Raw genomic sequence first — 57,671 nt, 5'->3', positions numbered from 1 at the left:
CCCTGCACAGTATAAGTGGAAAATGTCTCTCCCACATCCTCTCTGCCTTTTTGTGCTTCGATTCTCGAAAACAGATTATAGTGTAGCATGATTGCACCCGTTCCTGCCTCCACACTGTCAATATCCAGACCCAGATCTTTCTCTTCATTAAACACTTTCAGTTCTTCCAGATAGGTATCACTGACCTGTTCTGCCACAAATTCATAAAGTTTTGGAGCGGTTTCTTCTCTATTTTCCGCATTCTCCTCAGGGATTTGATTCCCTTCCAGTGTCTCTCTTCGAAGATCCAGGATTTTTTCATCCAGCTGTAACTTGCCATAACCGCCCGTTACCTTCGCCACCGTTTCCACCCCGTCAAGACCTGTCATTTTTTCAATCAGATTTTCCGGAAAATACGTCTCCTCCGTCGGATACTGGCTGATCGTCCCGGAGGATATATTTGTCATGATCTTAAAATCGTGGTTCTCCGCCTCGATCTGGTTGGTCATATCCGTTCCCTTCGTGATCACAACGGCAGAAAGTGCCACGCAGATCCCGAGAGTAAGAGAAACAATCGTCAGCACACACCGTTTCCGAAAACGGAACAGATTTCTCCATGCCATCGCTTTCAACGGATCTTTGCTCTGTCTTTTACTTTTTCTCCCTACAGATACTTTTTCCATATACTGTATCGATTCCACAGGAGAAAGTTTTCCGATTTTCCGGATAACACCTGCGGCTCCGAGAAATGTAACCAGCATCCCGAAGCAGACAGACGCTGCCAGCATCCAAGGCCGAAACGCGATCATCGCAGAGGCTCTTCCCAGACCATGCAGATACATCCTCGAAAGCAATGCCGGAATCCCCGTCAAGGTAAATGCAATACCTGCCACACTTCCCCAAAGGCATCCCAGAACCGCGATTTTAAAGATCTGGCGGTACGCGATGCTTCGAATCTGCCGTCCGGTCGTTCCCAGGGTTTTTAACAGCCCGAATCTTCGGATATCTTTCCCATAGGAAATATGAAGCACATTATAGATCAACAGCCACGCAGCAACTAAGATCACCACAGCCATCACCACTGCGATATCATATCCGCCGACCACCTCAGTCACAGCCTCCAGATCCAGTCCGGTACCGCCGAAAAACTGCTGACTGTCATCCCGCATCGGAATATCCTGATACAGCCGGTCTTCCACCGTCTGACCATCCACACTCCCGCTCTGTTCGATCAGTAACGTTCTCGACACTTTCGAAAGATCCAGCTGATCCAGATAGGTCTTTGAAAAATAGCCGTACGCTTTTCCCATCGAAGGATCTACATATTCCGTATAATATCCAGACAACCGGAAATCCCCGGAGTGTTCTTCTCCCTCACTGTCCGTCATCGTCACCGAGATTACCATCCCTAGCTTCGGTTTGCTAACCCCAAGCAGCTTCAGAGCCCGCATGGGCAGCATAATTTCATTCTCTTTCGTCGGATACTCTCCATGAATATCCGTATACGCCGGTTTCTGCATGTTTTCCCACGCCGTCTTGTCTAACACTGTACACAAAAAAGCGTCTGTGGCAGCAAAATCCGTTTCCATTCCCGCAGATCGGATATATGCCAGTTCCTGTATTTTCCGATACTGTTCTTCCGATGGATCCTCCAGTGTTGTGCTGGCTTTCGTTCCTCCATTTCTTACCATCAGCAGATGATCTGCCTGTATCTTTCCGATAGCCAGACTGAATACACAAAATATCATCCATACGGCAAATGCAACCGTTCCGATCAGGATCCGGTTTCGTCTTTTATTTTCCTGATATTCCCTTTTTGCCAGCAGCCGCAGAATCTTCTGGTTGTTATTTTTCATCCGAATCACCCGTCACCTTTCCATCCTCGATACGGATGATCCGTTCTGCCATCTGCGCGATCTCTTCGTTATGCGTAACCAGCAAAATTGTCTGATGATACCTTTCTGCACTTGTCTTTAACAGTCCGATCACTTCCATCCCGGTCACTGAATCCAGATTTCCGGTCGGTTCATCTGCCAGGATCACCGCCGGTTTCGTGATCAGCGCCCGTGCGATCGCAACCCGCTGTTGCTGGCCACCGGATAGCATATGTGGCATATGATCCAGTTTTTCCGTCAGTTTCAGACTTTCGGTAATTTCTTTCAGGAATTTCCGGTCGACCTTCATCCCGTCCAGTAACAACGGCAGCATAATATTTTCCCGGACACTGAGTGTCGACACCAGATTATAATTCTGAAAAACAAATCCGATATTTCTTCTCCGAAACACTATCTTTTCTTCTCCGGACATTCCCTTCAGTGCTGTTCCCCGCACCCATATCTGTCCGTCTGTTGGCTCGTCCAGACCTCCCAGCATATGAAGCAGCGTGGTTTTTCCGCTTCCCGAGGAGCCGACGATAGCCCCAAAGGTTCCTTCCGTTACAGAAAGTGAGACACCATCCAGGGCGCGCACGATCCCGGATGGTGTCGGATAATATTTTTTTACCTCTTTTGTCTCAAGTATCTGCATCTTTCTTCCTCCTGTCGCAGTTATCTGTTCTTTTTCTCTGCTTTTCTATGATTGTAACAGCCAAAACTTACAAACTGCTTACACGGGAAGAAAAATCGCTACTTCCAGTCCCTGTTCTTTTCTTTTTGCTTTCATGAATCCGCCGTGGAGCGTCACGATCTCCCGGCTGATATACAGTCCCAGACCAAATCCCGGTTCTCCGGTCACTCTGCTTCCCCGGTAAAACCGCTGAAAGATCCGGTTTTCTTCTCCTTTCGGAATCCCGATGCCATCGTCGGATACCACGATTCTTGTATACATTTCATCCTGCCGCACGACGACCCGGATCTTCGAGTGTTCCGGTGCGTATTTTACGCTGTTGTCCAATAGATTATAGACCGCTTCGCCAAGCCAGTTCCCATCATGCCACACTTTTGTCTCTTCCGCTCCGGTTACTTCCACTTCCATCTGCTTTTCTTCTGCCGCTTTCTGTACCAGAAGTACCGCTGAAAATATCGTATCCGCCAGAGCATCAGTTGTTTTTTTGATCTGGATCATCTGTTGTTCCAGCCGCGCCATCTTGATAAAACTTTCTGTCAGAAAATGCAGCCGCTGTTCGGATTGTTCCAGTGCGCGCAGGTATGTCCTTCCCGGCTCTCCCGATATCTCGCCCTCTAAAAGCTGTGTGTAACTCTCCACACCCGCCAGAGGATTCCGCATCTGATGCGCGATCTCCCCGATCAGTGCTTTCGTCTCATCCCGCTCTCTGGTAATCCGTGCTTCCACGCCCTGATTTTTCTCAGAAATCCTGCGAATCTGATAACGGATCTTTGCCGGAAGTGTATCTTCATACCCGATTTCTCCCGGCTGGATACATTCCCCGTTCAGAACCCGCTCCAGCATCCGGGAAATCTCTTCCATCTCCTGCTGTGCTTTTCTTTTTCGAATCATGTTATTCTCCAAACGTATAGCCAAGCCCAAACACATTTTTCACATACACAGGATGTGCAGGATCCGGCTCGATCTTCTTTTTCAGGCGATTCAGCGTCACATGCAGCGTATTTTCTTCCACAAAATTCCCGCCATCATCCCAGACCTGTTCCAGAAGCATGCGTTTTGTTACTACTTTTTTCTGATTTTGCGTAAGTACTTCCAGAATCCCGTACTCTTTCGGTGTCAGCGCTACCGGCTGTCCCTGGATCCTCGCTTCTTTCCGGTCATAGTCCAGGCTGAAATCCTGATAATAAAACACCTGATTCGGCTCACCGCCTGTTCTTCGAAGCACCGCCTCGATATGTTTTAAAAGCACCGCAAGTGCCACCGGTTTTACCAGGTAATCGTCCGCACCCGCATCGAATGCTTCTACGATACCCTCTTCTTCATCTCTCGCTGTCAGAAAAATAGCTGGCAATTTCTCCTGCCCGCTCCTTTGCCGGCACAGTTCCACGCCGTCTCCATCCGCAAGCCCGCGGTCGATTAAAAGCAGATCCACCGGCTGTCTCTCCAGCAACCGGCGGGCTTTTGTCACAGATTCCGCTGCAAATGCCTGATATCCATGGGACGTGAGCATCTCCACCAGCGCCTGCCCAAGCAGCGTATCGTCTTCGATCACTGCGATTTTATACATCTTTACACATCCGATCTGGCGTAACTGTTTTTCATCTGGTTGCTCAGTTCATACAGAACTTTTTTCAATGTCGCAGAAGCTTCTTTCTGTACCATTTCTGCCACTTTCCGGTTCGCTTTGCGTTTCAGTTCCATCTGTTTTTCCGGATCTTTTTCATCAGCAAGAAGTGCATCGTACTGGTTGATCAGTGCATGACTTTTTGCCAGGACATTTTCCTGATAGTGCTCCACATGGAACAGAGATTTTCCATAAGAAGCATCTGCCATCGCTGCGATCATGCGGCTGGTCCAGTAGAAGTTTTCGGTAGAGACTTCACCGGTCGTGTTGGCAAGATATTCCGGTGTCTCGTCCACATCCGCATAGAACGGAACCATCGTGTTAAATGCATTCGATGCGTAAGCCACCCATTCCAGCGTTCCAAATGCAGCTCCTCCTTCCGGGCGCATCTGGATCAGAGACATAAAATCATTTCGGTTGATACCGATCGAACGGTACGCACCGCTCATGGATTTGTCTCCATAGGACAGATACGGGTCATACGGTGTTCCCTGATAATGTGCAGACAATACATATTTTACATCTTCCGGCGTGATCTTCTTTTCCGGAACCATGCACCACGGAATGTCATCGGACAGTGGTGTGTAATCGGCGTCCGGACCGTCCCAGTTTACGGAATTCGGATTCAGATACCGTTCCATGTACCAGGCTCTCGGCGTATTGTATACATGGTCGGAATCGTCATGACTTCCGAAGGCATCTCTTGGATTCAGAACACCGTCCATCGAGAGATCCAGATGGTATTTTTCGATAAATTCTTTCAGGTCCGGAGAGCACATGTATTCTTTCTGCTCGCCCAATGCATCTTCCAGATCAAAGGTATCGATACCAAGCTGGTTTGGCATCACGACATACACATCATCCGGCACTCTTCTTGCCATCCAGTGATGTCCGCCGATCGTCTCCAGCCACCAGATCTCGTCAGCATCCTGGAAAGCGATTCCGTTATTTTCATATGTGCCATACGTTTCCAGAAGCTGTCCCAGTCGGGCAACACCCTCGCGGGCGCTCTTAATATAAGGAAGCACCAGGCACACGATGTCTTCCTCTCCGATACCACCCGGTACTTCTTCCTGACCGTCTTTTGCCGGCTGATATACCACCAGCGGATCGGCGCCCTGTACACGCGGGTTGGTTGTGATCGTTTCGGTGGCTGTCATGGCTACATTTGCCTCATTGACACCGCTTGCTGCCCAGATTCCTTCTCCTTTTTCTGCATTTGGCATGGATGTATAGCGCATCGCCTGTTCCGGCAGTTCTACTTTCACATGGGAGAGCACGGAAATATAGGTTTTCGGCTGTTCTTTGGGTGTTACCACCGTGAATTTTTTCGCTGTAAAATGTCCGGATCCGGAGTCGTCGTTGCGAGCGATCATTGTGGATCCGTCGTAGGATGCTTTTTTACCTACTAAGATTGTTGTACAAGCCATTTTTCTCATCTTCCCTTCTGTTTGTTTTGCTGGTTTTTATTTTAGCACATTGATAACTTACTGTAAATCTGACCTTTTTGGTATACGGATGAAACCTTTTCGCGTACGGGCAAAACCTTTTCGCGTACGGACGAACCCATGCCCAGGCTTCCACGCATTGGTTACTTCTCCGTTATAGATAGCGATTTGTGTACGGACGAACCCATGCCCAGGCTTCCACTCGTCAGACAACCGCTGGCAACGCAAATCTGAGCTAAGCATTAACTCCGGCTATGTTCACGAGGGTCGGCGGACCCTCGCGAAAGCCTGCGTAAATGCTGGATCTCATCTTTGCTAAGGGCGCCAGCATAAGGCTGTCTGACGAGTGGAAACCTGGGCATGGGTTCTGGATGTTGGAGACGGAAGATATGCGTAAAATTGATAGGTGTTGGAGACGGGAGGTACATGTAAAGTTGGCAGGTTTTGGGAACTGAAGATACGCGTAAAGTTGGTAGGTTTTGGCAACTGAAGATACGCGTAAAGTTGGCAGGTTTTGGGAACTGAAGGTGCGCGTAAAATTGGTAGGTTTTAGGAACTGAAGATACGCATAAAGTTGGTAGGTTTTGAAGAAAATTCATACATTTATCTTGGTGGCTTTCTGGACTTTGCTATCATTTTTTGTTATACTTTTCTACAAAATTTACTCTCTTATTTTGGGAGTGCAGAAAACTAAAAGGAGGTTATGTGACCGGATATTTCCGGTTGCTCTGTGTGTATGAAAAAGATATTTCAGATCTTTGCCCGTGATATGCGGCGGCTGTTTACCAACCCGGCAGCAGCGATCGTCATGGTCGGCGTGTGTGTTCTTCCATCGCTGTATGCCTGGTTCAATATTGCCGCCAACATGGATCCTTACGGCAATACCAGTAACATCAAAGTGGCGATCGCCAACTGTGATGCCGGAGCCAGTAGAGAGACGATGTCTCTGGATGCCGGAGGCACCATCGTGGATACGTTGAAGAAAAATAAGCAGCTCGGTTGGACGTTTGTCGATGAAAAGCAGGCAAAAGCCGGTGTAACTTCCGGAAAATATTATGCCGCTATCGTGATCCCCGAAAATTTCAGTGAATCGCTCCTCAGTATTCTGGACGGCGAGGTGAAACAGCCGGAACTGGACTACTATATCAATGAGAAGAAAAATGCGATTGCTCCGAAGATTACTGCTACCGGTGCTTCGACGATTCAGCAGCAGATCAACGACACGTTTTCTTCGGTAGCCGCAGAAACGGTATCGGAACTGATCCGTACTTCCGCCGGTGATCTGACCGGAAAGATTGATAAGAGCAATTCCGAACTTTCCACTGCACTTTCTGAGACGAGAGACAATCTGAAAGAGTATCAAAAAGTTCTGAAAAATTTTGAAGAAACATCCGGTTCTTCCGAGAAGCTGATCAAGGATGCGCTGGAGACTCTCGATGCAGTATCTTCTGCCGCGGACTCCGGCTCCAAAACGCTGACTGACACGACAGCGCTTCTTGCTGCCAGCCGACAGTCACTGGGATCTTTCTCGAGTCAGTTCAGCAGTGCATTATCGAATGGTGAAACACTGTTAAATAACACGTACGCTTCCGCAATTGTAAAACTCGGTACGTTCGAGACGAAAGCTTCTCAGGTGAATACGGTGATCGGTGATAGTATCGATTCTGTAACCAGTCTGAACCAGAAACAGGCAGAATTACTCGCTGAACTTCAAAAGCTTCATGAATCCATCGGTTCCGATTCCACGCTTTCCGGGCTGATTGGGGAGAAAATTACTGTTCTGCAACAGCAGAATGCTTCTTTTCAGGAACTTCTGGATTCTTTGAGTACCAGCAATTCCAGTATTCAGGAAGCTATGACCACAGCACAGAATACCAGAACTTCGCTGGAAAAACTGGTGACGGACAGTCGTTCCTCACTTCAGACTTACCGGAATTCTCTGAATGAATCTCTGATTCCGAAGTTAAGTCAATCCATGGATACATTATCTACCTTGAGTGGAACGCTGACCGCAACACTTTCGGATGTGAATCCGACCATAGAACAGTTAAAACTGATTCTCACCCAGCTGGATGCCAGCCTGTCGGACAGTTCTGCTGCCCTCGGACAGACCGGCGGTGTGCTGGACACCATCGATCAGCAGCTCTCCACGATCACTACCGATCTTGGTGTGTTACAGTCTTCCGATATTTATAACCAGCTGATCACTTTAAAGGGACTGGATGTCGACTCAATTTCAGACTTTATGTCCTCTCCGGTTTCTATTCAGTCGAAAGTATTGTATGAAGTGGAAAATTATGGATCCGGCATGACACCATTTTACACCAACCTGGCTTTATGGGTTGGCGGACTGATCCTGGTTTCGATCTTAAAACAGGAAGTGGATAAAGATGAAAAAATCTCACGCTTCACACCTTCCCAGGCATACTTTGGCCGCTGGCTTGTATTTGTGATCATGGGCCTGATACAGGGATTCATCGTGTGTGCCGGAGATATTATATTACTGAAAACACAGTGCCTGCATCCGGCGGCCTTCATCCTCGCCGGTATGTTCTGTTCGTTTGTATATGTCAACCTGATCTATGCGATGGCTCTGACGTTCAAACACATCGGAAAAGCGCTTGCTGTTCTTCTGGTCATCTTACAGATCCCGGGATCTTCCGGAACGTATCCGATCGAGATGACACCGATATTTTTCCAGAAACTTCATCCGCTGCTTCCATTTTCCTACGGCATCAGCGCGATGAGAGAATGCATCGCCGGTTTCTATGGTCATACTTATGCAAAAAATCTGGGAATTCTTGCGCTGTTTTTACTGCTTGCGCTCTTTATCGGACTGGTTCTTCGTCTCCTGTTGATGAATCTGAATCATCTGTTTGACCGACGACTGGCTGAGACAGATCTGATGCTTGGAGAAACCGCCAGTGATGAACTGCAGCGCCCGCAGATGCAGCTGATGCTTCGTGCACTGATGCGTGATGATGAGGCACGAAAAGAATTTATGGAAAAATCGGAACGTTTTGAGCGACGGTATCCATATCTGATCCGATATGGTTTCCTTGCCATCGTGATCATCCCTCTGATCTTCCTGATCCTGATGTTCAGCCTGGAATCCAAAATCGTTTATCTGATTCTCTGGATCGTCTCTCTGATTGCTCTGGTCTTATATCTGATCTGTGTGGAATACATTCACGATAAGATCCGGCGCCAGATGGAACTGGGCGGTATCACTTCCGAAGACCTGGTACACGTGATAGAGGAGGAAAAAGAACGATGAAAAATATATGGAAAATTTTCCAGCGGGATCTGCAACAGATACAGAAAAATGTCATCGCCATGATCGTGATCATCGGTATCACCGTTGTTCCCTGCCTGTACGCCTGGTTCAATATCGCTGCCAGCTGGGATCCTTATGAAAATACCGGTAATCTGAAAGTGGCGGTCGCCAGCGTGGACGAGGGCTATGAGGGAAGTATCATTCCAATCAAACTCACCCTCGGCGATCAAGTACTATCTGCCCTCCGGGAAAATACGCAGCTGGAGTGGGTATTTACCACAAAATCCAAAGCCATGAAAGGTGTAAAATCCGGCAAATACTATGCAGCCATCGTCATTCCCGAAGATTTCAGCCGGAATATGATGAGTGTATTCACCAGTGATATCCAGAAACCGGAGATCACGTATTATTCTAATGCGAAAGAAAATGCTATTGCACCGAAAGTCACAGACAAAGGGGCAACCGCGATTCAGACACAGGTGAATGAAGTCTTTATCGAGACGATCTCGGACACCGTATTTACCGCCCTGCAGACCATATCAAATGCGGCAGACCGCGAAGGTTCCAGTGAGATTGTCGGCAACCTGATCACCAATCTGGAAAAGATCCATACGGATCTGACCACGGCTTCCAGCACTCTGCAGTCTTTTTCCGGTATGACTTCTTCCGCACAGCAGCTTCTTGATACGACTGCTTCTTTCCTGCAGCAGACACAGAAGCAGACAAAATCCAATGTAGATGTCTTAAAAGAGACGCAGAAATCATTTTCCGGGCTGCAACAGACCGTTTCCGGGACCACGAACAGTATCAATACGGCACTGACTGCCAGCAAAGGGTTTTATGACCAGATGGCAGAAGTGATTGATTCCGCTTTGCAGACACAGAGTTCCGATGCTTCCGCTGTTTCCGATACGTTACAGTTACTTGCCGGTCGTGTCGATCAGGTGATTACTTCTTATACTTCCCTTCGGGACAGTATCGCACAGATTGGAGAGGATCATGAGGCACTGGCTTCTGTCACCGGTTCTCTGGTGGCAAAACTGGATGCTTCTATCACCACACAAAAAGAAATCCGCGATAAGTTAAATGCAACCGCATCTTCTCTTACTTCTGCGGTTTCGGATGTGGAAAATGATAAAAAAGAGCTGGATGATCTGATTCGTCAGAGCGCTTCCGGCATCAGCAGTGTAAAATCAGAGTATGAATCTTCGGTTCAGGCGCAGTTAAACAGTCTGCTCTCTTCTGTCTCTGACACCCGTTCGGATATCTCCGGGCTGATGACGCAGCTGGATAACAGTATGGATGGCATCTATACACTGGCGGATTCGGCAAGTTCTGATCTGTCTGAGATCCAGACCACGCTGGATGACTCCTGTAAGCTGCTTACAAAGGCTTCTGGGAAATTGGAAAAAACGACTGGAAAATTGAGCAGTATGCAGGAAAGCGGGGATTTTTCTCAACTGGAATCTCTGATTGCCGGGGATACGGACAGTATCAGTTCGTTCCTCTCCGCACCCGTTTCTCTGAAAACTACAGAAGTTTACCCGATTGAAAATTATGGTTCTGCCATGGCTCCGTTTTATTCTACGCTTTCGATCTGGATCGGCGGCATTGTTCTGGTGGCGATGCTGAAAGTTACGGTATCGAAAAAGAGACTTGATGGTTTAAAGAATGTGAAGCTTCACCAGATGTACTTGGGACGGTATCTGATTTTCCTGATTGTTGGGCTGTTGCAGAGTTCGCTGATTTGTCTCGGGGATCTGTTCTATCTTGGTATTCAGTGCAAACATCCGTTTTTGTTTGTGCTGGCGGGATGGATCTCAAGTATCGTGTATGTAAATATTATTTATACGCTTACGGTTTCTTTCGGGGATATCGGTAAAGCGATTAGTGTGGTTTTTCTGGTTGTTCAGGTTGCCGGTACCGGCGGTACCTTCCCGATTGAAGTGGCTCCTGGATTTTTCCGGGCAGTTTATCCGCTGCTTCCGTTTACGCACAGTATGGCTGCTATGAGAGAAGCTGTTGGAGGTGTGTATGGTATGGATTATTGGATGGATCTTGGGAAACTTGGAGTGTTTTTGATTGTTTCACTGGTTGTGGGACTGGTGTTGAGACGACCGATTATTCGGATGAATGATGAGTTTACAGAGAAGTTGGAGGAGACGAAGCTTATTTAGAAATTTCTTTTAACTTCTTTATGGAAATTTAGTTCCAGACGGACGCAGCCGTGGCGGGAGGTCTGTGGGGCGCAACGTGGGCAGGGCAACTTTGATCTGGCTACCAACTCCGACTATGATTCACGAGGGTCAGCTGACCCTCGTGAAAGTCTGCGTAGACGTCGGATCTCAAAGCTTGCCCTAAACGCCCACCTACAGAACCTGCCACTGGCAGCTTCCTCCGGATGCAATGCAACAAAGTGTTGCGTCACACAGACTCCCTACCCCCGAGGCTGTTTTTCCTATTTTCTGAATTTTTTTAGTTCTTGCACTTACTAATTCTTAATTAATCTATTCCTCTTGTCTTATATATTTAATATTTCTACTTATAAATTCATCATTTCTTTGATTCTATTTACAAATAACTCTCTCAAATTATTATAAGATCACTCTTTCTCCTCAATTTATCATTGCAATTGCATGTTTTTGTTTACACTTTTTGCAACCAAAGCTTTTATTATTTCTGCTATTCTTTTTCTCACCTTAATAGTTATTTTTCATTTTCTTATTCTGATGATGCCTGCGAAAATCTATTATCAGTATTTTCGTCTGCTAGAGCGTGTCTGAAAAAGGCTTTCTGCAAGATGTGCGTCACAGTTTGTGGGAGATTTTGCCTGAATGAGGGCGGCATAGCGGGCTACGTCAACCGAATGAAGGTAAAATATGCCGCAAAGTGGGGCGTGCAGATTGCAGGAATGATTTTTCAAACACGCTCTAGGGTCTGTTTGAGTTTTTCCACTTCTGCAGGGATGTCCGGGCGGAAAGAGAGGTACCAGGTTTCGGTTTCGGTGATGTATTTTTGCCGGAAGTGTTTGCTGGTACAGAAAGCGGTTCTCAGGTTATGGAGGCGGTCGGCTCCTTTTACGGCGTAGGCTATGGGGTTTGGGCGGATGCGGTTGACGTAAGTTTGCATGTCATAGCCTTTTTCTTTTGTGAGCAGTTTTACCGCTTGCAGGACTTCTTCACCGGCGATGGAGCGGATCTCGTCTTCGGTGGCATCCGTGTCTTCCAGAAGATCGTGGAACAAGGCGACAATCTGGTACTCGATATCATAGCCTTCTTTTTTCAGAATATCGGCTACCGCCAGCGGGTGCGTGATATACGGAGCCCCACCGATTCTTTTCTGGGTTCCATGTTTCTCTTTTGCAAATTCATATGCTTTTTCGTATAGTGCCTGATCATATACTATCTGCTTTTCTTTTGTCCGCATCTCTTCCATAAAACTGTCCTCTTTTTCTTTTGTGTTTACCACTTGTCTCTCCTAACGGGATAAGTATTGTTTTAATAATTTTTTACTCTTGTCTCTCATTTTTCTTGAATATAATCGAACGCGATCCTGTCGCTTCCGTCTCTTGTATGGATGATTCCGCACTCCTGGAATCCGTACGAACGGATAGCTCCCTGCATCGGTTTGTTATTTGCATGGGTATCAATTCGCAGATAGTTACATTTTTGTCTGCAAAAATCAAAGCATCTTCTCGCAAATCCCTTTGTAGTGCCATCGGAAGCAATTCGATGAATCGTTCCATATTCTGTCTCACTGCGCCATGCCCCCTGATAGATTACGCGATATGTAGGATCCTCGCCAATGATAAAGACAAATACCCCAACCACCTTCTCATTTTCCATGCAGACATAGCAATGATCTGCTGCAATATCCTTTTCCACAATCTCTCGCGACGGATATCCCTCTTCCCATTGTGTTGGATTGCCATTTTCTTTCATGAATTTTCTTGCCTTTGCATAAATCTCCAGGATCTCTGGTATATGTGTTTCATTTGCCTTTATAATCTCCATTATTCCTCTCCTACTATTTTTCTTTATTATGTATTTTTTCCATTTATACAGCTACTAAAATCTTTTTTTCGATTTCTTTCACTGTTTCCAGACTTACATCTTTCATACTCGCAATCGTTTCTGCCGTATTTCCTTTTTTCAACATTACCGTAATAATATAATATCCGTTATCCCTTGCTTTCGCACACTATACATCTGCGTATTGTAATCTCTTATTGCTTTCTCCCTTGCCTCATATTCCAGCCGTTTTCTTTCGTCTGCACTCATTTGTTCCAGCATATCATATGCTTCCTGCATATAAGGATCTTTCTTTTTCTCCATTCATTTTCTCCTGTATCTTTCTTATTTACGAAATATATACAGGAATGTTTTCTACCACCATAGTAACATATCTTTTTCTGCTCGAAAAGACAGAACGCATGAAGAATTTTCCTGTAATATTCCTTTGGTTTGTATCGGATTATTTCTCAGGAATCTGAGGTTGATATGAGTTTCCGATAGGACATTAAAACGCAAAAAGTAACCGGCGAATGCATCCATTATCCTGCATTCGCCGGTTACTCCCATTATTTTTTAAATTTTTCCGGTAGCAACAACTGCCCTACTGGTTTTCCCCAACAGCTACCTCATAGAAATTATCTTCTGTCAGACCCTGGTCGCCGACTGGTGTATCATTCAGGAACAGGAAGTATGCGATCTGGTCCGGATCGATGATGCGGTCGGTTGCGTAGGCGTAGACATAATCATCGGAACTGTTATTCTGGTATCCGATCACACCGCCGCCCATGTACATATTTTTGATCACGGTGCCATCTTTTAATTTGATTCCCATCAGAGCCGGAGCTTCCTTAAATGTCGTGCTTTCCGAAGTTGTTCCGTCTTCATTTTCCGTGGTAATGGTTTCTTTCTGTAACGGGAAATTGTATTCTGCATAAACAGAGATTGGAGAAACCTCTACGGTCTGGATCGTTGCACCGCTGTCTCCCAGTGGCTGGTTCAGGGTATATGTCTTTGCAGTATCCGCGCCGCCGAGTGTCCATTCAAAACTCCAGGTGCCTTCCAGTGTCTTGGTGAATTCCGCCTTATCTACCGTTCCCAGATCCTTCAGTTCCACCTGAATATCCTTTCCGATAAAGAATCCTTTTTCACTATAGTTGTTCATATTGATGTCAAATTCCATGCTGCCATCTTCCTGTACATAGTAATACATCATGTCTCCATTTTCGTCCAATGCAGAACTTCCATCGGAAGCCCGCACCGGCATTCCGTCATCTCCTGCGATGATGCCGTCATAGAATCCGGCATCCAGGTTCAGATCCTCTTTTCCGTCCACCAGCACGCTGATGCTTCCAAAGTCCGGCTGCTGTCCGTCTTCCACTTGAAATCCCTCTACTTTGAAAGAAATATGGCTGTTGTAATTATCCGTGATACTCTGCTCTGCCGTCACGGTCACGCCCGCATCTGTGCAGGACTGACTGGTAAATGCTGCCATTCCGTTGTCTTCCAGCTGTTTCTGCTGTGTTTCCGTTGCCTGCATACCTTCTGCCATGCCGGTGCTCCACTTCATATAAGCGGCTGCTCCTGCCGTAACGGTTGCAGTCGCCAGTGCCGCAACTGCTGCCACTGCAGCAATCTTTCTTTTGGAAAATACTTTTCTTCCTGTTCTTTTCTTGTTATATGAAACTACTTTCTTATTATCCATACCGGTTTCCTCCTGTTCTGCACGAATCTTTGCAAATGCCTGATCTGCTTTTTTTCTTACCACTTCCGGAATCTCCACATCCTGCTGCAGTGTCCGTAAAATTCTATCATTACTCATATAAATACTCTCCTGTCTGTCAAATCTCTGATTCTCTCTGTCCTGATTGCCTTCTGTTTTCCCGACCGGTCTTTCTAATTCACAACTTTCAGTTGCAAAAGCCCCGCCAGCTGTTCCCGTCCCCGTGCCAGTCTGCTTCGCACGGTTCCCTCCGGGATGTCCAGAATCTGACTGATCTCGCTGGTCTTGAAGCCTTCAATATAATACAGCATCACCACCAGCCGGAAATTCTCCGCCAGACTGTTCAGTGCCTCTTTCCACTCACTGTTCTCAAATCCATCGTCCACATCCGGCGTCTCCGGGATCTCGTCCATCCAGACCATCTGCTTTCTTTTTCGCAGAATATCGTTACATTTGTTCAGCAGAATCCTGGTCATCCAGGTACGAAAATATCTGGCTTCCTTCAACTGAGAAAGTTTCTCCCAACACACCAGAATCGTATCCGAAATCGCATCTGCAATATCCTCGTCATTGCAAAGAACCGACCGTGCCGCCTTATACATATTCTGCATCTGGCTCTCCATCAGTGCCGTAAAGGCATCCGGATCTCCGTTCCTTGCCTGACTGATTAATTCTTCCATTTGTTGTCCTTTCTGTTTGTACGTACAAAAACAGGTGCTTTTCTTTAAGGTTTACATACATTAGACGGAGTTGCAAGAACTTTCGCTCCCGAAAATCCAATAAAATAAGTATTTATCAGATATTTCATGGCGATTTCAGAGGTTCTGGTTGTCAAACAGGCAATAATAATCTACTATAAAAGGCTTTACCACAGTATTTTCAAAACTATGGTAAAGCCCTGTTCTTACATTCCCCTTATCTATTTTCTTACTTTTTCTCACTCTCCGTCATTCCCGGCTCTGCATCTTTCCACTCTACCGTATACTCCTCACCGATGCTCTCACCCACATTTTTTATGTACTCCTCGATCAGCGTCTTCGCCCGTGCCTTTGCCTGCGACAGCATCTCTGTATTTTCTTTTGCCTGCTGCTCCATCGTTTCCTGCGCACCTGCCAGTGTCGTTGTTTTCTCTTCTGTGGTAACACTGGTCAGAAAACCGGTATCGGTCAGCGGGGTACCAAGAGAATCTTCATCCACATCTACATTCAGAACCTGTGCATCCGGCATCGTCACGGTCACCACACCGTTTTTGTCCGGTTCCGATACTGTGACCTGACTGATATCGATGCCATATTCAATAATCCCACTGTATTCCGTCCAGATTTTCTTATATCCGGTTTTCAGCCATTTTGCGAAAATGCCACTTGCTTCCGTCTCCGCTTTCGCAACATTATGATAATAACACTTCAAAGTGGCCAGTTCACACACCGAAGTAACCCCTGAAAAATCAGCAGTCTGCGTTTCTTTTCCGCATCCTGTCAGGCAAAGAACAACGGTCCCAACGAGAAGCATCCATGTTTTTGTTATCTTTCGTACTCTCATTTTGTTTTCCTCCCCGGCAAATTTCAAGGTCTTCTATATATCCCACTGCATCGTATATCCTGCATTTTTCAGGATCGGCGAGAGTAGTGCTTCGATGGCTGACTGCAGATTTTCTTCGGCCGTCTGATAGAGTTCTTTTGACTCACTCGCTTCCTTTAGGGCATCTTCCTTGCACACCGTCATGATATCTTTCAGCTCCACATCTGGATTCTGTGGGATAAAACTGAGCGAATCCGGATCCACGGTTACTGTATTTACCGTAATTTCCGGCAGTACCGGCGTTACCGTTTTTTTTTCCTCATCAATGGTAAATGTTATCTGATCCAGCGCGATTCCTACTTTCACCGTGGAGGCATACGCGATATGGCACTCGGTTTCTTCCAGGTTTCCATCACTGTACTTGTCTGCGATCCCGTTGTATATGAACTCTGCCGTGGACAGTTCACTGATATCCACCGCTTTTTCCAGCTGCGAGGAAGTAATTACGCTTTCTTTTGTTATCTTCTGTACTGCATTTGGTACAAACAGACCTGCTGCAGCCGCAACGATTCCGAGAACCAGCACACTTCCTATGATTTTTTTCTTCATTCAGTTACTCCTCTCCCGTTTTCCCTTATTATACTGCATAATCTCTTTTTCTTCCACCGACATATTTCTGTTTCCAAACCTGAAAAAAGATGCCATGCTTTAAAACATAGCATCTTTTTGACATCTGTTCTCAGTTAATATCCAGATCCGCCGTAACCTGATAATAATCGCAGGCGTGAGATTCATATCCGGTAACATTTGCTTTGGAGATCATGCTCATCTTCAGGAAGGAGCAGAAGACAAATGCATGATCATCCAGAACAGTCTGCTGCATCTGTACAGCAAGTTCGGCCCGTTTCTCTATATCAAATTCCGCGCTCAGTTCTTTTTCCAGATCATCCAGTTTTTCACTGCTGTATTTTCCCTGATTTCTTGTCGCATCGGAAGTTGCAAAAACAGTAAACCAGTATTCCGGATCACCGGTAGGTGCCTGAACATTTGCCATTGCATAGACATCCCAGGCTGTTGGATCATCTGCTATAGAGTTATTATCAGCTGTGCAGTTGATATCCAGATCAATTCCGATATCCTTCAGAGTAGCCTGAGCAGATTCTGCAAGCAGTGGCAGTTCCTGACGACTGGGGTAGGTCAGCCATCTTACAGTCAGTTTTTTTCCGTCTTTTTCACGGATACCATCTCCGTCAGTATCTTTCCATCCTGCTGCTTCCAGAACTTCTTTCGCACCCTCCGGATCATAAGTTTCTGTGGTTACCTTATCTCCGCCAAATGCGGAACCATCCGGAAATACCCCGTTTGCCGGATAACCATTTCCTTCCAGAAGCGTTGTGACAAAGTTTTCTTTGTCAATTCCCATGGCAATCGCTTTTCGGACTGCCGCATCTGCACATACAGAACTTTCATCAAAATTCATCTTTCCAAAGAAACAACGGGATGTGGAAATCTGTGAAAATGTATAATCGTCATTTTCAAACATCGGATAACTTTCATATGCCATACCATACGCAGCCTGTACTTCTCCCGACTGAAGTGCATTGGCCAGTGTGCTTCCATCTGTAATGGTACGGATCGTCAATTCATCAATCTTCGGTGTTCCATTCCAGTAATTATCGTTTTTCACCAGTGTCAGATGATCATCGCTCTGACAGTCCACAGCGATGTATGGTCCGGTACCTGCCACGATTCCGTCATCAAATCCTGCCTCCACATCAATGATACATCCATAAGGATCGCCAAGATAATTTAACAGCGCCGGTTTCGGTTCTGATGTATGAATCGTAAGAATCTGTCCATCAGCCTCCATGGATTCTATTTTCAGGTCATTTTTTGCCCGTTCGTGATTTTCAGTCAGATGCTCCAGACATTCTTTCACTGCTTCCGCATCCATATCCCGGTCACTGGAGAATTTTACATTATCCTGCAGTGTGATCTTCCATGTCAGCTCATCCACATTTTCCCATTCTTTTGCCAGCCATGGCTCGATTTCCATGGTATCCGAATATTTTACCAGTGTCTCACCAATCCCATACCGGATGCAGGCCCAACCGGAATAAGAATCGTGTGGATTCACATTGTTTTCTTCATTGGAACTGTTAAAGGTTGTGTCACCGATTACCAGGGTCTTTTTCCCTTTCTCAGTTGTTGTCTCTGTTTCGTTTTTTTGGTTTCCGCATCCTGCGAGCATACTTGCACATAAAACAACACTTAACGCAGTACCGATCAGTTTTTTTGCATTCATTCTTTCTGTTCCTCTCTTTCTGTTTCCCACTTTATTATTCTTTTACAGAATCTCCGGCCGGTCTTTCTATCCGTTCTCATATTCCGGCCAGGGTTTCCTGTTATTATCACAGAACACTTTCAATAAGTCTTCTGGTATATTCTGTCTTCGGATTCCGGATCACCTCATCCGGCGTTCCCTCTTCCACAATCTTTCCCTGATGCATGACAAGCACTCTGTCACAGAATTGTTGAACCAGTGCAATATCATGGCAGATAAACAGATATGTCATATTTCTTTCAGTTTTCAGTTTATCCAGCAATTCAAGGATCTCTTCCTGAATCGTAACATCCAGCGCAGATGTCGCCTCATCCAGAATCAGCAGCCGGGGATCAATAGCGATCGCACGCGCGATTGCAGCCCTTTGGCACTGCCCGCCACTGACTTCATGAGGATAGCGCCCTGCATATTCTTTTTCCAGTCCGCATAGCTCCAGCAGCTGTCCCGCCTTCACCATTGCTTCTTTTTTTTTCATTCCGAAATTGATCAGACTTTCTGCAATTCCATCCCCCAGTTTCCTGCGCGGATCAAAGCTCTCCGTTGGAGTCTGAAATACCATCTGCATCTTCTTATATACTTCTTTTAACTCTTTTCCTTTTTTTGAAGTGATATCTTCTCCATCCAGCCGGATCATTCCGGAAGAAGCATCCAGTAATCTGGTTATCATATTGACAACGGTAGTCTTCCCACTTCCGCTTTCTCCGATAATTCCAAGCTTCTCACCGGACTCTACAGAAAAGCTCACATCATCTACTGCTGTATAGTTCTCTCTTCCCTGAGAGACAAATGTTTTTGTCAGATGTTCTGCTGCTAGTACCACACTCATTTTTCCTACCTCCGAAGTTTTGGAACCGCTGCCAGCAATTTTTTTGTATACGCTGACTGAGGTTGTTCAAATACTTCTTCTGTCACTCCGTATTCCATGATCTCACCCTCATGTAAAACCAGCACTTTGTCTGCCATCGCACGGATCACTCCCATGTTATGAGTTACCAGCAGAATAGACGTTCCAAATGTTTTTCTCACCATAAGCATCTCTTCTATCACCTGCTTCTGAACTGTTACGTCCAGTGCAGAAGTCGGCTCATCTGCCATCAGTATCTTCGGGTTCAAAAACATGGCCGCCGCAATACCCACACGCTGCTGCATACCGCCGGAAAGCTCAAAGGGATAACTGTCCATTACTCTTTTGGGATCATCAAAGCCAAATTTTTCAAGCAGCTCCTCCGCCTGTTTCTCGAATACATCCATTTTTATTTTTTTATGTTCTGTCATGAATTCATAAAGCTGTGCCCGTACCGTACGGATCGGACAAAAAGAGCTTCCGGCCGTCTGAAAGATCATTCCCAGCTCCGGTCCGCACAGTTTTCTCATCTCCCCCGGTTTCAGATCGGGAAGATCCATCCCCTTATACCAGATATCTCCTCTGCTAACAAGACCATCCCTTCCAAGCAGACCCATCGCCGCTTTGACCAGCGTCGATTTTCCGCTGCCACTTTCTCCTACAATTCCAAGGATTTCACCTTTTTCTACAGAAAAACTGACATCATGTACAACTCTTTTTCCTTTATAACTGATATCTACATGTTCATAACGAATGACTTCAGCCACTTTTTCTACCTCCCATTACGGGGATCCAGCCAGTCTCTGACTGTATCACCTAACAGATTGAATATCATAACCGATACAAAGATTGCAAAACCAGGAGCAAGTGTTACCCATGGATGAGTAGTAAGCAGATTTCTCGTATCGCTCATCATACTTCCCCACTCAGCCACCGGCGGTTTTGCTCCCAGCCCCAGAAAAGACAGACCTGCAAGTTCCATCATCATCGTTCCGATATCCAGCATCGCTGTAACCAGAATGGGACCTGTAATATTAGGAAGTATATGCTTGAAAATCAGTTTCCAGGTTCCACAGCCGGACAGTTTCGCTGCCCGGAGATATACCGTTTCTTTTTGTGCCAGAGTTTCACTTCTTGCCACTCTGGCGTATTTGGGCCAGCTGATGGCACCCAGTGCTATGATCGCATTATGGACACCACCTCCAAGAGCTGCCGCTACCGCCAGTGCAAACACAAGCCCCGGGAAAGCAAGGAACACATCGGAAATACGCATCAGCACAGTATCCACCCATGTTCCCTTCCAGGCACAAAACACTCCGATCATCGTACCAAGCACTGTAATAAATGCTACCAGCAATAAGGTGGAATAAATACTGGTCTTGCTTCCCACGATCACACGGGACAGCATATCCCGTCCATATCGGTCAGTACCAAAGATATGTGCAGCGGACGGCACTGCCTTTGCATTACCCAGATCCTGCAGATAAGGATCATATGGGCATAAATATTCACTGAAATACGATGCGATCACCAGCACCAGTGCCAGTATCCCCAAAAAAATCAGACGAATCTTCAAATTATTCCTGTGTATATTCTGTTTTCTAATGGTTGGTTCTCTCATCCTTTTGTTACCCCCAGACGAATTCTCGGATCCAGCCGGTGGTACAAAAGATCCGTGAACAGATTCACCAGCACATAAATAATTGCCATCCATACCACATAAGCCTGAATAACCGGATAATCACGCATGGTAATCGCATCTACTGCCAGTTTACCGACTCCATCCCACATAAAAATACTTTCTATAATAGCAGTTCCCCCCAGCAGATTTCCAATGGAAAGAGCCAGTAGTGTAATAATCGTCAGCATCGAAGATTGCATTACGTTTTTCCATAAGATCACGCGCCTGCGCACGCCTCTTGCCCGGGCTCCCTGCACATAATCCTTATTCCATTCCTCCAGCACCGCTGCCCGAACCTGCCGCATATATTTTGCTGACATGGAAATAGCCAGTGTAAGAGCCGGCATCAGTGCACTCTTTAAGGTCACTCCATCCGAAATCACCGGAAGCAGCTGAAGCTTAATACTTAATAGCTGCATCAGTAACATAGCCACAAAAAAATTCGGTAACGCATTTCCTATAAAGCTGAAAAATCGCAGGATCAGATCCGGAATCTTATCGTGTGTAACCGCAGCAAGAATACCTAGCGGAATTGACACCAGTATGGTAAGGCCGATGGCTAAAGCCGTCAGAAGTAAGGTTGCCGGAAGTTTGGAAAGGAATGTGGAAAACACCGGCTTTCCTGTCATATAGCTTTCTCCCATATCCCCTGTCAGCATACCGCCAAGCCATCTGCCATACTGAATCAAAAAAGGCTGATCCAACCCCAGCTCTGCTCGTTTCGCATCAATAATTTCCTGGGACACTTCCGTTCCCCGGTTCTGATACATCTCCGTAACCACATCCGATCCGGCCAGTCGCATCATAGCAAAAGACAAAAAAGTAATCCCCAGTAAAATGGGGATTAACTGTAAAAATCTATGTGATACATATTTCTTCATTTTCATCACCTCATCGAACAAACTAATATGAGTATATCATTTCCATATTTCTGTCGTAAGCCCCATGGGGGGATTTGAAGTATTCATTTTTGGACTGGCCATATTCCAAAACGAACTGTTCAGTACCTTCACAGTTACGAGCCAAAATGCATTTAAACGATAAAAACACGCTTTGCGAGTTTTTATCGTTATCGCGGCACTCCTCAAGGTTCCGTGCAAGCACGGACTTTGACTCGTTGCTCGCGTAAATCACCTTCGGTGATGGCATTTTGGCTTGTATGTCTCGGGATTTTGGCATATTCATGCCAAAACACCTCGCGGTACAATGGCTACTGAATAGTTACTCCAAAACATACAAATTTCCCGGTTGTTTATCCGATCAGTTCCTGTTTTACATAATCAAGAAATTTCATTGCCAGATCCGACAACGGTGTCTTTTCTCTTTTTACATATCCGAACATAATCTTATCAGATTCATTGGTAAGACAAATGCCCGGACGTGAAGGAGTTTTTCCGTGAGTAAGACTGTCGCCGCTGATATTGGCGAGATTACCGTGATCCAGCATCTTTTCCATAATATAGTCGCTGTTGGTTACGACGGAGACATCTATTTTTCCAAGGGTCAGATTATTTTCTGCATCCAGTTTCCAGCCTTCGTAATTGCCGGTGTCTTCCAGGAAGTTCTGGATATAATGCAGATTTTCGATTGCTTCCCCGGTGAGCTGTTTTCCTTCTTTTTGCAGATATCTGCCGCCGGGATACAGATAGGTGTCCAGTTCTTTCAGCGGAACGAATTCCAGCTGTTTTCGTACCAGCAGATACTGCAGATCCGTCTGCTGACGGGATGTCACGTAGAGGAAACCGAGTTCGTCTTTGTATTCGTGGATCCGCTCCAGCACTTCCCGCATTTTCCGGTGTGTGCCTGGCAGTGCAGGTTCTCTTTTTCATGAATCTGATAAAACCGTACAAAGCAGTCTGCGATCCAGGAACTGGGGTTGAAAGCAATATTCAGCCACTGAATATCTCCCACCGCGGACAGCTCTGCCATCGCTTCCACGTTTTCCAGCACCCGGCTGGCATAGGCATAGGCCTGTTTTCCGTTTGGTGTCAGACCGATGCCATGAGGACTGCGCACGAAAAGAGATGCCTGCATCTCTTCTTCCAGTGAACGGATCACCTTACACTGGACTGGGTCGTATACAAAACAGATGCCGCCTCGCTGAAAGAGCCGGCATCTGCACAGGTGATAAAATATTTTAACTGTTTGATATTGATCATAAGTCCCCTTTTTTTCCACAGACTGCAAACAATGGAGTCGGATTATAGAATGCATTTTTTTCCATGTAGACACGCTGACTGACTCCCACATCAATCCGGAACTGCTGCACACCACTGTTGCTGAGGGCTTCCAGATCCCAGGCGGGACGGGCATAATTGCTTATGGACAGCTGGCGTTTGATATCCTCACACTCCTGCATCAGTGTATTTTCAATCTGATTATGGGCATGATTTTTCGGAAGATCGGAAGTATCCGTAAAATCAACAGCTCCGTAATTGGCATCAAAGTTTAACAACACGCATCCATTCTTTATAGACTTTCTGTGCATCCGGAAGCGTCCAGGTCAGATTTCGGGAAATCACGAAGTCAAACGTGTTATCCTCGTATTCCGGATTTTCCGCATCCATGACATGGAATTCACAATCTGCTCCTTCTTCTTTTGCCAGTTCTCTCGCATGGAGGATCATGTCCGGTGTCAGATCGATACCTGTCACCTGATGCCCCCTCTTTGCCAGCAAAATCGTGAAAAATCCGGTTCCGCAGCCCACATCCAGGATCCGCAGATGTTCTCCCTCCGGCAAATATTTATCAATTTCATCCAGCCAGCGGACTGTGAAGTTCTTCTCTTCGCTGTTCTTTAAAATCGGAACTTCGTTTTGTCCAGTAACCGGCTATTTTCTCTTTTCGATTGTCCTTTTCGTAGGCGATTCTTCCGTACGCGATCATTGGACCTTCTTTTGTCACCTGAAGACTTCCCGTCTGAAAAAGAATCACACCATCATACTCACCGTAACTTGTCTCCAGCATTTTCCCTTCATAATCTGTGATTTTTCCAAGCTTTTCTCCTTCCGTGAACATATCTCCCGGCTTTTTCTCCGGATACCACAGACCCGCCTGATTTGCCGACTGATATACCACATCCGTCACTTCCATGGGATAATGGTTCCAGTAGCCACGGCTGGTCCGGTATATACCGAGATAACGCAGGATGTTCTTCAGATCCCGCTTATTGGACTCTACTTCTTCTCTCGTCCATCGTCCCATGCCACCGCGTTCGATCAGAATACTCGGGATTCCACAGGTCGCCGCATAATTATAAGAACCGCCGGATGATACATTAGAACGTATCATATACGGAACGTCCACGTGTTGTGCCATTTTTCTGGAAATTTCAACAACTTCTTTTTCACCTTTTCCCGCATAATATACAAACGGTGTCAGATCTTCATAATCATCCCCACTGTGCAGATCAATATAATAATCTGCCACACAGTGAATTTCTTTTTCTATTGCGCTGGCAAGCCGCTGTGTCCTTGTTCCCTTTTCATCTCCCGGAAACTGCCGGTTCAGATTTTTTCCGTCTTCCAGGCAGAGACTTCCGGCCCGCTGCTCGAATTCTGCAGGACAGACCACTTTTACGATCACTATTGTCCCTGTGATTTTTTCCATTTTTAATTCATTTGCCAGTTCCACTGCAGTCTCCACACCCACATATTCCCCTGAGTGCACGGCAGCAGTAATCAACACAGTCTTTCCTTCTTTTTCTCCGTGCAGAACCGCAGCCGGAAGAGCAAATTCTCCGCCTCCGATCATCAGCATTCCCTGCCATCTCTCTCCCGGAGTTATTTCCTGCCCTGCTATCTGAAATTTATTATCGTTTCTCATCATTTAACATTCATTCCGTCCTGTATTATTCTTACGCTTTGACTGCTTCGATACCAAACATCGATGTCGAATGATAGTTGACCTTTTCCACCTCTGACCATACCTGATTCCAGACTTCCGTATCCACACTTACCTTGATTGTTCCGAGTTCCCGCAGTATCTTTTGATCCCACCGGGGGCGATCGATCCTGCTGAGCGGTACCTGTCTTGCAATCTCTTCCATCGTATCGATATCCGTACAGGTATAGTGATCTTCCAGCCCGGACTCAGTCACCATCTGCCTGTCTTTCTCATATTCTTCTCTTTTTTCAGCATCAAAGAGATGATGATACCAGTTGGCATCATAATTTAACAGAATACCACCTTTTTTCAGCACGCGCATCCATTCTTTATACGCCTGCTCCGGATCTTCCAGGTTCCAGGTCAGATTCCGGCTGACTACTGCATCAAAGGTTTCGTCCGCAAACGCAAGATGGCTGGCATCCATCTGACAATATGTGATCTTTTGTGCTAAATTCCCATGCGCGCCTCGCGTGCTACACCATGAATAAAACCGGAGTGGCATCCGGAAGTTTTTCATAAAAAGATATTGTTTCCTATGTAAGTTATGGTACATCGGAAATGATATCTTTTTTGTTTAGAAAAGATTGTGGAACAAATGCATTATCCGTTATACTAAAAGTAACGGTAAAGATCGTTAGCGGCTTGGGCCTGTAGCTCGTGAGCTAAATTGATTTCCGGTACTCTCATTTGCACCACCATCTGTCCGGCCATTTTTGGCGAAAGGACGTACAGTAAACTGACAAAAGACAGAGTACCGTGCCGTAAATAAGATCCGGAGGTATTGATATGGATAAAATTTACGACATTTGTTGTGGTATTGATGTACACAAAAAACTGATTGTTGCCTGCCTGAACCATAAACGAAAGAAAGAGCTCCGGGAATTCGGTGCGACCACCCGGGAACTGATGGAACTGGCAGAATGGCTGCAAAAAAACAACTGTGAGATCGTTGCGATGGAAAGCACCGGTTCTTACTGGAAACCATTGTACAACATTATGGAATCGTATGGTCTTCATGTAATTGTAGTGAATCCGGCACATATGAAAGCCGTACCAGGACGGAAAACAGATGTAAAGGATGCAGAATGGATCGCAGAACTGCTCCAGCACGGATTACTTCAGCCGAGTTATATCCCGAGTAAGTACCAGAGAGAACTGCGTGAACTGGTACAGTATAGGAAAAGCCTCGTTGGAGAACGTACGCGGGAACTGAACCGATTGCAGAAGATGCTGGAAGGAGCCAATATCAAACTGTCAGGAACGGTGACAAATATCAATGGGAAAAGTGCCAGGAAGATCCTCGAATATATCCTGTCAGGAAATGAGATTGATGAGAAAAAATATGATGAGATGTATGAAGAAAAACTGATTGCCCATAACCTGAAAGCATCGAAAGAACATATCCTTGATGATCTGAAAGGATTTATGAGTCCTTTGCAGAGAAGGATGTTAAAGGAGCTGCTCCAGCATCTGGATGAATTAAACGTTCATATTGAAAACCTGAACGATGAGATTGACAACTTTATGAAACCAGAGGAAAAACAGGCATCCCAGGTGATCCAGGATGTTACAGGAATTGGTAACACCAGTGCACAGACAATCATAGCTGTCATCGGAACAGATATGGAAAGATTTCCCAGCGACCGTCATATCTCATCGTGGGCAGGGTTATGTCCGGGGGACAATGTGAGTGCAAAGAAACGGAAAAGTGGAAAGATCCGGAAAGGAAATGCATTGCTGAAATCCACGCTGGTATTATGTGCACATGCAGCGGTAAGACATAAAAGTTCCTATTTCCATGCCCAGTTTAAACGGATCAGTACCCACCGTGGCAAGAAACGTGCATATGTAGCAGTGGCACATTCGATCTTAATAGCGATTTATCATATCCTGAAAGACGGTGTGAAATATCAGGATCTTGGGGCAGAATACTACAATCAGTTTAATGCAGAGCGGAAGATCCATGCATACTTAAAGAAGTTGAAAGCATTAGGATGGGAACCACCAAAAGAGGCAGTTCCCGCATAAATGTAAAATGAATAAATCATTCTTAAAAGATGATAGGGATAGTTTGCGCTTTTTTCCATACGGAAGGTAAGGGGTTTTACAGTAGCCACCAACTCCGACTATGATTCACGAGTGCCAGCTGGCGCTCGCGAAAGTCTGCGTTGCATTGCATCCGAAGGACGCTGCCAGTGGCAGGTTCCGTAGGTAGGTGTCGGATCTCATCTTTGCTAAAAGCACCAGCAAAAGGCTGTCTCGCCCTGACGGGCTACGAGGGAGTTGGTAAACAGCAGTTATTCGTAAAGACATAATAATTTTTGGTTAATTAACGTATTACTTTTTGAATTTGTATTTTCCTTTCCCGTGACCGGATACTGTTTCAATAATATCTGCCTGCACCAGTTTGGAAAGAAATTTTGACGCACCGGAACCTTTCAGTTCAAGAAGCTCCCTAATTGCACTTCTCTCAAAGGCTTCATCAAAGCCAAATTTCTCAAAGAGTTTGTAAATATGGACAAATGTCCACTTTTCTTCTGTCACTGATCATATACCCTGATGCCTCGAGGATTTCCAGTGCTTTCGTATAGTTTTCTTTTTTTACAAAAACATAGTCTGTATTGTAGGTGGATACGGCGAAGATGGAGATTTTATGATCTGCGAGAATCGCAGCAATTCTCGCTAGAATTCCAATCAGTGAAAAGTCCAGTGTTCCCTGAATGCGAAAGGCTTTCCAGTCATCCTCGCGTTGTATCACATTAGGTGGAACTTCTTTTGTCAGGCATACTAACGATTTTTCCTCATCCGTTTTTTCGATAAAACAATATTCCGAATCCATATTTACAAGTGAGTAGTCTTCTACCTGACAGACAGAAAATTCTTGGTTTATTCTTTTTATTTTCATAACAGCACCTCACAAATCAATATATTGGTTCTAAGCCTTATTCCTCTTCTTTCACCAGGCAGATCAGATCATGATACCCTGACTGCTCCAGTAATTGCTGAAAGCCGGAAAGCACCTCTTCCCTGGTATAATTGTTGCTCGTCAGGAACTCGTTGTCTTTTTCGTTAATATGTTCGTAAAAAAGTGCTCCCGCCATTACCGCTTCTTTGTTTGTGTAGTCCATACTGTCTAAAAACAGATTTTCTGCCTCGTTGATCTGTCCCACATCGATCATGTCCAGGAAATCTTTCAGGTTTTTTCCGGATACTTCATATTTGTTTTCCAGTTCAACGGAAACATATTTTTCTCCAAATGCAACAACAAATAATACTCTTATCGTTTCCTTTATCATTCGCATAATGTAATCTTTTTCATCTGTGAAATTCATTTGCTCATCTCCTCAAACGCCTGGATCTCTTACTCTGTTTTATAAATATTTTTTCCAAATGCATACGCTTCTTTCAGATGGTTCGTCTTATCTATCTGCGGTTTTCCGTTTGTGGATCCACATCCGCCTGCCAGAAGCATTCCTTTGTTATGAAATCCGATATAGTTGATAACTGTAAATTTATAATAAGAAACTCATCTCATAGTGGCAGACAAGTCACCTCGTAAAAGCCGAATATATTATTCTCCTGCAATATACTAACGCTAAGTCACAGCTAATGCCTTCCTGAGATATTCGATAAACATCTGCGTCGCAGGTGTCAGCTTCGTTCTGTCTTTCATCGCCAGTCCGATTTCTCTGTAATATGGAGTCCGAAAAGACCGGACGGCGATCCGGTATGGGATCCGTTTCAGGATCATGTCCGGGAGCACCCCGATTCCAAGTCCACGCTCCACCATCGCCATGATCGCATAAGATTCTATGTGCGCATCGATGCGAAAAATTTCCTCCGTACTGTACAAAGCTGTTGATTTATTACCTGCTGGTTATAAAATCGTGCGCCAGTCCCTGATGGATGATCTTTCCGATTCCAAAAGTATCTGCTGGGACACCCGGATCCTGCAGGATGATGACAGGGGATTTACCTATGAGATCAGCAGATGTCTGTACTTCGACACCTGCAAATCCCATGGCTATCCGGAATTCTGTACCGTATTTTGCACCCATGACTGGTACGCCCTCGGTGTATTAAGGCATCATGCAAGATTCATCCGAAAATCTACGATCGCCGAAGACGGCACCGTATGCCACGATACCATAGCAAAAATAAAATAACGAATAAGATGAGTTCACCGAACGAACTATTGATATATAATGCAACAAATCAGGACACAAAATCGCGTGCGCCATTGATCCCATAGACGCATACCAGAATATACAGCATGTATCCCGGAATACAGATCAGCTTGAACCGCTTGCTGTTATTTCTGATCTTTTCATGCGTGGTAAGCCCAAGCTCCACACAGCGATCCTGCACATCCTGTTAGTTTATACTTACTGTCATTTTACCATACTCTTATTCGGAATTGCAAACAGTAACCATATCATGCAACGTAAGAACCGCCGGAGACAGATGCAAATATTCACCTGTCTCCGGCGGTTCTCCCGACATCTTCTGTGATGTCCGGTATTTATGCCAGTTCTCCGGTATTTCCGGTATATAACTGATAATATTTTCCTTTTTCTTCGATCAGCTGATCATGGGTTCCACGCTCGATGATACGTCCGTTTTCAAGGACCATAATACAGTCACTGTTTCTTACGGTGGACAGGCGGTGTGCTATGACGAAAGTGGTTCGTCCATGCATCAGCTTATCCATACCATCCTGTACCAGCTTCTCCGTTCTGGTATCAATCGAAGAAGTCGCTTCATCCAGGATCAGCACCGGCGGATCCGCTACCGCTGCACGGGCGATAGACAGAAGCTGTCTCTGCCCCTGGCTCAGATTGGCACCGTTATTCGTCAGTTTCGTCTGATATCCTTCCGGCAGTCTCCGGATAAATCCATCCGCATTCGCCAGTTTAGCCGCCGCGATCACCTCTTCATCCGTAGCATCCAGCTTTCCGTAACGGATATTTTCCATAACCGTATTCGTAAACAGCTGCGTATCCTGAAGAACGATGCCCAGAGAACGACGCAGATCTGTTTTTTTGATCTTGTTGATATTGATACCATCATATCGGATCTTTCCATCCTGGATATCATAAAAACGGTTGATCAGATTGGTGATCGTGGTCTTTCCTGCTCCGGTAGAACCAACAAATGCAATCTTCTGACCCGGTTTTGCAAAGAGCTTGATATCATGCAGAACCATCTTTTTCTCATCATATCCAAAATCCACACCGTTAAATACCACATCACCTTCCAACAGCTGATAAGTTGTTGTATTATCCGCTTTGTGGTAATGTTTCCATGCCCAGTGACCTGTATGTTTCTGTGCTTCCCGTACTTCTCCGTTTTCAACTTCCGCATTAACCAGTGTAACATACCCTTCGTCCAGTTCCGGTTTTTCATCCAGGATACGGAAGATACGGTCTGCACCTGCCAGTGCCATAACCACACTGTTTAACTGCTGGCTGACCTGGTTGATCGGCATGTTGATACTCTTGTTAAAGGTCAGGAAACTTGCCAGTGCACCAAGGGTCAGACCGCCGACTCCATAAGTAGCAAAGATACCACCTGCGATCGCACATACCACATAGCTGACATTTCCCAGCTGTGCATTGACCGGTCCCAGGATATTGCCGTATTTGTTCGCATTGTTGGCACTGTCATAGAGTTCATCGTTTAACTGATTGAACTTTTCCAGACTCTCTTCTTCATGACAGAACACTTTTACTACTTTCTGTCCTTCCATCATCTCTTCGATATAACCATTTACCGCACCCAGAGATTTCTGTTGTGCAAGGAAATATCTACCGCTCAGTCCTGCTACTTTCTTCGTAGTAAACAGCATGATGGCGATCATCACCAGAGATACGAGTGTCAGCGGTATACTCAGAATGATCATGCTGACAAAGACACTGACAATCGTGATCACACTGGATAACAGCTGTGGCATACTCTGGCTGATCATCTGACGCAGCGTATCGATATCGTTCGTGTAAATCGACATGATATCGCCGTGCGCATGGGTATCAAAATATTTGATTGGAAGACTCTCCATGTGATGGAACATATCATTTCTCAGATTCTTCAGTGTTCCCTGTGTCACATATACCATGATCCGGTTATAGGAAAAGGTAGCCAAAACACCGATCAGATAGAATACCGCAACCTTCAGGATCGCTCCAAGCAGCGGACCGAAATCCGGACTGTTCTGCCCGATCAGTGGCATGATATACAGATCGATAAGATTCTTCATAAACATGGTTCCCTGGACATTGGCTATGACACTGACGAAAATACACACTGCCACGATCACCAGATGAATTCCATAATTTTTTCCGACATATTTTAAAAGACGTCCCATCAGTTTTCCCGGATTTTCAACCTGGGGTTTCGGACCTCTCGGTCCTCTTTGTCCTGGTCCTGGCATGATCAGGCACCTCCTTTCTCGTCAAAATCTCCGCCGCCCTGGGTCTGAGATTCATATACTTCTCTGTAAATCTGATTATTTGCGAGCAGTTCTTCGTGGGTACCAAAGCCGTCTACCTGACCGTCATTCATGACGATGATCCGGTCTGCCCCCTGTACGCTGGAGATTCTCTGTGCGATGATCAGTTTCGTCGTGCCGGGAATCTCTTTTGCAAAAGCTTCCCTGATCCGTGCATCGGTAGCGGTATCGACGGCACTGGTAGAATCATCCAGAATCAGTACTTTCGGTTTCTTTAACAATGCTCTGGCGATACACAGACGCTGCTTCTGTCCACCGGATACATTGGAACCACCCTGTTCGATATAGGTTTCATACCCTTCAGGCATCTTCTCGATAAATTCATCGGCACAGGCCAGCTGGCAGGCGCGGATGCATTCTTCTTTGCTGGCTTCTTTGTTACCCCAGCGCAGATTTTCCAGAATCGTTCCGGAAAACAGCACATTTTTCTGCAGTACCACGGCTACCTGATTACGCAGAGTCTCCATATCATAAGACCGCACATCCATACCGCCGACCCGGATACTTCCGTTGGTCACATCATACAGACGGCTGATCAAATTAACCAGACTCGACTTTGCACTTCCGGTTCCACCGATGATACCGATGGTTTCTCCTGCATGTATATCCAGATTGATATCTTTTAAGACATATTCACCGCTGCCTTTTTTATAACTGAAGTTCACATGATCGAAGACGATGCTTCCGTCTTCCACTTCCATCACCGGTCTTTCCGGGTTGGTCAGTTCCGGTTTTTCTTCCAGGACCTCTGTGATTCGTTCTGCACTCGCCACACTCATGGATACCATAACAAATACCATGGACACCATCATCAGGCTCATCAGAATATTCATACAATATGTAAGAAGACTCATCAGTTCTCCGGTAGTCAGCTGATCGGTTACGATCATCTTCGCACCCAGCCAGCTGATTCCAAGGATGCAGCTGTATACCGCAAACTGCATCAGAGGTGCATTATAAGAAAGGATCTTTTCTGCTTTTACAAACATTTTATATACATTGTAACTTGCTTTGGAAAACTTTTTGTCTTCATAATCTTCTCTCACATACGCTTTTACCACACGGATACCGGCAATATTTTCCTGCACACTCGCATTCAGATCATCATATTTTTTAAATACTTCCTGAAAATATCCGGACACCCGGCTGATGATAAAGAACAGGCATGCTCCCAGAATAATAACTGCCACCAGATAAATACTTGCCAGTTTTGCATTGATATAAAAAGACATGATCATCGCACAGACCATGCTGATCGGCGCACGCACAAACATGCGAAGCAGCATCTGGTATGCATTCTGTACATTGGTTACATCCGTGGTCAGTCGTGTGATCAGTCCGGCGGTACTGAACCGGTCGATATTGGAAAATGAAAACTGCTGAATGTTTTCATACATGGCTTTTCGCAGGTTTCTTGCAAATCCTGCGGAAGCATTAGCTCCACAGACACCACCCATGATACCTGCATACAGACCAATCAGTGCTGCCACGATCATCCATCCGCCTATGATACAGATATGGCGGATATCTCCTTTCTCCACACCATCATCGATGATGGATGCCATGAGAAAAGGAATCAGCATCTCCATCAGAACTTCCAGAATCATAAATAACGGAGTCTTGATGGAGTCTTTCTTGAACTCTTTGATCTGAGCTCCCAGCGTTTTAAGCATTACTCTCTCCTCCTGTTTGTTTCTCCCTGTTGAATCTCGATATTAGAACGCATCTTACGGATTACCCGGAAAAACACTTCCAGATCTTCGTCCGAGATTCCCTGACGAAGTGTGCTTTCCAGCCGGTTGATGTTGCGGATCGTTCCTTCCTGCATCTTGATACCAACTTCCGTCAGCTCCAGTTTCTTTAACCGGGCATCTCGTTCCACACTGACTCTGCGGATATATCCTCTTTTTTCCATCAACTTCAGGATCCCTGTCGCTGTGGACCTAGCTATGGAAAATTCCGCCTCAATATCCCGCTGATAAATGTCTTCTTCGGAATGCTCATATAGAAACCGGATAATCCAGCTTTGCATCATCGTCAATTCCTCGCCTCCCATCGCTACACGATAGGCGGTCATCCGACTGTGAATCTCATTTTCCAGCCGTTTATTTTCAAATCCGATGTGATCCCTGTATTCTACTTTCAGCATCCTGTGACCTCCTTTCTGTTTGTTCGGATGCGAACAGTTCGGTAGCGTTCGTTCGTTCACGAACTATTTTATGACACATTTCCTCGTTTGTCAATACCAGCTCCCGGCAAAATATTATAAATCAAAATTGGTCCACCGGACCAATTATTGATATACAATGCAAAAAAGATGCAGGTTGTATTTCTACAACCTGCATCCATCTTATCTTTCTGCATCTTCCGGTTCACACCATCTGAATACATTTTCTTTTATATAATTTTAGATCTCAGCCAGTTTCAGCAGATCCGGGATCTTGGATTCCCATCCGAGAGCCATGATATGAACACCCTGGCAGTATGGCTTACACTCTTTGATGATACGTGCAGCGATCTCTACGCCGGTGATACCTGCTTTTGTTCTCTCTTTGTCTGCTTTCAGTTCTTCGATCATCTCATCCGGAACATGGATACCGGCAACGTTATTGTTCATGAATTTTACCATACCAGCTGATTTCGGGATGATGATACCAACCTGTACCGGTTTTCCGAACTGTTTTGCTTTTTCCATGAATTTGATGAATTTTTCCGGCTCAAAAACAGCCTGAGTCTGGAAATATTCTGCACCGGCAGCTACTTTTCTTTCCATCTTAGCCAGCTGTGCGTCAACGGAATCGCTGCATGGAGATACAACAGCACCTTTAGAGAACTTCGGCGGTTCGCCAACCAGCTGATTGCCACCCAAATCTACGCCTTCTTCCAGCAGTTTTACGGTATGTAACAGAGATACGGAATCCAGGTCAAATACCGGTTTTGCCTGTGGATGATCACCCATTTTTGTGTGGTCACCGGTCAGACACAGAATATTGTCGATACCGAACATTGCTGCGCTCAGAAGATCAGATTCCAGAGCGATACGGTTTCTGTCACGACAGGCAAGCTGGAAAATCGGGTTCATTCCTGCATCTTTCAGGACTTTACACATAGCCAGAGAGCCAAGACGCATAACAGAAGACTGATTATCGGTCACATTGACTGCATGAACATCTTTCAGATAAGTTTTTGCTTCTTCTACCAGTTCGTCCACGTGGATTCCTTTTGGCGGTCCTACTTCTGCAGAAACTACAAATTCACCACGGTCGAATAATTCTTTCATTTTCATTATACATTGCTCCAATCATATTAAAATTTTATCGATGCATCGTATTATGTATCTTATATTATTTTGCTACTTCATCGTCTGTTGCAAAATTGTGAATCTGTGTCGGGCATTTCAGTACATCCAGACGTCCAATGGCTTCGAGCCGTCTGTAGATACGTTCCCATCCACATTCCATCGTATTGTCAACTTCACACATGCCGTTCTTGGAACCGCCGCACTGTCCGTTGACAAGGCTCTTGGAACATGCTGTGATCGGGCAGATTCCACCGGTCAGGTTCAGATAACACTCACCGCACTGGTCACATTTGTACTCTAACGGTGTCACGCCCTGGAAACCAGGAAGCGGATAGGTATCGCACGCTGCGCATACCTTCTTGTCATCCAGATATTCTGCGATTGTCTGTACGCCAACGCCACAGGAAAATACTAAAACCAGATCAGATGCCTGGATCTTTTCCATATGTTTTTTCAGGCGCAATTCCATATTTTCCGGATTACAGATATAATCGGTAGTCATGATTCCTGTTACATTGCCTTCAGCGGAAAGTTCCTTCTGAAGTTCTACAGCTTCTTTTTCCGGAAAATGCACTTCTTTACATCCATGGCAGTTGATGATGAAAACTTTTTTCCCTGCCACCAGAGAGTTGATCGTCTCTTTGTCTTTTAACTGGGTAATTAACATATTATTTCATCCCCCTTACTGCATTTTTTCCGGCTTTGATTCTGTCAATAATCGAGATCTTGGAAGAACAGATATACTGGCAGCAGCGACATTCTACACAGTCCATGACATGCATGTCTCTCATGCCTTCCCAGTTCTCCTGATCTGCATATTTTACAAAATACAGCGGTGAAAGTTCCATCGGGCAGACATCCACGCAGCGTCCGCACTTGATACATGCCTGTTCTTTTGTCTCGTCGGTATCGATCGCGATGATACCGTTGGATCCTTTCATCATTGGTACTTCCAGGTCTTTTAACGGGAATCCCATCATCGGTCCGCCCATCTTAACCAGAACATCATCATCGGTAAATCCGCCACAGTAATCGATCAGTTCTTTTACGCTGGTACCGATCTTGATGACAAAGTTGCCCGGATGTTTGATTTTCTCGCCGGTTACGGTTGCAACACGCTCGATCAGCGGCATACCTTTCTGGATCGCATCGGAAATCGCTTTCACGGTACTGATATTATCTACAACAACGCCAACATCTGCCGGGAGACCGCCGCTTGGAACCTGTCTGCCCATGACACGTTTGATCAGAGTTTTCTCAGCGCCCTGCGGGTATTTGGTTCTTGCTACAAATACTTCCATATTGCCGATATTGGCAACTTTTTCCTGCATCAGTTCAATGGCATCCGGTTTGTTATCTTCAATTACAATGATACCTTTTTCAGCACCTGTTGTTTTCAGGATTGCTTTCAGACCATAGATGATATCATCTGCATATTCCAGAAGAACTCTGTGGTCCGCAGTCAGCAGAGGTTCACATTCACATCCGTTCAGAAGGATGGTATCTACCGGTTTCGCCGGTTTCAGTTTGACACAGGTCGGGAAACCTGCTCCACCCATACCAACGATACCTGCTTCACGGATGATATCAATGATCTCGTCCGGAGTCAGGCTGTCCAGATCTTTATGCGGCTGTACGGATTCGTGCAGAGTATTTTTACCATCCGATTCAATAACAACAGCCATCACTTCACTGCCTCTGGTTCCATGCATACGAGGTTCTACAGCAACTACGGTTCCGCTTACGCTGGAATGTACCGGAGCACTGATAAATCCTGCTGCTTCGCCGATCTTCTGACCAACCTTTACGGTATCCCCAACTGCAACGATCGGGTTCGCCGGGGCACCCAGATGCTGGGACATGGAAATAACGACGGTCTTCGGATCCGGGAATTTCTTCAGAGCGATATGCTCGCTGAATTCCTTGCGTTCTGACGGATGTACACCACCGTAATATCCGTTCAGTCTGTCTTCTCTGGCTGCTTTCACATAGTCGTTGATGACTTTGAAGTTTACTTTGGAGAAGTCACGTACCTGTACCGGCTGGTTCAGGAATTCTTCCAAGCGGCCCTGTTTTGCCAGTCTCTGATAGATCTTTTCCCATGCACAGTCCTTGTTCGGATCCACTTCACATTTTCCGTTCTTGGCACCGCCACACTGTCCGTTGACAAGACTCTTCGAGCAGTCAACGATCGGACAGACACCACCGGTAACGTTCAGATAGCACTGTGCACATGCGTCACAGCTCTTTTTGGTAAGTGCCATACCGTGATGACCTCTGTAGTTGAGCGTATTACTTGCCGCAACCACCGGTTTTCCAGCCAGATCCGCAACCGTCTGGATACCAAGACCACAGGAGATCACAACTACGTTCTCTGTTCCTTCCGGAAGCAGATCCTGTAATTTTTTCTCTGTGTGCATCTTATTACATAAGAAATCAAACTTTGCACTGCCTGTGACGGTTTTTCCCTGCTGTGCGGCAAATGTTAAAAATTCGTCACAATCCGGCTCATCAACTGTTTCAAATTCTTTGAAACACTTGTTACAGGCAATCACGAACAGATTGTCTTTGCCTTCCAGTACTGATGTAAGCTCATCATTGCTTTTCAGCTTATACTTCGTATAATTTTCCAATTGCTCACCTTCCTTGAAAAGATTTTTATCCTCATTACCTGTCTTTGCAAATCTTGTTCACCTCCGCACACTCCTGAAAAAGACCGCAAAAACCCGATAAATAAGTTCGTCCTATTAAATGTAACATAATTTCACAATATTATCCAGTTCTATTAGCGATTTCTATAAAATTTTTGCATGAAAAGCACAAATTTTTTTATTTGTATTTCTAAAATCGTTTTATTAAGCCAGTTAGTAATATCTAATTCCAGACAAGAACTAGGGATCCATAAATTTCCGAAAAAAAGCAGCCGCCCGGTCATATCATCTGCCGGACGGCTGTTTTTGTATTTTCTTGTATTTATTTTTCTTTTGATATCACATGATACGGTACTGCCACAAACACTGCTCCGCCGATTATATTTCCGACCGTTGCCAGCAATACAGTATACAGATACTGACCGACGGTGATTCCTCCGTTTGCCACACCTATTCCGATGATGCTCATATCTGCGATGCTGTGTTCAAATCCGCAGGTCATAAAAATCAGAATACACCAGAAAATCATGATCAGTTTTCCGGATTCCGTTTTCATCTTGGTTCCGCACCACACTGCAAGACAGACCAGAATATTACACAGGATCGCACGTACCAGAATCTGTCCGACACCAAGACTCACTTTTGCCGAAGAAATTTTGATAAAGTAATCTGCGATTGCTCCATCTCCCGCTGTCGGAAGTCCGGTCAGCTGGAAAGCCACTACACAGAGCAAAGAGGCGATCAGATTGCCGATCCAGCAGACGCACCACAGTCTCACAGTATCCGCCCAGGATACTTTCTTTCTCAGGGATGCTGCAGCCATCACCAGATTGTTACCGGTGAATAATTCAGCACCTGCCATAACTACCAGACTGAGAGCAGATGCAAAAGCAACACTCTGAATCAGTTTTACCGCAGCCGCTGCACCATTTCCATCCATCGACTGTCCCAGCACAAACGCTACCATACTGCCAAATGAAATAAACATTCCCGCTACCATGGATGAGATAAAATATCCCAGTGGATTTTTCTTCAACAGATTATTTTTTGCCACCCCTGCATTACATAATGCCGTATACTCTTCATGAAACATAACTTTTTCCTCCTTGTCATCACATTTCATTATCTGTAATCGTTCAGCCACAAACCATTACCGTCTTTTCATAATCTCTTTGGCATTTCCCCATAATTTCTTTTTTGCAGATGCACCTCCTTTTTCGATGCCCTGATCTTTTTTCCTGAAAGGTAAAAAAAGGGCAACACTTGTAACACTACAAATGTTGCCCAGACGGTCGGCATCCTGCAAATCTGATTCCCCTGTGGTAATCCACATTTCTCCGTCAGTAATCAGATTTTCTGCATTCATTGTATAAGTTTTATAAAACTTATCTCCTCTAGCTTTAATTTAGCACCATATTGACGGAATGTCAACCGTATTTTATGAACTTATCAAAATATTATCATTCAAATCCAATCTTTCTTCTGCAGCGAATATCCCGCAGGGTGTTTGTCCTGAGCACGACACAATCAGGATAACAGTCTTGTTGCCCATACAGCATTTGCGTAATTCACGCCATGGTTGCAGATACCGGATCTTGTGCTGGCTGCCTCTACGGTTCTGCCGTTACCGATATAGATAACTACATGATAAACCTGTCCGTTTTTCGCATAGAAGATCAGGTCTCCAGGTGCTGCTTCGCTGACCGGGATTTTCATTCCGTACTGAGACTGTGCAGCAGATGTTCTCGGAAGACCGATCCCGAACTGTGCATATACATGCTGTGCAAAACCGGAACAGTCTGCTCCGTGAACCGGATCGGTTCCACCCCATACATACGGGTTACCGATAAACTGCAATGCATAATTGATCAGCGCCTGACGGGTCGGATTCTCCACAGATGCTTCTTTCACAGATTTGAATGTATAGTAGCATACTTTATTATCTTCCGGTGCAACTTCCTGTGTCGCAAGTCCACATACGGTTTCCGGATCCTGTCCTGCATCGGTATAGGTTTTTGCTTTTTCCGCTGCTTCGTCACCCATCAGCAGATATTCGCTCTTTACAAATCCACGAACGTCACCGGATTCCACATATACCCATTCTTTGTTCTTGCTTGCCAGTACATAGCAAACCTGATTCTGAGATAACGTACCGATGACTCTTGCATCCGTATCTTTTCCTTCCCGGATGTTTACTTTGTCGGTGTTGCAGAATGCATATTCTTTTTCTACTACTGTTTTTCCTGCTGTTGTTTTTGTATACAGAAGATTTTTATTTTTCAGCGGGTTCATCAGCTTTGTCGCTTTTTCAAATACCGGATGTTCTTCTCCGGAAAGTTCCTGTGCTTCTTCGATGATCAGATCTGCCTTACTTCCTGTATTCAATTCTTCTTTCCGAATAAACCCTCTGACTCTTCCGGACTCAACGAACACCCAGCCGTCATCATCTTCCTGCAGGATATAGCAGACACCGCCTCCCGGTAAAGATCCGGTAGCTACAGCATCTTCCTCATCACTTTTTTCTTCCAGGATCAGACAGTCTTTTCTCGCAAAGCCATACACTTTATCTACTGTAGTCAGACGGAAATCCTCCTTGATCTCCGGTGGAATCACGATCTGCTGACCTGCGATCAGTGCTTCGTTACTTCCCTGTGCTTCCGGTGTCGGTGTGGCTTCCGGCGTTACCTCCGGAGTCGTCTGCGGCGTTGTTGTCGCTGCTGCCTCCTGTGTTGGCTGCGGTGTAGCCGGTGTCTCCATTGGCGTTGGTGTTGTCGGCTGTGTTGGAGCCGGTGTCTCCGTTGGCGTTGGTGTTGTCGGCTGTGTTGGAGCCGGTGTAGGTGTCGGCGTTTCCGTTGGTGTCTCTGTCGGTTCCGGCGTTGGTGTTTCGGTCGGGGTTTCCGTCGGTGTCTCGATTGGAGTCTCCGTCGGTGTCGTAGTCGGCTCCGAAGACGGAACTTCCGCTGCCTCTGCCGTCGGTGTTACCTCTGCCTCTTGTACCACTCCCACCTGCTCACTCGCTCCTACGGACAATGGTGCTACCGGCATAATCATGCTGGCTGATAAAACTCCTGCAACCAGTTTTTTCCATTTATGCATGTGTTGCCTCCTTGCTCAATCAATACGTCTCATGTTTGCATAATTCCTATTGCAACTACGATTGTTTCTATTATATAACTCTACTACTGGCTTCGCAAGGTTTTATTGGCAATTTTTCACATTTTTTTATTCCCTTTTTTATTATATTGTGATAATTTTTATCATCAATAGCCAAACAACCACGATACGCAAAAAGAGATCTGTAAGTCCGGGAGGGCCGGGCGTCTTACAGATCTCTTCTTTTGGATATCCTATGACTACTGCATAATAGGAAGAACTTTTCTCAAACTCTTTGTCAGTCCCAGTGCTACCGCGATCTTGATCAGATCCGGGATGATGAATGGGAAGACACACCAGCCAAGTACAGTCACCAGACCAACCGGTCCTGCACTGCGGGTGTACATGATCATAAACCAGACAGTTCCAAATGCATAACACACAATCAGACCAACTACCATCTGGACTGCCAGTGCCCATGTCTTTCTGCCCATCACTTTTTCCATGCCCCACATAACCAGAGCACCTACCAGGAAACCTATTATGTAGCCACCGGCGTTGCCAAACAAGCTGCCGATTCCACCACTAAATCCGGCAAATACCGGAACGCCGACTGCACCAAGAAGAATGTACACCAGAATGGAAAGGGTACCTCTCTTACCTCCGAGCACACCTACTGCCAGGAACACGCCGAAGGTCTGTAATGTAAACGGAACGGTGGCCGGTATGGAGATCCAGGAACAAATCGCCATTACCACAGCAAATACCGCAATGTACGCCATGTCATATGTCTTGCCTCTGCTCATTGTTGTCGTTGTCATTTTTTATATCCTCCATTTTTTGCTGCATTTGGGATGAAAATTCTTCTCATCACCACGCTGGTATTACTATAGCACCTGGAGTTTTGATTGTCAACCATGCTTTTTTATCGGTTTACATTTTATTTTTCACCTATTAACAGCTACGGACACGGAATCTCCTTTCAACCGACCTGATCCTTCGGTTTTTATATAAAGCCTTTCTCATTTAATGAATCCGAACACCGAATTGCTTTTCAAAAACTTCACCCGGACACAGACTGTTGCCGTATTCTCTCTCCTCTAACGTTCCGGTAAAAGATTTTTTATCACATCTGCCGTACCATGGTTCGATGCAGACAAACGGTGCCTGTTTCTTATCCGGTGACCACACACCAAACAGTGGGGCATCGAAAGTCACGGTCAGATACGGCTGTTTCTGCGGATCACAGAGACTTACCTGATGCGCCTGGTTCTTTTCTATGATCAGTGCGTCGTTGTCAAACATATTTTCTGTAATCGGCACATAACCATTTTCATTTTTCAGGATATTGTCTTCGCTGATCACCAGTCCATCCGGATCAATCAGTGCGAATTGCAGATCTTTTTTGGTATCAAATTTTAAATAATAATCCGACTGTTTTCCCTTATTCGCCAGCGGACACAGAAATGCCGGATGTCCGCCGATAGAAAAATACATCTGCTTGTCATCCTGATTGCTGACCTTCCAGATGGTCTCTATCTGATCGTCACAGAGTTTATATCCTATCTCAAGGCGAAACGCAAACGGAAATTTCTTTTTTGTCTCTTCCGTAGCATCCAGTCGGAACCACGCTTCGGTATCCGCAGCATTTACCACAGTAAATTCCATATTGCGGGCAAATCCATGTTTTTCGATCTTGTATTCTTTCCCGTCATATCGATAAGAATCTCCCTTTACCGCCCCTACAATCGGAAATAATACCGGCGCATGTCTTTTCCAATATGCCGGATCCGCATTCCACAGATATTCCGTCTGTGTCTCCTTTTTTACGATACTGGTCAGCTCCGCTCCTTTCTCCTGGATCGCTACTTTCAGTTTTTTATTTTCCAGATATACCATATCCCATCCCTCGTCTTTCTCCTGTCCCATTCAGACAGATTTTTTTTACTATGAGTTTCCTCTTTCTCCCCTCTTTTGTCAATAAAAACCGCTTTTTATTCAAACTGGACTGGTTATTTTTTTCAAAACTGGTTATTTCTATCTGGTCAGTTATCCTATATGATCTGTATGATGTTAAAATTATAATAAGAAGAAAGAGGGAATTAAAATGGCATCTTCCAATCAGGCAGCCAGCACCAGAACGCAGGCTAGAAACAATACTCAGGCGATCGTGGTAACCGCCATGTGCATCGCGCTGACTTATATTTTTACAGCAGTTGTTAATATCCGTTTACCATTTGCACCAAACGGCGGACTGATCCACCTTGGCAATGTTCCGTTATTCCTTGCCGCTATCATCTTCGGCAAGAAAACCGGCGCACTCAGCGGTGCTTTCGGCATGGGACTGTTCGACCTGTTCTCCGGCTGGACTGCATGGGCTCCGTTCACTTTCGTAGTCGTTGGTCTGATGGGATTCTCCGTTGGCGCGATCACCGAAAAGAAAAAAGGCTTCGGCTGGAAAGTTGTTGCAATCCTGGTTGCATGTGTGATCAAAATCGTTGGTTATTACATCGCAGAGGGTATCATTTACGGTAACTGGATCACTCCGGCATCTTCGATTCCGGGTAACCTGCTGCAGGTAGGTGTTGCCGCTGTCATTGTTCTGATTATCGCTGGCCAGTTACAGAAACTGGCAGAAAGGATGGGCTTATGTACAAAATGATGACTCCCGGTCCTTCCCAGGTCCGTGAAAATGTTTTGCTGGCAAGAAGCAAACAGTTTCAGAACCCGGATCTGGACAGTGACTTCGTGGAATATTACCATGACACCTGTAAACTCTACAGCAGTCTGTTACACACCGAAAACGAATCCCTGATTCTCGGTGGAGAAGGCATCCTCGGTCTGGAGGCCGCATGTGCTTCCCTGACCGAACCTGGCGACCGGGTTCTGGTTCTGGATAACGGCGTATTCGGAGAAGGATTTAAGGATTTTGTCTCCATCTACGGCGGCACACCGGTTCTTTACACCAGAGACTACTCCAGACCATTTGACATGGATGATCTGAAAAATTATCTGGAAAAAGATCATGATTTCAAATATGCTACCGTCGTACACTGTGACACACCAAGTGGTATGTTAAATGATATTGCTTCTATCTGCACGCTGTTAAAATCCTACAGTATTCTTACCGTTGTAGATTCTGTAGCTGGTATGTTCGGTGAAGATGTCCGTGTAGATGACTGGAAGATCGACCTGTTATGCGGTGGCTCCCAGAAAGCGGTGTCCGCTCCTCCGGGACTTACTATGGTAACGATCAGTGCTGATGCAAAAGCTGCCATGGAAGGCAGAAAGACACCTGTTGCTTCTTTCTATGCCAATCTGCTGACTTTTAAAGGATATTATGAAGCCAAATGGTTCCCATACACCATGCCGGTCAGCGATATCTATGGGCTTCGCACCGCTCTGGAAAATATCAAAGCTGACCCGCAGATGCTGGAGCGCCACGCAAAGGTTGCCGCCTATACCCGCAAAGCTGTCACTGCCATGGGATTGAAGCTCTATCCGGAATCCGGATACTCCAACACCGTGACCACCTTCCAGGTTCCGGAGGGACATACTGCCGAAGAGATTCTTCACGCTATGCGTTATGAGCATAATATTCTGCTGGCAGGCTCCTTCGGATGTTTTGCCGGAAAACTGATCCGCATCGGACATATGGGTGAAAATGCTTATATGGAAAAGGTTCAGGAAGTGCTGGATGCACTGCAGGAAGTGTTAAAAAAATAATTTTTGCTTCTATAAATAACTCCGGAAGTCGTCTTCAATCATGACTTCCGGAGTTATTTATATATAATGTTTTACCAAAATATGGCTGATATTTATTCAAACAAAAAATGGAAGCAAGGGGGCTCGAACCCCTGACCTCTCGCGTGTGAGGCGAACGCTCATCCCAGCTGAGCTATGCTTCCATACCTGTTATTATAGACTTCTTATTTTGAAAATCAACCCTTTTCGGAATAATTTTATGATAATCGGTCTACTAGACCAATTATTGATATGCAAAGCAAGAAAAACAGCCGCCATATGCATGGCCGCTGTTTTTGTATTTTCTTTAGATAATATAATTGCCCACATCTGTAGTGTCTACCATCAGATCTGCGATCGTAATCCCGTCAAAGTACTCGGTGATAACCTTATATGCACCTTCCCACATCTTCAATGTCTTGCAGGTAGCAACACGTTCACACTGGTTTGGTTCATGTTCCAGACAGGCAACCGGTGCCAGGGAGCCTTCGGTCAGTCTGAGGATGCTTCCGACGGTATATTCTTCCGGAGCTCTTAACAGCTGATATCCGCCGCCTTTTCCCCTCAGGGAACGTACAAAACCGTTCTTACTCAGTGATGCCACAATCGCTTCCAGATATTTCTCTGAGATCTCCTGTCTTTTTGCTATATCCATCAACGGAATATATTCTCCGGTATTATGCTCTGCCAGATCTAACATTACACGGATCGCGTAACGTCCTCTTGTCGATATTTTCATGCTTTAACCTCCATATTTCCTATATACCTAGTTTACCACAAGGTTATTATGGTTTTCAAGAGGGAATTTGTATTTCTATCGTTTTTTCAAACATACTCCAGATGTCTTATTCTTTTTTTGTACGGATCGATAAGAATCAAACATGTATTTTACAAATCATCTCATTATCTAAACAACTACCCAGTTTTTTCCCAAACATTATTTAGCTCGTTGTCTACATAAATGACAGTATAGGTATACTGTTTCATACCGCTATGCAAGCTGCAACCACAAACTTGGGCTCGTTGCTCGCGTAACTACAAGAAACACGCTTTGCGAGTTTTTCGTAGTTATCGCGGCAGTCGCCAAGGTCTCGTGCAAGCGCGGACTCTGGCTCGTTGCTCGCGTAAAATCAAAATTGATCCACTGGACCAATTATTGATATGCAACGCAAAAAAATGTCACATGAAAACGGTCTTCTTGTTTTCATGTGACAGCCATATCTTGTTTTTTATTATTCTCTGTGATCTTAGGCGTTTTATTTATTATTTCAGCTCTTTTACATGTGCTTTCAGTTTCTGTGCTGCTTCCTTCGGATGCTCTGCTTTCATGATCGCAGATACCACAGCGATTCCATCCATGTTTCCGCCTTTCAGCACATCCATATTTCCATCGTTCAGTCCACCGATAGCTACCGCAGGAATCGGTACTGCCTGACATATCTCGTTCAGTGTTTCCACGGAGGTCCGGATTGTTACCACCTTTGTTGTCGTCGGAAAGATTGCTCCCACGCCAAGGTAATCCGCACCCTCTTCATATGCTTTCTTCGCAGCTTCCACCGTCTTTGCCGTAGCTCCTACGATTTTATCCGGTCCGAGCAATTCTCTTGCCACAGAGACCGGCAGATCCGAAGATCCCACATGAACACCGGCAGCATCGCAGGCAATGGCCACATCCACACGGTCATCAATGATCAGCGGAATCTGATAGCGGTCTGTGATGGCTTTTACCTTTCTGGCTTTCTCCAGATATTCTCTTCCCCCACAGTTCTTTTCCCGCAGCTGTACCAGGGTAACGCCACCCTGACAGGCTTCCTCTATGGTTTTATAAAAAGATTCCTCTGTATGATACGTGCTATCTGTAACCAGATATAATGTCATATCTAATTTTGCTTTCATATCCCTTATATCTCCTATGTTTCTTTTTGGCATTCTCCCCGCGATTTTACCCGCTATCATGGCAGTCTCCGGGGGCTCATGCAAGCAAGGACTTTTTTGCACCCATACGCTTAAACTCACTGTTCACGTATATTACGCTTCTGTCTCGCGGATCCGAAGTTTCGCTTCCAGTACTTCCTGTCGCATCCCTGCCACTGCGTCCAGCAGTTCTATCTGGAAGCTTCCGGGGCCTTTCGAAGACCGTTCCGCCAGTTCTCCTGCGATTCCCATGACAGAAATGCCAAGCACGGCTGCGATAAACGGATCTTTTTGTGCCAGATAGGCGGCAGTAAGTGCTCCAACCATGCATCCGGTACCGGTGATCCCGGACAGCTTTGTGGTACCATTTTCCAGTATCAGACACCGTTCCTGATCTACCAGCAGATCTCTGGCTCCGGTAGCCAGAAGCACACTGCCTGTCTGTTGCGAAAACGTCCGGAAGATCCTTCTTCTTTCTTCTTCGTTTTCATCTGTCATCGCATCTTCTTTTCCTGCATCGATTCCGGTTCCATGAAAGGACTGGCCGGCGATTGCCAGAAGTTCAGATATATTTCCCTTCAGGATCTGTATCTGCCCAAACCCGATCAGTTCCCGGGCAAGCTCCATCCGGATCCTGCTGCAGGTTACTCCCACCAGATCTAATAATATCGGAATCCCACACTCCATGGCTACCCGGGCTGAGCGGCGCATAGATTCCATCCTGGCATCGGTAATATTGCCAAGGTTCAGCATCAGTGCACCTGCTGTCCTCGTGATATCCTCCACCTCCAGCGGATGTTCTGCCATCATGGGTCTTGCTCCCACCGCAAGAATCATATTGGCACATCCATGAATGGAGATGGGATTGGTGATGCAGTGAATCAGCGGACTGTTTTCTTTCGTGGCATTACGCACGTTCCTCAGCTGATTTTCTAACTGTTTTATCATAAACTTTCGCTCCAAGACTTCTCTGAAATTTTGCCAGCAGACCTGCACGGCTCAGCGCTTTTAAAAATACATAGGCTGCTGCCCCGCCCATGATCGTTGCAGATACAAACATCGGGGTATAGAAAAATGCATTCAGGCCATCTCTTCCCATGATAAATGCCATCACCGGATACGATACGATAGATCCGATAATACCGGTTCCGAAAATTTCTCCAAGCACCGCGCAGATGATCTTACCGCCGGATACCCGGTAAAAAACGCCAGAAAGAAATGCACCAAATACAGCTCCTGTCAGGGCAAGTGGCGGAATTCCCATAAACAGCATACGGATCACTCCGATCATCGTTGCACAAAGCAGAGAATACCATGGTCCCATCAGTACCGAGCAGACAATATTGATCAGATGCGCTGTCGGGCACATCCCTTCGATACGCAGAATCGGAGATATTACCACCCCGATTGCAACCATCATAGCCAGCATTACCATTCGAAATGTGTTCAGTCTTTGTTTTTCCATCTTTGTTTTCCTCTCTGATTTCCGGGAAAACTTTACTTTTTGTCTGTGGGCATAAAAAAGCGCAGTTTCCCTGTTTTTTCGGTCGAAGTTCCCTTACTTCCTCTCACTCCGAAACACGGATTCCCATCGCTTTTTTCTGCATGCCGGATCTCAGGGCGCTCCCCCTCAGATTCACCTGCACTTCTTATAAAATTTTATCTTACAGATTCTTTCTTTGCAAAATCCGTAAAATCATACGTTCATAAGCTGCCTGCATCACAGATATCTTCTTTTAAAGAAACAAAAGTCTTGTTATCACAGCAGTCGCCAAGATCTCGTACAAGCACAGACTTTGGCTCGTTGCTCGCGTAATCGAAATTGGTCCACCGGACCAATTATTGATATGCCATGCAAAAAAATCTGCCCGCATACCTGCGGACAGATTCTAACTTTCTCTTTCTCATCCCTCCGTTGGCATTACCCAAATCAGGTGCGGTCGAAGATTTATCTTCCTCTCAGCCTGTCACACAAGCTCCCGTTTCTTTATTCTTGTACATGATAGCACTTATGTATAGAGTTGTCAAACAGAAGTAATTTTCTTTCTGCTTCGTTCCCGTCTCTTCAGCCATCCGAAGAAAATCACGCAGATGATCACGGAAAGCAAAGATCCCGTCGCTGTTGCCAGTCCCATAGGAAACAGCGTATCCGGGAAAAACTTCGAAGTAAGATATACCCCCGGAATACGGACACACAGAATGGCAATCAGATTATGAATAAATGAAATTTCCGACCTTCCGTAAGCGCAAAAATATCCACTGAAGCTAAAATGCACACCGGCAAAGATGCAATCCCAGATATAGCCACGAATATACTGTGCACCCAGAATAACGACCATCGTATCTGTTGTGAACAGTCCCACTACAGGTTCCGCAATAAACTGAATCAAAACTGCCACACATACTCCAAATCCCACTGCGATTCCCATGGCACAGCGAAGGATCTGATCTGCCCGGTCGTATTTTCCCGCTCCCATATTCTGTGCTCCAAGCGCTGAGACCGTAGACAACATAGAAGATGGTACCAGAAAAAGGAAACTGATTATTTTTTCCACGATTCCTACAGCCGCCGCTGCACTTAGTCCTCTCCGGTTGGCAATGATCGTGATTATGATAAATGCAATCTGGATAAAACCATCCTGTGCCGCAATAGGAATACCAATCTTCAGCACCTGACCCATCGTCTGTTTCTCCGGTGAAAAATCTGCTTTTTTCATCGTAATGCCTGTCTGCTTCTTCAAGATTACCCACAAAGAGATGATAACACTGATGGTCTGGGAAAGAGTCGTTCCCAAAGCCGCACCGGCCGGTCCCATATGCATGGCTCCCATAAACAGATAATCCAGTCCGATGTTGATCACACAGGCAATCGCTATAAAATACATGGGGCTTTTCGAATCTCCCATTCCGCGAAAGATCGATGCGATCACATTATATGCAGTGATAAAAGGAATTCCGATAAAACAGATCGTCAGATAGCGGATCGTTCCATCTACCGCTTCTGTGGGTGTTGACATCACACTGACGATCGGCCGGACCAGAAACAGCAGCAGACCTGCCAGGAGAATGGAAACTCCCAGGAACAAAACCGTTGTATTTCCAACAGTCTTTGATACTTTTTTGGAATCGCCGGCTCCCACCGCACGACCGATCGTTACTGTCGTTCCCATAGCCAGCCCCACGATCATAACCGTCAGCATATGCATCACCTGACTGCCGATCGATACTGCTGTTGTGCTTGCCACTCCGTCAAACTGTCCTACGATAAACAGATCCGCCATTCCATATAACGTCTGTAAAAAATACGATAACAGGTAGGGCAGAGAAAAATACAGGATATTCTTCCAGACATTTCCAGATGTAAGATTCTTTTCCATAGTTCTTTACTCCTTTGCTTCTTTCTATTTGGTAAGCGTTTTCTATGATATAACCACTTTTTATTACCTGCGTTGCATTATAAACCCTACAATAATTGTAGAGTCAACGAAAAAAACAGGTATCTGTTCTGTTTTCAACAAAATAGATACCTGCCTCTGAGATTATATTTCGATCATCCACGCTTCATATGGTTTCAATGTCCATATTTCTTTCCCAACCGATTCTCCTTCATAGTTATGAATGAGAACTTTTCCATCGGTCAGATCCTGCGTCGCATTCATCTGTGCCGGTGTTTCTCCAAAATTACATACCACTACAACTTTTCTTCCATCCAGACTCCGTTCATAAGCAAAAACCTGTGGATGTTCTTCTTCCAAAAGACGGAAGTTTCCATAGATCAGCACATCATGCTCTTTTCGCAGAGCAATCAGTTTCTTGTAGTAATAAAACAGGGAAGCCGGATCCTTTCTGCTGTCTTCCACATTGATCTCTTTATAATTTTCATTGGCTTCCATCCATGGGGTTCCTGTAGTAAATCCTGCGTGAGCCTGTGTATTCCACTGCATCGGTGTTCTGGCATTGTCCCGGCTGTTTCGCAGAAGATAGCTCAGGATTTTCTCCTCGCTCCAGCCCAGTTCCTGTTTTTCTTTTCTGAAGTTCACAGACTCGATATCCTGATACCGGGAGCTTTCTGTATAGATCACATTGGTCATGCCAATCTCATCTCCCTGGTAAATATATGGTGTTCCTTTCATGCCGAAGATCATAGTTGCCAGCATTTTTCCTGATACGATCCGATACTCCGGTGTATCATTTCCAAAACGGGAAAGCACCCGCGGATAATCATGGTTGCCCAGAAACAGACTGTTCCATCCTTTTTGTTCCAATCCAACCTGCCATTTTTCCATCAGTTTTTTCAGATCATGCAACGTATAGGACTTTGGATCCCAGTTACCACTCCGGACCCCGTCAATTCCCATCAGTTCAAACTGGAATACCATGTCCAGCTCCTTTCTCTCAGGGTCTGAATACACTTTCGCCATCTCCAGCGTTGTTCCTCCGGTCTCCCCAACTGTCAGAAGATTGTCCTGCAGTCCGAACGAATATTTGTTCATTTCCTGCAGGTAGGTATGGATTTTCTCCGACTGCTGATCATTTCCGCCATGACCGTTCTTTACGATGTTATCAATCGCATCCAGACGAAATCCCCGGATACCTTTTTCCATCCAGTATCGGATCATGGCATACAGATCTTTTCTCATATCTTCATTTTTCCAGTTCAGATCCGGCTGCTGTATGCTGAAGGTATGGTAATAATATTCCTGAATCTGCGGTGTCCATTCCCATACATTTCCACCAAAGAATGCCCCTTCCCCCTGTGGCGGCTGATCCTCGGTACCTTCTTCCCAGATATAATAGTCATGGTACTTTCCGTCCCGGTCTTTCGCCGCTTCCAGAAACCACGGATGTTCATTGGAGCTGTGATTTAAAACCAGATCCATCATAACGATGATATCTCTCTTCTCACATTCCTTTACCAGCTCTTCCAGATCCTCCGTCGTGCCAAAATCCTTCAGAATAGCATAATAATCACTGATATCATAGCCATTATCATAATTCGGCGAATCGTTAAACGGGGAGATCCAGATTGCTCCCACACCCAGTTCCTGCAGATAGTCCAGTTTGCTGATAATTCCCTGAAAATCGCCGATACCATCTCCATTGCTGTCACAAAAACTTCTTGTATAGATCTGATATGCGGTCAGATGATGCCACCATTTTTTATCCATTTTACTTTTCTCCTATTATTCGTATTATCATAGTCATTTGTTCTATGACGCCTGGTTTACTGATTCCATCGTTATCGTTCCAGGAATCCTGTCTTTACAATATTTTGGCTGAAAATACTTTTCTTTTACCGTCTATACCATTATAATGATATCAAACTATACTTTTCTACCTTTATTTTAGGAATTTATACAATTATTTTGACTTTTTTTAATGGAGATCATATATGAAAGAACCAATTGGAATCAGAGATTATACCATCCATGGAACGGAACTGGAACCTTTCCATATTTATCATCAGAATTACATTCATGGAGGCCTGCAGGTTCCTTTTCACTGGCACAAAGAAATTGAGATCATCTGGGTGGAACAGGGACAGTTGGAACTGACACTGGGAACTCAGCATAAGGTACTCAAAGAACGGGATTTTGTAATGATCAACAGTTACGAACTGCATCAGCTACAAAGTATCGGGAATACCGCATCTATTCATCACGCACTGGTATTTCTTCCCGACATGCTCTCTTTTTCCTATCCAGATCAGAGTCAGATGTCTTTTCTGAAGCCGCTACTGTCCCATCAACTTCGGCTTCCTTCCTATGTATCCGGAAATCATCCCTGCGCATCATCTATTCGCAAAGTATTTCTGGAGATTCTTCATGATTATGATACCCGGCCCATGGGATGGACTTTGTTTTTAAAAAGCAATCTGTACCGGATTCTGGGAATTCTTGTTTCGGAAAATCTTCTGGTGCAGACTACTGTACAAGATTCTCAGGGCAAAAACCGGGAAGCACAATACAAGCAGATTCTTCGGTATATCCATAAGCATTATGACCAGAAAATCTATCTGGAAGACCTGGCGGCTTCTCTTAACATGAATCCACAATATTTTTGCCGGTTTTTCAAAAAGCAGTTTCAGATGACTCCTGTGGCCTACATCAATTATTATCGCACACTTCAGGCTGCTGATCTGCTGAAACATACTTCTTTATCGATTCTGGAAATCGGATTACGGGCAGGATTTGAAAATCCAAGCTATTTTGCGAAGATTTTCCGGAAATATTTTGACTGTTCGCCGGAAGAATACCGCATGCATCCTCAAGATTCAGATAACGTAAATGGAATCACATCCTAACCTTAGAAAAAGCCACAGGCAAATCGCCTGTGGCTTTTTTACGTTTGGACATATATTAACTTTCGTTAAGTATTTCTTAGAATTTACCAGCTTTGTGAGCTTCCTCGATGGAAACTGCAACTGCTACAGTCATACCAACCATCGGGTTGTTACCTGCACCGATCAGACCCATCATTTCTACGTGAGCCGGTACGGAAGAAGAACCTGCAAACTGTGCATCAGAGTGCATACGTCCCAGAGTATCTGTCATACCATAGGAAGCAGGACCTGCTGCCATGTTATCCGGATGCAGAGTACGTCCTGTACCACCACCGGAAGCTACGGAGAAGTATTTCTTACCAGCTTCGATACGTTCTTTTTTGTAGGTACCTGCTACCGGATGCTGGAAACGAGTCGGGTTAGTAGAGTTACCTGTGATAGAAACATCAACGTCTTCTTTCCACATGATAGCTACACCTTCACGAACGTCGTTAGCGCCGTAGCAGTTAACTTTTGCACGAGGACCATCAGAGTATGCTTTACGGAATACTTCTTTCAGTTCTCCTGTATAGTAATCATACTGAGTCTCAACAAATGTAAATCCGTTGATACGAGCGATGATCTGAGCAGCGTCTTTTCCAAGACCGTTCAGGATAACACGCAGAGGTTTCTGACGAACTTTGTTTGCTTTCTCAGCGATACCGATAGCACCTTCAGCTGCTGCGAAAGATTCGTGACCTGCCAGGAATGCGAAACACTCTGTGTCTTCTTCCAGAAGCATTTTACCCAGGTTACCATGTCCCAGACCTACTTTACGCTGATCTGCTACAGAACCAGGAATACAGAAAGCCTGCAGACCTTCACCGATTGCAGCTGCTGCTTCAGAAGCTTTTGTGCATCCTTTTTTGATTGCGATTGCCGCACCTGTGATGTATGCCCAGCAAGCGTTCTCAAAACAGATTGGCTGGATGCCTTTAATCTGGTTGTATACGTCCAGACCAGCATCTTTTGTGATTTTCTCTGCTTCTTCCAGAGAAGCGATTCCATAGCTGTTCAGGACAGCATTGATTTTATCAATTCTTCTTTCATATGATTCAAATAAAGCCATTTATTTCATCCTCCTATTATATTGACGGTATGCATAAAATCCGATTACTCTTTACGCGGATCAATGATTTTAGCTGCATCTGCAACACGGCCGTACTGTCCTTTTGCTTTTTCCCAAGCAGTTGTCGGATCATCACCCTGTTTGATGAAGTCAGTCATCTTGCCAAGGCTTACGAACTGGTAACCAATGATGCATCCTTCTTCATCCAGTGCAATACCGGTAACATAACCTTCTGCCATTTCCAGATAACGAGGACCTTTTTTCAGTGTTCCGTACATAGTACCAACCTGAGATCTCAGACCTTTACCCAGGTCTTCCAGACCAGCACCGATCGGCAGACCATCTTCAGAGAAAGCGGACTGTGTACGTCCATAAACGATCTGCAGGAACAGTTCTCTCATAGCTGTGTTGATAGCGTCACATACCAGGTCAGTGTTCAGAGCCTCCAGAAGAGTTCTTCCAGGAAGGATTTCAGAAGCCATAGCTGCGGAATGAGTCATACCGGAGCATCCGATTGTCTCTACCAGAGCTTCCTGAATAATACCATCTTTTACGTTCAGTGTCAGTTTGCAGGCACCCTGCTGTGGAGCACACCAGCCCACACCATGTGTCAGACCGGAAATATCTTTGATTTCCTTGGACTGTACCCATTTTGCTTCTTCCGGGATTGGTGCTGCGCCGTGATTAACGCCCTGTGTAACCGGACACATCATTTCTACTTCATGTGAATAAATCATGTTAAGACTCCTTTCAAACTTGAAATACTTATTTTGAGACTTATGTATCTCAAGCAAGTGAACATACTTCACCCGCTTATCATGTTTATTGTCGCATAAACCTTTGGGTTAGTCCAGCCGAACTTACATTTTTTTTTATTTTTTTCACTTTTCTTGCCATATATATCAATAATCTACCCAATGAACCAATTTTGATTGACATTTTTTTCGGTACTGCTATACTTTTTTCAGAATATATGCATGCCTGTTGCAGGAAGACCATACCATTCCATAAAAGAATTTCCTAAAATTCAAAGATTTTCAGAACACGTTTGAAAATGCTTCCTGCAAAATGTGGGTTACACCCCCCAAAAAATCAAGAAAGGAACATCACCATATTATGAATATTCCCTTATTAAAAAAAGGCTGCCTCTCCGGCAGCACCCTGAAAATCATAGCCATCATCGCCATGGCGATCGATCACTTTGCGGCAAGCATCATCCTATATGGTATTCTGATGCAGGAACATCCGGCTTTCCTTGGACACCCGATCTCCATGACCATTCCCTGGTGGAACATATATCAGATCATGCGCTTTATCGGCCGGATCGGCTTTCCGATCTTCTGTTTCCTGCTGATCGAAGGTTTCTTCCATACTTCCAGCAAAAAGAAATACGCCACCAGGCTGTTTCTCTTTGCCCTGCTGTCGGAGTTTCCCTTCGACTATGCTTTATTCGACACACCGGTAAATTTCGGTTATCAGAACGTTTTTTTCACTCTGTTTCTCGGACTTCTGACCATCTGGGGAATCGACACTCTGTGCCACAAAGCCGGAAACCAGACACGCCTCTGGATAGGGAAAATCCTGATTGCTGCCGCCGGCTGTCTCGCCGCCTGGCTTTTACAGACCGACTACGACTACAAAGGCATCATCCTGATCCTGTTACTCTACCTGTTCCATGATCAGAAATTTCTCTGTACCCTGGTTTCCTGCCTGAGCCTCCTGTGGGAAGCCCCCGCCTGCCTGGCCTTCATCCCGATCAACCTGTACAACGGGAAACGGGGAATCTCCCTCAAATACTTCTTCTACCTGTTCTACCCGGTACACCTGCTGATCTACGGTCTGATCCTGCATTACTGTTTCTGAGTCAGTGTGAACTTTGATTCGTATAAACAAAACATATCAAAACTCCATACAGACACAAACTTCAGCTTCATTGCTCATTGTCAAGGCGGTTATCAAGTTCTCATGCAAGCACGAACTTTGACTCATTGTTCACATCGATCATAAAAGGCTGTAGCTAATGGAATCATCTCCCAAAGATCATCCATCAGCTACAGCCTTTTTAAATTTTCTCAAAGCCACTAACTCTGCAATTAACTTCTATTTTCTTAAACCCTGTTCCCTTATTTACTTCTCTATCTCACAGAAAATTTTACCTAGCATCCTATCTCTTCGCCACAACATCCCCGGCCTTCTTAAAAATAGACTTCTCCGGCACAACTCCGCGAACACAAGACAGCGGATAGATATTACTCTCCCGTCCGACAACAGTTCCCGGATTCAACACCGAATTACATCCGACTTCCACATTATCTCCCAGCATCGCTCCAAATTTCTTCATACCGGTTTCGATATCGTATCCATCTCCATGCACAACCACCAGCTTCTTATCAGATTTCACATTGGAAGTGATCGATCCTGCTCCCATATGTGCCTTATATCCCAGCACAGAATCACCTACATAGTTATAATGCGGAACCTGAACCTTATTAAACAAAATCACATTCTTAAGCTCTGTAGAATTACCAACCACAGCACCCTCACCGATGATCGCGCTGCCACGGATAAATGCACACTGGCGCACTTCTGCATCCTTACCGATAATACACGGGCCATTTAAAGCAACGGTAGGCGCGATTGTAGCCGATTTTGCCACCCAGATATCCTCACCGATCTTATCATACTCTTCCGGGCTCAGGGTATTTCCCAGCTTTACGATAAATTCTTTGATCAGCGGCAGAACCTCCCACGGATAGGTCTTTCCCTCAAAAATCTCTGCTGCGATCGTCTCATTCAGATCATACATGTTTTTAATCTGGATACTTTCCATACTCATAGTTATTTTCCTCCTTTTTTATAATTCGCTGCGATGCTGTCATATCTGCTTCGCAATGCTACCTGATAATTCACCTGGAGCACTCCGCCTACTTTTACCCGGATAAAATGTTCCAGTTTATCCATATATTCCTGGGAAGTGATACTTCCTTCCGCCACATAATTTAATCCCTTTTCCCAGCTTGCCGTAAGCTCCGGATTCAGAAGGGCTCGGATGGATGCGTTGACCACTTCATAGATCATCTCTCCAAGCTGTGTGGGTGTGATCACCTGTGTCTTTTTATTCAGACTGATGTACTTGATATTTACCAGTTTTTTCAGGATCTCCGCTCTGGTCGCACTGGTTCCGATGCCGCTTCCTTTGATCTGTGCCCGGAGTTCTTCATCTTCAATCAGCTGACCTGCATTTTCCATGGCCAGGATCATGGTACCGGAATTATAGCGCTTGGGCGGAGAGGTTTCCCCTTCCTTGATGGAAAATTCTTCCACCGGAAGAACCGCTCCCTTCTTTAGCTGCTGCAGGCAGGCGAGAAATCCGGCATCGCACTGGATATCATCTGTCTTTTCTTCTGCATTCTTCGGGTCTTCTTCTTTTTTTCTGGAAAGAACGTTGGCAACCTTCAGATATCCTTCCTCCACCAGAACTTTAAAACTGGAAAACAGTTTTTCTTTTCCGATCGCCGACACCAGACTGACCTTCTGATAAACTGCTGCCGGGTAGAACACACTTAAAAAGCGGCGCACAATCACCTGATATACTTTCTGGGAAATCTGTGGCAGACGGCTCAGATTCTGCAGACCTTGTCCAGTAGGAATGATCGCATAATGGTCCGTGATCTGTTTGTCGTTGACGTATCTGGTCTTTTCTATGCCTTTAAAACTTTCTTTTTCCAGAATCTCCTGGGCAAACGAAGCTGCCATCTGGTATCTGATCAATCCTTTCAGATTGCGACTGATTTCTTTGGCTACCGCGGTGGAAAGGACACGGGCATCCGTTCTCGGATACGTTACCAGTTTTTTTTCATACAATTCCTGTACCACCCGCAGCGTTTCATCCGGACTGATCTTGAACATCCGGGAACAGTCATTTTGTAATTCTGCCAGGTTATATAATAACGGTGGATTTTTCTTTTCTTTTTTCTTCTCAATTTTTTCCAGAATGGCCTGATGCGCCGCCGATACCGAAACGGATCCTGTATCCGATTGTCCCGAATGACCGCCTGTTATCCCGTTCACTACAGGCTGCGACAGTTCGTGCATCCCCGCATCTGCCTGTGTAACAGCACTTTCCCGTTCCAGAATTTCCTTCAATTCTTCTGCCCGGTTTCGG

At 45.3% G+C, this 57,671-nt stretch carries 57 protein-coding genes, 1 tRNA gene, 3 pseudogenes and 1 riboswitch (2 of these 62 running past the window's edge); of the genes and pseudogenes, 9 read left to right on the top strand and 52 right to left on the bottom strand.

Annotation, left to right across the window (positions count from 1 at the left end; genetic code table 11):
• The 5 genes from ETP43_RS06535 to ETP43_RS06515 all read right to left on the bottom strand — a co-directional run.
• Positions 1 to 1,835, bottom strand: partial view of an ABC transporter permease gene (locus ETP43_RS06535; RefSeq protein ID WP_129257458.1) — the 5' portion only. It extends 736 nt beyond the left edge of the window; 1,835 of the gene's 2,571 nt are visible here — the first part of the coding sequence; the start codon lies at positions 1,833 to 1,835; its stop codon lies off the left edge, out of view.
• Positions 1,825 to 2,505, bottom strand: a complete 681-nt coding sequence (locus tag ETP43_RS06530; RefSeq protein WP_129257457.1) for an ABC transporter ATP-binding protein — start codon at positions 2,503 to 2,505, stop codon at positions 1,825 to 1,827. The genes ETP43_RS06535 and ETP43_RS06530 overlap by 11 nt, the downstream gene beginning before the upstream one ends.
• A gap of 78 nt (positions 2,506 to 2,583) precedes the next feature.
• Entirely contained in the window at positions 2,584 to 3,435 is an 852-nt protein-coding gene (locus tag ETP43_RS06525; RefSeq protein WP_164979623.1) for a sensor histidine kinase, read from the bottom strand.
• A gap of 1 nt (position 3,436) precedes the next feature.
• Complete coding sequence (locus tag ETP43_RS06520; protein ID WP_129257455.1) at positions 3,437 to 4,111, bottom strand: response regulator transcription factor; 675 nt, start codon at positions 4,109 to 4,111, stop codon at positions 3,437 to 3,439.
• Between the two features lie 2 nt (positions 4,112 to 4,113).
• A complete protein-coding gene (locus ETP43_RS06515; RefSeq protein ID WP_129257454.1) occupies positions 4,114 to 5,598 on the bottom strand; it encodes a C69 family dipeptidase in 1,485 nt (494 codons plus the stop codon).
• Positions 5,599 to 6,352: 754 nt separating this feature from the next.
• Between ETP43_RS06515 and ETP43_RS06510 the strand changes: the two genes are divergently transcribed.
• Both ETP43_RS06510 and ETP43_RS06505 read left to right on the top strand, forming a co-directional pair.
• Complete coding sequence (locus tag ETP43_RS06510; protein ID WP_129257453.1) at positions 6,353 to 8,893, top strand: YhgE/Pip domain-containing protein; 2,541 nt, start codon at positions 6,353 to 6,355, stop codon at positions 8,891 to 8,893.
• The gene (locus tag ETP43_RS06505; RefSeq protein ID WP_129257452.1) at positions 8,890 to 11,070 is read left to right on the top strand and encodes a YhgE/Pip domain-containing protein; all 2,181 of its coding nucleotides are present in this window, start codon (positions 8,890 to 8,892) and stop codon (positions 11,068 to 11,070) included. The genes ETP43_RS06510 and ETP43_RS06505 overlap by 4 nt, the downstream gene beginning before the upstream one ends.
• 575 nt (positions 11,071 to 11,645) lie before the next feature.
• Here ETP43_RS06505 and ETP43_RS18375 read toward each other — a convergent pair.
• A pseudogene (locus ETP43_RS18375) lies at positions 11,646 to 11,756 on the bottom strand (DUF6783 domain-containing protein); the annotation flags it as partial.
• On the opposite strand from ETP43_RS18375, the pseudogene ETP43_RS18370 reads away from it, so the two are divergent.
• A pseudogene (locus tag ETP43_RS18370) lies at positions 11,733 to 11,783 on the top strand (hypothetical protein); the annotation flags it as partial. The pseudogenes ETP43_RS18375 and ETP43_RS18370 sit on opposite strands and share 24 nt — an antisense overlap.
• Positions 11,784 to 11,812: 29 nt before the next feature.
• Here the strand turns inward: ETP43_RS18370 and ETP43_RS06500 are convergent.
• The 19 genes from ETP43_RS06500 to ETP43_RS06425 all read right to left on the bottom strand — a co-directional run bounded on the left by ETP43_RS06500 (position 11,813) and on the right by ETP43_RS06425 (position 25,328).
• Positions 11,813 to 12,361: an HD domain-containing protein gene (locus ETP43_RS06500; RefSeq protein ID WP_129257451.1), complete on the bottom strand. Its 549-nt coding sequence runs from the start codon at positions 12,359 to 12,361 to the stop codon at positions 11,813 to 11,815.
• Positions 12,362 to 12,414: 53 nt separating this feature from the next.
• Complete coding sequence (locus ETP43_RS06495; RefSeq protein ID WP_129257450.1) at positions 12,415 to 12,906, bottom strand: GNAT family N-acetyltransferase; 492 nt, start codon at positions 12,904 to 12,906, stop codon at positions 12,415 to 12,417.
• 144 nt (positions 12,907 to 13,050) lie between these two features.
• Positions 13,051 to 13,227 (bottom strand): hypothetical protein, encoded by a 177-nt coding sequence (locus ETP43_RS17045; protein WP_022398422.1) that lies wholly within the window; start codon positions 13,225 to 13,227, stop codon positions 13,051 to 13,053.
• A gap of 280 nt (positions 13,228 to 13,507) precedes the next feature.
• Positions 13,508 to 14,725 (bottom strand): DUF4179 domain-containing protein, encoded by a 1,218-nt coding sequence (locus ETP43_RS06490; protein ID WP_129257449.1) that lies wholly within the window; start codon positions 14,723 to 14,725, stop codon positions 13,508 to 13,510.
• A gap of 74 nt (positions 14,726 to 14,799) precedes the next feature.
• On the bottom strand, positions 14,800 to 15,306 hold the full coding sequence (locus ETP43_RS06485) for an RNA polymerase sigma factor (protein WP_129257448.1): 507 nt from the start codon (positions 15,304 to 15,306) through the stop codon (positions 14,800 to 14,802).
• A gap of 247 nt (positions 15,307 to 15,553) precedes the next feature.
• Positions 15,554 to 16,168 (bottom strand): DUF4230 domain-containing protein, encoded by a 615-nt coding sequence (locus tag ETP43_RS06480; RefSeq protein WP_207668914.1) that lies wholly within the window; start codon positions 16,166 to 16,168, stop codon positions 15,554 to 15,556.
• A 33-nt stretch (positions 16,169 to 16,201) separates the two neighbouring features.
• Complete coding sequence (locus ETP43_RS06475) at positions 16,202 to 16,756, bottom strand: DUF4230 domain-containing protein (protein ID WP_022172818.1); 555 nt, start codon at positions 16,754 to 16,756, stop codon at positions 16,202 to 16,204.
• A 130-nt stretch (positions 16,757 to 16,886) separates the two neighbouring features.
• Complete coding sequence (locus ETP43_RS06470) at positions 16,887 to 18,452, bottom strand: ABC transporter substrate-binding protein (protein ID WP_129257447.1); 1,566 nt, start codon at positions 18,450 to 18,452, stop codon at positions 16,887 to 16,889.
• 106 nt (positions 18,453 to 18,558) lie between these two features.
• Entirely contained in the window at positions 18,559 to 19,317 is a 759-nt protein-coding gene (locus ETP43_RS06465) for an ABC transporter ATP-binding protein (protein WP_117526044.1), read from the bottom strand.
• A 5-nt stretch (positions 19,318 to 19,322) separates the two neighbouring features.
• Positions 19,323 to 20,102 (bottom strand): ABC transporter ATP-binding protein, encoded by a 780-nt coding sequence (locus ETP43_RS06460; RefSeq protein ID WP_129257446.1) that lies wholly within the window; start codon positions 20,100 to 20,102, stop codon positions 19,323 to 19,325.
• Between the two features lie 5 nt (positions 20,103 to 20,107).
• Positions 20,108 to 20,956: a nickel transporter permease gene (nikC, locus tag ETP43_RS06455; RefSeq protein WP_129257445.1), complete on the bottom strand. Its 849-nt coding sequence runs from the start codon at positions 20,954 to 20,956 to the stop codon at positions 20,108 to 20,110.
• Complete coding sequence (gene nikB, locus ETP43_RS06450) at positions 20,953 to 21,897, bottom strand: nickel ABC transporter permease (protein WP_129257444.1); 945 nt, start codon at positions 21,895 to 21,897, stop codon at positions 20,953 to 20,955. The genes nikC and nikB overlap by 4 nt, the downstream gene beginning before the upstream one ends.
• 371 nt (positions 21,898 to 22,268) lie before the next feature.
• Positions 22,269 to 22,805 carry a hypothetical protein gene (locus ETP43_RS06445; RefSeq protein ID WP_129257443.1) on the bottom strand — a complete coding sequence of 179 codons (537 nt, stop codon included), beginning with the start codon at positions 22,803 to 22,805 and terminating at the stop codon, positions 22,269 to 22,271.
• Positions 22,745 to 23,074, bottom strand: coding sequence for a LysR family transcriptional regulator (locus tag ETP43_RS06440; protein ID WP_129257442.1), 330 nt, complete (start codon positions 23,072 to 23,074; stop codon positions 22,745 to 22,747). Before ETP43_RS06440 ends, ETP43_RS06445 begins: the two co-directional genes overlap by 61 nt.
• The gene (locus ETP43_RS06435) at positions 23,071 to 23,175 is read right to left on the bottom strand and encodes a LysR family transcriptional regulator (RefSeq protein ID WP_129257441.1); all 105 of its coding nucleotides are present in this window, start codon (positions 23,173 to 23,175) and stop codon (positions 23,071 to 23,073) included. Before ETP43_RS06435 ends, ETP43_RS06440 begins: the two co-directional genes overlap by 4 nt.
• The gene (locus tag ETP43_RS17575; RefSeq protein WP_243114208.1) at positions 23,172 to 23,474 is read right to left on the bottom strand and encodes a hypothetical protein; all 303 of its coding nucleotides are present in this window, start codon (positions 23,472 to 23,474) and stop codon (positions 23,172 to 23,174) included. The genes ETP43_RS06435 and ETP43_RS17575 overlap by 4 nt, the downstream gene beginning before the upstream one ends.
• Complete coding sequence (locus tag ETP43_RS17570) at positions 23,458 to 23,757, bottom strand: class I SAM-dependent methyltransferase (protein WP_243114207.1); 300 nt, start codon at positions 23,755 to 23,757, stop codon at positions 23,458 to 23,460. Before ETP43_RS17570 ends, ETP43_RS17575 begins: the two co-directional genes overlap by 17 nt.
• A 13-nt stretch (positions 23,758 to 23,770) precedes the next feature.
• On the bottom strand, positions 23,771 to 24,844 hold the full coding sequence (locus ETP43_RS17565; RefSeq protein ID WP_243114206.1) for a M14 family metallopeptidase: 1,074 nt from the start codon (positions 24,842 to 24,844) through the stop codon (positions 23,771 to 23,773).
• A gap of 28 nt (positions 24,845 to 24,872) precedes the next feature.
• Complete coding sequence (locus ETP43_RS06425; protein ID WP_243114205.1) at positions 24,873 to 25,328, bottom strand: class I SAM-dependent methyltransferase; 456 nt, start codon at positions 25,326 to 25,328, stop codon at positions 24,873 to 24,875.
• A 362-nt stretch (positions 25,329 to 25,690) separates the two neighbouring features.
• Here ETP43_RS06425 and ETP43_RS06420 point away from each other — a divergent pair, with 362 nt between their 5' ends.
• The gene (locus ETP43_RS06420; protein WP_129257439.1) at positions 25,691 to 26,932 is read left to right on the top strand and encodes an IS110 family RNA-guided transposase; all 1,242 of its coding nucleotides are present in this window, start codon (positions 25,691 to 25,693) and stop codon (positions 26,930 to 26,932) included.
• 309 nt (positions 26,933 to 27,241) lie between these two features.
• On the opposite strand, the gene ETP43_RS06415 is transcribed toward ETP43_RS06420, so the two are convergent.
• The 5 genes and pseudogenes from ETP43_RS06415 to ETP43_RS06395 all read right to left on the bottom strand — a co-directional run bounded on the left by ETP43_RS06415 (position 27,242) and on the right by ETP43_RS06395 (position 28,700).
• Positions 27,242 to 27,448, bottom strand: coding sequence for a hypothetical protein (locus ETP43_RS06415; RefSeq protein ID WP_243114204.1), 207 nt, complete (start codon positions 27,446 to 27,448; stop codon positions 27,242 to 27,244).
• Positions 27,402 to 27,809, bottom strand: coding sequence for an ACT domain-containing protein (locus ETP43_RS06410; protein ID WP_129257438.1), 408 nt, complete (start codon positions 27,807 to 27,809; stop codon positions 27,402 to 27,404). The genes ETP43_RS06415 and ETP43_RS06410 overlap by 47 nt, the downstream gene beginning before the upstream one ends.
• Before the next feature lie 37 nt (positions 27,810 to 27,846).
• Positions 27,847 to 28,236 carry a DUF6483 family protein gene (locus ETP43_RS06405; RefSeq protein ID WP_129257437.1) on the bottom strand — a complete coding sequence of 130 codons (390 nt, stop codon included), beginning with the start codon at positions 28,234 to 28,236 and terminating at the stop codon, positions 27,847 to 27,849.
• 29 nt (positions 28,237 to 28,265) lie between these two features.
• A pseudogene (locus ETP43_RS18765) lies at positions 28,266 to 28,430 on the bottom strand (flavodoxin family protein); the annotation flags it as partial.
• Positions 28,431 to 28,499: 69 nt separating this feature from the next.
• On the bottom strand, positions 28,500 to 28,700 hold the full coding sequence (locus ETP43_RS06395) for a LysR substrate-binding domain-containing protein (RefSeq protein ID WP_129257436.1): 201 nt from the start codon (positions 28,698 to 28,700) through the stop codon (positions 28,500 to 28,502).
• Between the two features lie 28 nt (positions 28,701 to 28,728).
• On the opposite strand from ETP43_RS06395, the gene ETP43_RS06390 reads away from it, so the two are divergent.
• Entirely contained in the window at positions 28,729 to 29,070 is a 342-nt protein-coding gene (locus ETP43_RS06390) for an L-2-amino-thiazoline-4-carboxylic acid hydrolase (RefSeq protein ID WP_164979620.1), read from the top strand.
• A 356-nt stretch (positions 29,071 to 29,426) separates the two neighbouring features.
• Here ETP43_RS06390 and ETP43_RS06385 read toward each other — a convergent pair whose 3' ends face one another.
• The 11 genes from ETP43_RS06385 to ETP43_RS06335 form a co-directional block, all read right to left on the bottom strand.
• Positions 29,427 to 31,334, bottom strand: a complete 1,908-nt coding sequence (locus ETP43_RS06385) for an ABC transporter ATP-binding protein (protein ID WP_129257434.1) — start codon at positions 31,332 to 31,334, stop codon at positions 29,427 to 29,429.
• Positions 31,335 to 31,336: 2 nt separating this feature from the next.
• Complete coding sequence (locus tag ETP43_RS06380; RefSeq protein WP_129257433.1) at positions 31,337 to 33,085, bottom strand: ABC transporter ATP-binding protein; 1,749 nt, start codon at positions 33,083 to 33,085, stop codon at positions 31,337 to 31,339.
• Positions 33,085 to 33,561, bottom strand: a complete 477-nt coding sequence (locus ETP43_RS06375) for a MarR family winged helix-turn-helix transcriptional regulator (RefSeq protein ID WP_129257432.1) — start codon at positions 33,559 to 33,561, stop codon at positions 33,085 to 33,087. The genes ETP43_RS06380 and ETP43_RS06375 overlap by 1 nt, the downstream gene beginning before the upstream one ends.
• A 258-nt stretch (positions 33,562 to 33,819) precedes the next feature.
• Positions 33,820 to 34,698, bottom strand: coding sequence for a methylenetetrahydrofolate reductase (locus ETP43_RS06370; RefSeq protein WP_022172831.1), 879 nt, complete (start codon positions 34,696 to 34,698; stop codon positions 33,820 to 33,822).
• A 58-nt stretch (positions 34,699 to 34,756) separates the two neighbouring features.
• Positions 34,757 to 35,380 (bottom strand): methylenetetrahydrofolate reductase C-terminal domain-containing protein, encoded by a 624-nt coding sequence (locus ETP43_RS06365; RefSeq protein ID WP_022172832.1) that lies wholly within the window; start codon positions 35,378 to 35,380, stop codon positions 34,757 to 34,759.
• 1 nt (position 35,381) lies between these two features.
• On the bottom strand, positions 35,382 to 37,346 hold the full coding sequence (gene rsxC / locus ETP43_RS06360; protein WP_129257431.1) for an electron transport complex subunit RsxC: 1,965 nt from the start codon (positions 37,344 to 37,346) through the stop codon (positions 35,382 to 35,384).
• 340 nt (positions 37,347 to 37,686) lie between these two features.
• A complete protein-coding gene (locus tag ETP43_RS06355) occupies positions 37,687 to 38,457 on the bottom strand; it encodes a formate/nitrite transporter family protein (protein WP_129257430.1) in 771 nt (256 codons plus the stop codon).
• Positions 38,458 to 38,514: 57 nt separating this feature from the next.
• On the bottom strand, positions 38,515 to 38,670 hold the full coding sequence (locus ETP43_RS06350; RefSeq protein ID WP_243114203.1) for a hypothetical protein: 156 nt from the start codon (positions 38,668 to 38,670) through the stop codon (positions 38,515 to 38,517).
• Positions 38,640 to 38,722: riboswitch (ZMP/ZTP riboswitch) on the bottom strand. It overlaps the preceding gene by 31 nt.
• A gap of 169 nt (positions 38,723 to 38,891) precedes the next feature.
• Entirely contained in the window at positions 38,892 to 40,460 is a 1,569-nt protein-coding gene (locus ETP43_RS06345; RefSeq protein WP_129257428.1) for a C40 family peptidase, read from the bottom strand.
• Between the two features lie 257 nt (positions 40,461 to 40,717).
• Complete coding sequence (locus ETP43_RS06340) at positions 40,718 to 41,278, bottom strand: biotin transporter BioY (protein ID WP_129257427.1); 561 nt, start codon at positions 41,276 to 41,278, stop codon at positions 40,718 to 40,720.
• A 205-nt stretch (positions 41,279 to 41,483) separates the two neighbouring features.
• Positions 41,484 to 42,386: an aldose 1-epimerase family protein gene (locus ETP43_RS06335; RefSeq protein WP_243114202.1), complete on the bottom strand. Its 903-nt coding sequence runs from the start codon at positions 42,384 to 42,386 to the stop codon at positions 41,484 to 41,486.
• A 178-nt stretch (positions 42,387 to 42,564) separates the two neighbouring features.
• On the opposite strand from ETP43_RS06335, the gene ETP43_RS06330 reads away from it, so the two are divergent.
• Together ETP43_RS06330 and ETP43_RS06325 are read left to right on the top strand one after the other, a co-directional pair.
• On the top strand, positions 42,565 to 43,119 hold the full coding sequence (locus tag ETP43_RS06330; protein ID WP_129257426.1) for an ECF transporter S component: 555 nt from the start codon (positions 42,565 to 42,567) through the stop codon (positions 43,117 to 43,119).
• Positions 43,107 to 44,183, top strand: a complete 1,077-nt coding sequence (locus tag ETP43_RS06325) for a pyridoxal-phosphate-dependent aminotransferase family protein (RefSeq protein WP_129257425.1) — start codon at positions 43,107 to 43,109, stop codon at positions 44,181 to 44,183. Before ETP43_RS06330 ends, ETP43_RS06325 begins: the two co-directional genes overlap by 13 nt.
• A 108-nt stretch (positions 44,184 to 44,291) precedes the next feature.
• Here the strand turns inward: ETP43_RS06325 and ETP43_RS06320 are convergent.
• The 7 genes from ETP43_RS06320 to ETP43_RS06290 all read right to left on the bottom strand — a co-directional run bounded on the left by ETP43_RS06320 (position 44,292) and on the right by ETP43_RS06290 (position 51,283).
• Positions 44,292 to 44,365, bottom strand: a tRNA-Val gene (locus ETP43_RS06320).
• Between the two features lie 143 nt (positions 44,366 to 44,508).
• Positions 44,509 to 44,940, bottom strand: coding sequence for an RrF2 family transcriptional regulator (locus ETP43_RS06315; RefSeq protein WP_117525811.1), 432 nt, complete (start codon positions 44,938 to 44,940; stop codon positions 44,509 to 44,511).
• Positions 44,941 to 45,464: 524 nt separating this feature from the next.
• Complete coding sequence (gene thiE / locus ETP43_RS06310) at positions 45,465 to 46,097, bottom strand: thiamine phosphate synthase (protein WP_129257424.1); 633 nt, start codon at positions 46,095 to 46,097, stop codon at positions 45,465 to 45,467.
• A 132-nt stretch (positions 46,098 to 46,229) separates the two neighbouring features.
• Positions 46,230 to 47,063: a hydroxyethylthiazole kinase gene (gene thiM, locus ETP43_RS06305; protein ID WP_117525813.1), complete on the bottom strand. Its 834-nt coding sequence runs from the start codon at positions 47,061 to 47,063 to the stop codon at positions 46,230 to 46,232.
• Positions 47,023 to 47,580: an energy coupling factor transporter S component ThiW gene (thiW, locus tag ETP43_RS06300; protein WP_129257423.1), complete on the bottom strand. Its 558-nt coding sequence runs from the start codon at positions 47,578 to 47,580 to the stop codon at positions 47,023 to 47,025. Before thiW ends, thiM begins: the two co-directional genes overlap by 41 nt.
• Before the next feature lie 559 nt (positions 47,581 to 48,139).
• The gene (locus tag ETP43_RS06295; protein ID WP_129257422.1) at positions 48,140 to 49,492 is read right to left on the bottom strand and encodes an MATE family efflux transporter; all 1,353 of its coding nucleotides are present in this window, start codon (positions 49,490 to 49,492) and stop codon (positions 48,140 to 48,142) included.
• A 162-nt stretch (positions 49,493 to 49,654) separates the two neighbouring features.
• Positions 49,655 to 51,283, bottom strand: a complete 1,629-nt coding sequence (locus ETP43_RS06290; protein ID WP_129257421.1) for a glycoside hydrolase family 13 protein — start codon at positions 51,281 to 51,283, stop codon at positions 49,655 to 49,657.
• A gap of 224 nt (positions 51,284 to 51,507) precedes the next feature.
• Here ETP43_RS06290 and ETP43_RS06285 point away from each other — a divergent pair, with 224 nt between their 5' ends.
• The gene (locus ETP43_RS06285) at positions 51,508 to 52,419 is read left to right on the top strand and encodes a helix-turn-helix transcriptional regulator (RefSeq protein ID WP_118634461.1); all 912 of its coding nucleotides are present in this window, start codon (positions 51,508 to 51,510) and stop codon (positions 52,417 to 52,419) included.
• Positions 52,420 to 52,495: 76 nt separating this feature from the next.
• Here the strand turns inward: ETP43_RS06285 and ETP43_RS06280 are convergent, their stop codons facing one another.
• Both ETP43_RS06280 and ETP43_RS06275 read right to left on the bottom strand, forming a co-directional pair.
• A complete protein-coding gene (locus tag ETP43_RS06280) occupies positions 52,496 to 53,506 on the bottom strand; it encodes a GGGtGRT protein (RefSeq protein WP_117525818.1) in 1,011 nt (336 codons plus the stop codon).
• Between the two features lie 44 nt (positions 53,507 to 53,550).
• Positions 53,551 to 54,243 (bottom strand): iron-sulfur cluster assembly scaffold protein, encoded by a 693-nt coding sequence (locus ETP43_RS06275; protein WP_118575846.1) that lies wholly within the window; start codon positions 54,241 to 54,243, stop codon positions 53,551 to 53,553.
• A gap of 379 nt (positions 54,244 to 54,622) precedes the next feature.
• On the opposite strand from ETP43_RS06275, the gene ETP43_RS06270 reads away from it, so the two are divergent.
• A complete protein-coding gene (locus ETP43_RS06270) occupies positions 54,623 to 55,369 on the top strand; it encodes a TraX family protein (protein ID WP_129257420.1) in 747 nt (248 codons plus the stop codon).
• Between the two features lie 301 nt (positions 55,370 to 55,670).
• On the opposite strand, the gene ETP43_RS06265 is transcribed toward ETP43_RS06270, so the two are convergent.
• Both ETP43_RS06265 and ETP43_RS06260 read right to left on the bottom strand, forming a co-directional pair.
• Entirely contained in the window at positions 55,671 to 56,336 is a 666-nt protein-coding gene (locus tag ETP43_RS06265) for an acyltransferase (RefSeq protein WP_118567546.1), read from the bottom strand.
• An 8-nt stretch (positions 56,337 to 56,344) separates the two neighbouring features.
• A protein-coding gene (locus ETP43_RS06260; RefSeq protein WP_129257419.1) for a DNA topoisomerase crosses the window boundary here: on the bottom strand, positions 56,345 to 57,671 show its 3' portion. 800 nt of this gene lie beyond the right edge of the window; 1,327 of the gene's 2,127 nt are visible here — the last part of the coding sequence; the start codon falls outside the window, past its right edge — the gene reads right to left on this strand; the stop codon is at positions 56,345 to 56,347.

Source organism: Blautia faecicola (assembly GCF_004123145.1).
Classification (GTDB): domain Bacteria; phylum Bacillota; class Clostridia; order Lachnospirales; family Lachnospiraceae; genus Oliverpabstia; species Oliverpabstia faecicola.
The sequence above is the reverse complement of the archived record's forward strand: the minus strand, read 5'-3'. Positions and strand labels throughout refer to the sequence as shown.

What these genes read in the sequence shown, in the direction of transcription:
- ETP43_RS06505 (WP_129257452.1), top strand. Translation starts at nt 8,890, where the DNA reads ATGAAAAATATATGGAAAATTTTCCAGCGGGATCTGCAACAGATACAG.
- nikB (WP_129257444.1), bottom strand. Translation starts at nt 21,897, where the DNA reads ATGAAGAAATATGTATCACATAGATTTTTACAGTTAATCCCCATTTTA.
- ETP43_RS06385 (WP_129257434.1), bottom strand. Translation starts at nt 31,334, where the DNA reads ATGCCAGGACCAGGACAAAGAGGACCGAGAGGTCCGAAACCCCAGGTT.
- ETP43_RS06280 (WP_117525818.1), bottom strand. Translation starts at nt 53,506, where the DNA reads ATGGCTTTATTTGAATCATATGAAAGAAGAATTGATAAAATCAATGCT.
- ETP43_RS06470 (WP_129257447.1), bottom strand. Translation starts at nt 18,452, where the DNA reads ATGAATGCAAAAAAACTGATCGGTACTGCGTTAAGTGTTGTTTTATGT.
- ETP43_RS06375 (WP_129257432.1), bottom strand. Translation starts at nt 33,561, where the DNA reads ATGCTGAAAGTAGAATACAGGGATCACATCGGATTTGAAAATAAACGG.
- ETP43_RS06370 (WP_022172831.1), bottom strand. Translation starts at nt 34,698, where the DNA reads ATGAAAATGAAAGAATTATTCGACCGTGGTGAATTTGTAGTTTCTGCA.
- ETP43_RS06380 (WP_129257433.1), bottom strand. Translation starts at nt 33,085, where the DNA reads ATGCTTAAAACGCTGGGAGCTCAGATCAAAGAGTTCAAGAAAGACTCC.
- ETP43_RS17045 (WP_022398422.1), bottom strand. Translation starts at nt 13,227, where the DNA reads ATGGAGAAAAAGAAAGATCCTTATATGCAGGAAGCATATGATATGCTG.
- ETP43_RS06480 (WP_207668914.1), bottom strand. Translation starts at nt 16,168, where the DNA reads ATGAGAGTACGAAAGATAACAAAAACATGGATGCTTCTCGTTGGGACC.
- ETP43_RS06420 (WP_129257439.1), top strand. Translation starts at nt 25,691, where the DNA reads ATGGATAAAATTTACGACATTTGTTGTGGTATTGATGTACACAAAAAA.
- nikC (WP_129257445.1), bottom strand. Translation starts at nt 20,956, where the DNA reads ATGAGAGAACCAACCATTAGAAAACAGAATATACACAGGAATAATTTG.
- ETP43_RS06395 (WP_129257436.1), bottom strand. Translation starts at nt 28,700, where the DNA reads ATGGCGATGGTGGAGCGTGGACTTGGAATCGGGGTGCTCCCGGACATG.
- ETP43_RS06520 (WP_129257455.1), bottom strand. Translation starts at nt 4,111, where the DNA reads ATGTATAAAATCGCAGTGATCGAAGACGATACGCTGCTTGGGCAGGCG.
- ETP43_RS06270 (WP_129257420.1), top strand. Translation starts at nt 54,623, where the DNA reads ATGAATATTCCCTTATTAAAAAAAGGCTGCCTCTCCGGCAGCACCCTG.
- ETP43_RS06275 (WP_118575846.1), bottom strand. Translation starts at nt 54,243, where the DNA reads ATGATTTATTCACATGAAGTAGAAATGATGTGTCCGGTTACACAGGGC.
- ETP43_RS06390 (WP_164979620.1), top strand. Translation starts at nt 28,729, where the DNA reads ATGCGAAAAATTTCCTCCGTACTGTACAAAGCTGTTGATTTATTACCT.
- ETP43_RS06315 (WP_117525811.1), bottom strand. Translation starts at nt 44,940, where the DNA reads ATGAAAATATCGACAAGAGGACGTTACGCGATCCGTGTAATGTTAGAT.
- ETP43_RS06465 (WP_117526044.1), bottom strand. Translation starts at nt 19,317, where the DNA reads ATGAGTGTGGTACTAGCAGCAGAACATCTGACAAAAACATTTGTCTCT.
- ETP43_RS06475 (WP_022172818.1), bottom strand. Translation starts at nt 16,756, where the DNA reads ATGAAGAAAAAAATCATAGGAAGTGTGCTGGTTCTCGGAATCGTTGCG.
- ETP43_RS17565 (WP_243114206.1), bottom strand. Translation starts at nt 24,844, where the DNA reads ATGATGAGAAACGATAATAAATTTCAGATAGCAGGGCAGGAAATAACT.
- thiM (WP_117525813.1), bottom strand. Translation starts at nt 47,063, where the DNA reads ATGATAAAACAGTTAGAAAATCAGCTGAGGAACGTGCGTAATGCCACG.
- ETP43_RS06325 (WP_129257425.1), top strand. Translation starts at nt 43,107, where the DNA reads ATGTACAAAATGATGACTCCCGGTCCTTCCCAGGTCCGTGAAAATGTT.
- thiE (WP_129257424.1), bottom strand. Translation starts at nt 46,097, where the DNA reads ATGAAAGCAAAATTAGATATGACATTATATCTGGTTACAGATAGCACG.
- ETP43_RS06515 (WP_129257454.1), bottom strand. Translation starts at nt 5,598, where the DNA reads ATGGCTTGTACAACAATCTTAGTAGGTAAAAAAGCATCCTACGACGGA.
- ETP43_RS06445 (WP_129257443.1), bottom strand. Translation starts at nt 22,805, where the DNA reads ATGCGGGAAGTGCTGGAGCGGATCCACGAATACAAAGACGAACTCGGT.
- ETP43_RS06355 (WP_129257430.1), bottom strand. Translation starts at nt 38,457, where the DNA reads ATGTTTCATGAAGAGTATACGGCATTATGTAATGCAGGGGTGGCAAAA.
- ETP43_RS06330 (WP_129257426.1), top strand. Translation starts at nt 42,565, where the DNA reads ATGGCATCTTCCAATCAGGCAGCCAGCACCAGAACGCAGGCTAGAAAC.
- ETP43_RS06290 (WP_129257421.1), bottom strand. Translation starts at nt 51,283, where the DNA reads ATGGATAAAAAATGGTGGCATCATCTGACCGCATATCAGATCTATACA.
- ETP43_RS06530 (WP_129257457.1), bottom strand. Translation starts at nt 2,505, where the DNA reads ATGCAGATACTTGAGACAAAAGAGGTAAAAAAATATTATCCGACACCA.
- ETP43_RS06435 (WP_129257441.1), bottom strand. Translation starts at nt 23,175, where the DNA reads ATGATCAATATCAAACAGTTAAAATATTTTATCACCTGTGCAGATGCC.
- thiW (WP_129257423.1), bottom strand. Translation starts at nt 47,580, where the DNA reads ATGGAAAAACAAAGACTGAACACATTTCGAATGGTAATGCTGGCTATG.
- ETP43_RS06335 (WP_243114202.1), bottom strand. Translation starts at nt 42,386, where the DNA reads ATGGGACAGGAGAAAGACGAGGGATGGGATATGGTATATCTGGAAAAT.
- ETP43_RS06405 (WP_129257437.1), bottom strand. Translation starts at nt 28,236, where the DNA reads ATGAATTTCACAGATGAAAAAGATTACATTATGCGAATGATAAAGGAA.
- ETP43_RS06485 (WP_129257448.1), bottom strand. Translation starts at nt 15,306, where the DNA reads ATGGAAGAATTAATCAGTCAGGCAAGGAACGGAGATCCGGATGCCTTT.
- ETP43_RS06495 (WP_129257450.1), bottom strand. Translation starts at nt 12,906, where the DNA reads ATGGAGATTATAAAGGCAAATGAAACACATATACCAGAGATCCTGGAG.
- ETP43_RS06510 (WP_129257453.1), top strand. Translation starts at nt 6,353, where the DNA reads ATGAAAAAGATATTTCAGATCTTTGCCCGTGATATGCGGCGGCTGTTT.
- ETP43_RS06345 (WP_129257428.1), bottom strand. Translation starts at nt 40,460, where the DNA reads ATGCATAAATGGAAAAAACTGGTTGCAGGAGTTTTATCAGCCAGCATG.
- ETP43_RS06490 (WP_129257449.1), bottom strand. Translation starts at nt 14,725, where the DNA reads ATGAGTAATGATAGAATTTTACGGACACTGCAGCAGGATGTGGAGATT.
- ETP43_RS06410 (WP_129257438.1), bottom strand. Translation starts at nt 27,809, where the DNA reads ATGAAAATAAAAAGAATAAACCAAGAATTTTCTGTCTGTCAGGTAGAA.
- ETP43_RS06265 (WP_118567546.1), bottom strand. Translation starts at nt 56,336, where the DNA reads ATGGAAAGTATCCAGATTAAAAACATGTATGATCTGAATGAGACGATC.
- ETP43_RS06525 (WP_164979623.1), bottom strand. Translation starts at nt 3,435, where the DNA reads ATGATTCGAAAAAGAAAAGCACAGCAGGAGATGGAAGAGATTTCCCGG.
- ETP43_RS06425 (WP_243114205.1), bottom strand. Translation starts at nt 25,328, where the DNA reads ATGGATGCCAGCCATCTTGCGTTTGCGGACGAAACCTTTGATGCAGTA.
- ETP43_RS06340 (WP_129257427.1), bottom strand. Translation starts at nt 41,278, where the DNA reads ATGACAACGACAACAATGAGCAGAGGCAAGACATATGACATGGCGTAC.
- ETP43_RS06285 (WP_118634461.1), top strand. Translation starts at nt 51,508, where the DNA reads ATGAAAGAACCAATTGGAATCAGAGATTATACCATCCATGGAACGGAA.
- ETP43_RS06295 (WP_129257422.1), bottom strand. Translation starts at nt 49,492, where the DNA reads ATGGAAAAGAATCTTACATCTGGAAATGTCTGGAAGAATATCCTGTAT.
- ETP43_RS06365 (WP_022172832.1), bottom strand. Translation starts at nt 35,380, where the DNA reads ATGTTAATTACCCAGTTAAAAGACAAAGAGACGATCAACTCTCTGGTG.